This window comes from Bradyrhizobium sp. MI1.7 (genome assembly GCF_055811795.1).
In genome coordinates this window covers 123,447-175,349 of the sequence record NZ_JBVVPO010000001.1, presented here as the reverse complement: position 1 = coordinate 175,349, position 51,903 = coordinate 123,447, and the positions used below count along the sequence as shown (strand labels likewise).

The following is a 51,903-nucleotide window of genomic DNA, read 5'->3' as shown; positions in this document are numbered from 1 at the left end:
GGGGGGGGGGGGCCTAACGGGTAACGGTTGCCCCCCGCGCGGGCCCCCCCCCCCCCGCGCCCGGGGCCCCCCCCCCGGGGGGGGGGGGGGCGGGGGGCCCCCGTCACCTTCGCCGACCGCGACGCGAAAGCGCGACTCTTTGGCCACGGGAAAGGAAAACGAAAACGTGGAAAGGGTATCGCTGCAACGAAACGGTGGCGGCCGGCCGCATGATTGATCAAGTCCCGGCAGACAGAGCGCCGGACATGATCCCAGGTGATGACCCCATGGACTCGCATCCCCATATTCCAGCGCCAGTCACAACGTGGCTAGAACGATGGCGTCTGGTTCCGGACGGGGCACTGCTGACCACCCATTCCAGCTGGGTCCTGCCGGTCCGACATGAGGGCCGGCCTGCAATGCTCAAGGTTGCCCGTATTCCCGATGAGGGGGCGGGCTATCGCCTTCTGACCTGGTGGGACGGTCAGGGCGCTGCGAAGGTCTTTGCCTCGACTGCAGACGCGCTGCTGATGGAACGGGCCTCGGGAGCCGGTGATCTCGCGCAGATGGCTTGGTCGGGCCGGGACGAGGAGGCATGCCGGATCCTCTGCGACACGGCGGCGCGGCTGCACGCGACGCGGTCTGGCCCGCTTCCCGACCTGCACCCGCTGGAAGACTGGTTTCAGCCGCTCTTCCAGCTCGCCCCGGACCACGCGGCACTCGAGCCCGCCGCCGACATCGCCCGCCAACTCCTGTCCGCGCCACACGCCATCGGTCCGCTGCACGGCGACCTGCACCACGAGAATGTGCTCGACTTCGGTGAGCGGGGATGGCTGGCGATCGACCCGCATGGGCTCGTCGGCGAACGAACATTCGACTATGCCAACATCTTCACGAACCCCGACCTCAGCGATCCCGGCCGTCCGCTTGCGACCCTGCCGGGTCGACTGGAGGCCCGGCTGGATATCGTGGTCGCCGTGACGGGACTTCAGCCCGAGCGGCTGCTTCGCTGGATCGTTGCGTGGACGGGGTTGTCGGCAGCCTGGTTCATTGGCGACGGCGACGAGCAGGGCGCCGCCATCGACCTGACCATCAATACAATAGCTCGCCGCCTGCTCGACTAGCCTCGGCGCGCGAGTGCTCGCTCATGACGCGCACCCGCGCGAGCGGCCGCGCCAGGACGCAAACTTCACAGACGAATGACAGCAGTGTGAAATTCTCCATCGCTGCCGCGCTGTTTCATCTGCGCTCAGTTTCAGCATGATGTGATCTCGCTTTAAGCGTGTATTGGCGTAGACTATCGCGCAGGGGCTGGCTCGCGTCCAATATCGGTTGCTCGAAGCTCCCGACCGTCGATCTACGACCAGCAGGGAGCAAATCATGGCCTGGCCTACGCTTGCCGAACTCGTCTCGAACTTCGCGCCGATCCTTCATCTCGACAAGGACGAGGTCAATCTGCCCTCGTCGACCGACTGGTACATCGGCCAGGTCGGCTATCAGGCCGCCGGCGGCATCTATTCCGGTCCCGGTCAGTGGAATTGGGGGACGGCCGAGCAGAGCAGCCCCGACGACTATCTGGTCGCGCCGCAGGCCATATGGGCCTCGCTGATGAAGGGCTATATCCCCACCGCCACCAGCTATGTTCACGTCCTGCCGGTCGACGACCGCACCGACATGGTCGATCTCCAGTACTGGTTGTTCTATCCCTATAACGGACAGGAGACCTTCGAGGTCACCGGTTGGACCGGCAGTACCGGTCAGGCGCTGATGCCGCTCTCGATCCATTGGGGCGACTGGGAATGCGTCACGGTGCGCGTCAATATCGACCAGCAGGTCGTCGGCGTATTCTTCTCGCAGCATTCGGGCGGACAATGGTGCTCGCCGAACGACGGCTTCCTGTCGCTGAGCGGTACGCACCCGAACGTCTATGTCGCGAGCGGGTCGCATGCCAACTATCCGGCCGCGAGCAACAGCACCTATGAGATCGGCGGCGTCGATGTGTGGGACGTGCGCTTCGCGGTGGCCGACTACGCGCGCGGCGGCGGTCCGACCGTCAATCTGTCCGCGCCCAATCCGCCGGTCGTGATCCAGAACGATGCGCAGGCGATCCTTCCCACGCCCGTCACCTCGCCACCCTGGCTCGCCTTCAGGGGACGCTGGGGACAGCCGATCGAGCCCACGCTGACCGACGCGGGGATAGGCTCATTGGTCGCCGCCGCCGCCAGCGGCATGCAACTGAACGTGCTGGTCGAGGACGCCGTGCAGTACGTGGCAGGCTCGACCACGCTGCAGGCCTGGCTTTCGGAAGTGATCCTGCCGATCGCGAAGGGCGATCTGACCGGCCCAACGGGACCATCGCAGAAGGGCTCCTGGGCTGTGACGCCGACGTTCCTGCCCTTCGGCACCGACACGCCGATCGCTTCGAGCGTCAGTCTCGTTCCGGTGGCGCTGGCGACGATGCCGGGATCGCAAATCCTCTGCATCGGAATGGGAAATCCCTTGCCGCCAGCGATGCGTGCGTGGAGCCTCAATCAGGGCAAATGGTCCAGTGCGAAGTCGCCTACCATGAGCCCGTTCGGCGGACTGGCCGCCTGCGCGACGCCCTCGGGCGGACTGGCGCTGCTCGGTCTGGGCAAGACCAGCCTTCTCGCCTTCATCTCCCCAGAGGGATCCGGAGGGCCGTGGAGCGCAGCGGGGCTCTGGCCCGCACCGCCGGCCACGACCGGGGCCAGCATCGGCCAGTTCAACGGCGCCTGGTATATTGCCTGGGGCGGCGCCGACGGAAGCATCCAGTATCTCAGCACGACCGACTGGGTGCACTTCGGGTCTCCGCAGCGCGTGATGCTCCCCAGCGTCGACGGCCCGGTGCCTGCGACGATCGCAGGCGGTGCATTGGTGGCGCCCGCGGTGGAGAGCTGCGGGGGCGCGCTGGTGATCGTGGCGCCAATTGCGGGTCTCGAAAAGGGGATGCCGATGGTGCTCGGCGCCTATGTGTCGTCCGACGGATCGAACTGGACCGGCCCCAATCTGCTGCCGAGCATGTCGCTCTGTTCGGACACCAGCGGCGCGCTCGCCGGGGGGCCGAACGGGACGCTCTATTGCTTCTATGCCGACAGCAACAAGAAGGTGCGCTACGCGGTCACCAGCGATGGCGCGGACTGGAGCGATTCAGGCACCATCGCCGGCGCGTTCACCTCGCGGACGCCCAGCGTGGTCCCTTGGCAGGGCGGCTTTCTTGTCGTGCATCCCGGCAAGTCGTCACCAACGGTGTACTGGAACAGCGCGACCTTCGAGTAAAGCGCGGCGGGATCACTGCACGGCCCCCCGGCGCAAACGCGGGATGTAGACGGCGCTGTCCCATGATACGCCGACTACATCGTCGCCTCCGGAGCCCGCCTTCATGCCCGCTGCAACCGCCCCCAACCAACAGCCCGCGACCGCAACCGAGACCGACCCCGAAGCGCTCGGCTGGATGCGCGGCTTCCCGCCATCTCCCGACCGCACCATCACCTTCCAGAACGGCTCGTTCCGCAATTTCCCCGAATTGCGCTGGGCCTGGAGCAACGTCCGCCAGCTGGTGCCGACCGTGAATGTCTGGCGCGGGGCAGGGCCCGCGTCCGTGTTGCCGCGGGAAGACCACGACATCGGCGCGGTCGCCTCGACCACCCTGGACGGCCGGCCCATGACGTTCGCGAAGGTGCTGGAGGAGACTTATACCGACGGCATCGCGGTGCTGCATCGGGGCAAGCTGATCTATGAGCGCTATTTCGGCGCGCTGAAGCCGCACAAGCCGCATATCGCGATGTCGGTGACGAAGTCGTTCACGGGCGTGCTGGCCGGCATTCTGGTCACCGAGGGCAAGGTCGATCCGCAGGCACAGGTCACGGATTATGTGCCGGAGCTGAAGGCCAGCGCGTTCGGCGACGCCCGCGTGCACGAGGTCATGGATATGACCACGGGTCTCGAATACACCGAAGTCTACACCGACAAGAACTCCCACGTGTGGGGCTTGCGGCGTGCCAACGGTATGGCGCCGATTCCGCCTGATTATAGCGGCCCGACCAATATCTTCGATTTCCTCGTCGCGCAGAAGAAGCAGGGCGAGCACGGCAAGGCCTTTGCCTACAAGACCGTCAACACCGACGTGCTCGCCTGGATCTGCCGGCGCGCCAGCGGCATGACATTGTCCGAGCTTCTCTCCGAGCGCATCTGGACGCCGATGGGCGCGGAGGAGGACGCGCATTATCACGTCGATCGCATTGGCACCGAGAGCGGCGGTGGCGGCCTCTCGACCACGTTGCGCGATCTCGCCCGCTTCGGCGAGACCATGCGCAATCATGGCCGCTTCAACGGCCGCCAGATCGTGCCTTCGTCTGTCGTCGAGGACATCGCGCGCGGCGGCGATCCCGAGAAGTTCAAGCCGGCCGACTACACCACGCTGCCCGGCGCGTCCTATCGCAATCAATGGTGGGTCACGCACAACGCCCACGGCGCCTATATGGCGCGCGGCGTTCACGGCCAGGGCATCTACGTCGATCCCAAGGCCGAGATGGTGATCGCGCGCTACGCATCGCACCCCGTCGCGGGCAACGCCGCCAATGACCCCGTGACGCTGCCGGCCTATATGGCGCTGGCGAAGGAGCTGATGGCCGGCGGGTAGGGCGTGGCGGGGGCTGATGGCGTAGGGTGGATTAGCCGAAGGCGTAATCCACCACCTTTCATCGAGCCGCGTTGAAGATGGCGGATCACGCTTCGCTAATCCGCCCTACGGGGCCGACGAATTCGCGACAACTTCCAAACCGCAAGATCGGTCGAGCAAATGATCGCCGTCAGCGGCTATCTGGAGCCGCCACGGAGGAGGGACGATGAAGGCGGCGCTGCAGAACTATCAGGACCGGATGCGGCGGGTGCTGGACCATATCGACCGGCATCTCGACAGCGATCTGGACCTGGAAACGCTGAGCAGCGTTGCGGCCTTCTCGAAATTTCATTTCCACCGGCAGTTTACGGCGACCTTCGGGTTGTCAGTGCATCGCTATGTCCAGCTGGCCCGTATGAAGCGCGCTTCCTACATGCTGGCCTACAGTGACGCCCTTGGTGTCACTGACATCGCGATGGACGCCGGTTACGACGCACCGGACGCCTTTGCTCGCGCCTTTCGGCAGCGGTTCGGGCAATCGCCGTCGTCGTTCCGCAACTCTCCCGACTGGGAGCCGTGGCTTGTGGCCTTCGGGCCTCTCGACAACGCGAGGAGCAAGCTCATGAAGACTTTTACCACTGACGACGTGACGATACGCGATGTGCCCTCCACGAGGGTGGCGATCATGGAGCATCGGGGCGACCCGGCGACGCTCGGCGACACCATCCGGCGGTTCATCGCGTGGCGAAAGAAAGCCGGCCTGCACCCCAGGACAAGTCCGACCTTCAATGTCTGGCGGTCCGAACGCCGTCCTTCCTCGCCCGCCACTTACAGCACGGACCTCTGTGTCGGGACCGACCAGCCGATCGAGGCGAACGGCGAAGAGATCAAGGCCGGCGAGATCCCCGGCGGACGCTGCGCGGTGCTGCGGGTCGTCGGCTACACCGACAATCTGGAGCCCGCCGCGCTCTACCTTTATCGCGACTGGCTTCCGGCGAGCGGCGAGGAAGCACGCGACTTCCCGATCTATTGCCAGCGGCTGAGCTTCTTCCCGGAGGTGCCGGAGCATGAGACGGTTGCGGACGTGTTCCTGCCGCTGAAATAGCGCCCTCCGACGGCGGACGAACTGGCATCAATCAATATCGCGCGCTCCACACGGCGGCATGGTCTCACTAATATAAGAGTTGACTTATATTAGTGAGGGGCGATACTCGCCATTGCGCGAAACGATACGGAGGGATGCAATGGAAATCGACGTCGCCAGGGTCTTGGGTCTTGTCACGCGTTCGGTGAAGAATTTCGAGAAGGATGGAAAAGCAGCCAGCACGGTGACGCTGACGCGGCTTTACGAGACCAGCGTCGACGATCTCTGGGACGCAGTGACCAGCCGGCAACGCATTCCGCGCTGGTTCCTGCCGGTCGAGGGAGACCTCCAGCTGGGCGGAAGGTACCAGCTGAAGGGGAACGCGGGCGGCACCATCACGGCATGTGCGCCGCCGACGCATTTTGCAGCGACGTGGGAATTCGGCGGCGGGATGAGCTGGATCGACGTCAAGCTGGCAGCAGAACGAGCTCAGGCGCGTCTGACGCTGGAGCACACCGCAATCATCGAGGACCATTGGAATCAGTTCGGTCCTGGTGCGGTGGGTATCGGTTGGGATCTCGCCATCGCGGGATTGGAGCGATATGTTGCGACCGGCGCATCGGTCGACCACGAGACGGCCGAGGCTTGGATGGGCTCTCCTGCCGGCAAGGAATTCATGACGACAAGCGGTGAATATTGGTGCGCGGCGCATGTCGCAAGCGGGGTCGATCCTGACACGGCGAAGCAGCGCTCCGACCGCACCATCGCCTTCTACCGCGGCGAGATGCCGCCTGACGTCGCACATCCGGGCACAGGAAGCTGATGCACGTCTTCGAGGTCCTCGCCGATCCCGTGCGCCGTCGCATCCTAGAGCTGCTCGCTCCGGGGGAGATGGCGTCCGGTGAGGTCGTTGAAGCGATCGGGGCCGAGTTCGGGATCACGCAGGCGGCCGTGTCGCAGCATCTCAAGGTGCTGCGCGAGAGCGGCTTTGCGACGGTTCGGGCGGAGGCGCAAAGACGGCTCTATTCGGTCGACGTTGCGGGGCTTCGGTCGGTGGATGCGTGGATCGGTCAGTTCAGGAATTTCTGGGAGCCGAAGCTGGACGCACTGGCGACGGAGATCGCGCGCGGCAAACGGGAGCGTCGTCACGCGCCGATGACCAAACGGAGCGGGAAGAGGGCGTGAGCTCCATAATGTAGGATGGGTTTCGCTTCGCTCTATCCATCCTGCGCGCTCATCTCCCCAGCGCGCCATCCGCGCTTTCGATATCAGCGCATTTTCGTCCCGCGCGTTCGCTTGTCATCAACGTGGACGCGCGTTTTGCCGGCAGCGACCGGGCGGCCCTTCACGTGATCGATGAAGGCTCTCAGTTTCGGCATCGTTTGATGGCGGCTCGGATAGTAGAGAAACACGCCCGGCGCCATTGGCGCGAAAGACTTCAGGACCTGTACGAGCTTTCCCGTCTTCACCAGGCTGGTGGCGATCGGCGCGGGCACTTGAGCAAGTCCCATGCCTTCCACGGCGGCGCCAAGCATGGTGGGAAAGTCGTGGGCAATCAGCGGCCCCGAGACGATCGCTTCGACTGTCTTGTTGCCATCGACAAGAGACCAGGGCGCGATCGATCCGTTGCTGCGGCGAATGCGCAGGCATGCGTGCTGACGCAGGTCGTCGATACGCTCGGGCCGCCCGTGCCGGCGTAGATAGTCGGGGCTGCCGACGACCATGAACGGGAACGGGGGCGTCAGCCGCACCGCGACCATGTCGGTGGCGATGAACTGGCCCATCCGGACGCCGGCATCAAACCCCTTGGCCGCGAGGTCGACCAATTCCTCGCCTGCGGCGATCTCCACCTCGACCTCGGGATAGGCCTGGCAGAAGGATGCGATCAGCGGCTCCAGCAGGATCGGTACCACCGCGCGCGGCACGGTGAGGCGCAACAGTCCAGTCGGTCGCTGCCCAAGATCGCGCGCAACCTCGCTTGCCGCGACGAGCTCCTCGAAAGCGGGCTTTGCGCGCGAGAGGAACCGCGCGCCGGCCTCGGTCAGGCCGACACTGCGTGTCGTGCGAATGAACAAAGCTGCGCCGACACGCGCCTCGAGCGCACGGACCGCCTGGCTGATGGCCGATGGCGTGACCCCGAGCTCCGCGGCTGCCCGGCGGAAACTGCGGTACTGGGCGACACGCAGGAACGCTTCCACGCCATCGAGCGCGCCTTGTCTGACTGTGAAGTTCTGCTTCATAGCCCATCAACATTATCCCGAATAGTCGCTCGCGCCAATCGATCGTATGTCTCGCTCGCAGATCGGAAGCATCGCTGATGGCGGACATCTGCGACGTCAGCGCGATCTCAGAGAACAAAGGAGACCGCCGTGCTCCGGGAAACGAAACCGATGAAAGTCATCCGTAAATTTGTCGTCATGCTCACCCTAACCCTGATGGGAGCGACTTCCATGACCGATCCATCCGTTGCCCAAACACAAGCCATCTCGCAAGCCATGTCGCCCACAACCACCGGGGTGATGGTCATCCTGACCGTGAAGGCGGGCGTCACGCGCGAGCAGGTCATGGCCGTCATGCCGGCTGAAATCCAGCAGACGGTGCAGCTCTATCTCAATGGGAAAATTCGCGAGTGGTATTCGCGTGGCGATGGGCGCGGAGCGATCTTCCTCGTCGATGCCGGGGATGTCGCCGGGGCGCAGGCGATCATGGGGGATCTCCCATTGGCCAGGCAAGATCTGATGGACCACGAGTACATCGCAATCGGTCCGCTTTTGCCGCTCCGCTTGCTCATGGCCAATCCCGAGCGTCGGCAATAAGGGCGAGACCGGGATGGAGGACGGCCGATGACCACTGATGCTGCTCCCGCTGCGATCGTCGCGCCGCTTCGGGCCTGGCATGGCCTGCTTTGGCCCGTCCCATTCACGGCAGTATGGACCTGGTTGATCCATGCGCTAGTCGCGATCTGATTGGAGGCCAAAATGACGACAGAAACGCTCTTCCGGATACATCTTGTCCTCGGTTATGTCGCGTGGCTGCTCTGCTTCGGCACGTATGTCTGGCCCTGGCTCAGGTCGATGGACGGGCGCGACGCGCATCGTGCCATCGCCACTCTGCACAGCTTCCGCTTCTTCGGGCTCGTCTTCATCCTTCCTGGCATCGTGAGCCCGGACCTGCCGGCTGGCTTCGCGGTGTTCGCCGCCTGGGGCGACTTCGCGACCGGGGTGCTGGCCATGCTGGCGCTTCTCACGGTGAGGATACGCGCTCTCTTCTGGCTGTTCGTCGTCGCCTTCAATCTCGCTGGCACGGTCGACCTCGTCGTCGACTACTATGACGCCATCCAGGTCGGCCTTCCCGCGCATGCGGAGTGGCTTGGCTCAACCTACGCGATCCCGATCATCTACGTGCCGCTGCTGATGATCACGCACGTCACTGCATTCTATTTTCTGGCACGCCCTCGGCTCAGCGCCGATGCCGCGGCACTGGCCGGCGCGGGCTGAGACGAACCGCTAAAGTAGTAGTACGCTCCGACAGAGGTCTCGCCCTTCTTACCAATCGGCGGCTGCCTCGAGCAGCCGTTGGCGCATGAGGGCAACGCGCGGCCGTTTGCGTTCCGGTCGGCGTATGAACGGTGAGGATTGAGCCGATCAGGTCACGCAACGGCCGGGCTGCAGAAGCCTTGCGACTTCCGTGAGCGCGCTGACCACGGGCTCGCAGGCAAGTGTCGGCTTACGGCTCTGATTTCGCAGCAGCGTCGGCGGCTTGGTGGTGCGGGCCTGCGCAGATGGAATACGCAGCAAGACCGAGGTATCGGCGAGATCGTTCAAGCGCAGCGAAACCGTTTTCGTCGGAACTGCGAAAGGCTTGCGGTCGGCAAGATGATCTGCCTTGCCGGCGCGATTGACGATGTGGCTTGGCTGTTCGGAGACCGCCTGCCAGCGGTTTACGAGGTCGTGACCTGAAGCGTACTGCACGGCACCGAGCGTCAAGGCGGTCGCGACAGCGCCTAGAAGAGCTTTGCGAATCTGTGACATGGCTTCGCTCCTCGCCCCACGGCGATTGTCGTTCCCTACGCAGCGCCCCCTCGGCCCATCGCTTCCTGTGGTCGCTTTCTAATGGCCGGCGGTTTCACCATTCCTTCGTGAACGCCGGAAAATGGTTTCATCCCGGCAGGTTTTGTTTCGTCGCATTGAGGGAGGTCCTGGTTCCCGCGTGGGCACAGCGGTTACGTCCGGGCTAGGTCACAAGCCGACATCTGAGCAAAGACCACAAAGCGTCCGCCAGGGGCCCACAAGCGGAAATGAACGCTGCTCAAGAACAGAATTGCCGATGGGGAGGTCGAAGGCTCAGAACGTTGCAACGCATCGGCGTCGTTGGGGTGGGTGACACCGATCTCATCTCTGTCTGATTTGCCGCTCCAAGCGCAGCGTATGCTCACGCAGGGAATCGTAAATCGGCGCATTACCCAGCAGCATGGGCAGCAGCATCGCCATGAAGCAAGCTCCCAGCATCGGCAGCAGCATCGTCACGTTACCGGTCATTTCAGCGACGAGAACGATGCCGGTCACCGGCGCGCGCACAACGCCGGTGAAGAGAGCGGCCATGCCCACCAAAGCAAATGCTTCCGGCTGGATAGAGAGCGCCGGGAATGCAAGACGGCAAGCCGCCCCGAACAGCAACCCAGACTGGGCTCCCAGCACGAGCAAGGGTGCGAACAGGCCGCCGGGCGTGCCGGCAGCGTATGAGAGAGCGCCGAGTCCGAATCGGATCAGGAACGCGCCCCCCAGGATCCCCACACTCTCGTGGCCGATCAGCGCCCGCTGCGTGATCTGATCTCCGCCACCGACCAGTTCGGGCGCGAACCAGGCCAACATGCCGACGCTTGCGCCAATCAATCCGGCGCGGAGCTCGATCGGTAGTCCTCCAAATCGGTCGCGAAACGCGATGGTCGCGAGCAGGGTACGATTGTATGCGACGGCCAGCAGGCCCGCGATACCACCGAGAGCAAGGAAGAGCGGGGCGGACTCAGCGCTGGGATAGCTCAGCGGCGCGACCTGGAAGTCGGGCGCGTCGCCGAGAAGCAGCCTTGCGACCGGGATCGCCGTCGCCAGCGCTGCAAGGGCGGCGACGGCAACACGGTGTTCGAACCTCTGCACCAGTTCCTCCAGCACGAACACGAGCCCGGCAATCGGCGCATTGAAGGCCGTTGCAAGGCCGGCGCCGGCGCCGGCCGCCAGAAGCACTCGCGAGTCCGCCCAACACAACCGGCAGACGCGCGCAGCGAAAACCGCGATACCGGCGCCCATCTGGACGGTCGGCCCCTCACGGCCCAGCGCCAGCCCGGAGCCGATCGCCAGTATTCCGCCGAAGAATTTCACTGGCACCAGGCGAAACGGAGCCGGCGGGATCTCTTCGCGCAGAACAGCTTCGACATGCGGAATGCCGCTGCCCGAAGCGTGTGGCGAGAATTGCCGTACCATCCACGCGGCAACCAGGGTCGCGACACCGCACGCGCCGACGACAGTCAAGAACCCCCAGATTGCGTGGCCATGGGCCCAGGCGATCATCGCATCGCGCAGACGATCGGCATGCGCGAGCAAAAGCCGGAAGATCGCCCCAACACATCCAGTCGCCGCTCCTATGATGAGAGCCATCGCCGCGAGCCCCAACAGGCTGCGACGTTCGTCTGCGACTTGCCGGTCGTCGTCAGGGTTATGGTCCACGGCTGGTCGATGATCCCGAGGCCTTCGCAAGGGCTAATCTTTGCCAAAATCACTGGCGAATGTCCCGGAAAAGAATGCTTCCAACTTGACCGAACAACTGCCTCTCCGAGGGACCTCACCGCACGTCCCAACGAAAAGGTGCGCCGAACCAAGGCCCCGCTTTGGGTCACAGGCTGACTTCGACAACCTGCTTGACCTGGTTCGCTTATCTCCTGAAAGCAGACATTGCAGCCCTCTGAGCAGAGGTCAGCCACGGGCCAAAAACAGACAACTGAAACAGCCGCGACCTGATCAGCCGCAGATGCGCACGCGGCGCTCGCGCCAGCCATGCCCGTCCCAGAAGCGCTGGGTTATCCAGTGGCAGGGCGGGATCGGCTCTCCAACCGGGGCATCGACATAGCCCGACCAGTACGGATAGCCGCCGGGTCCGGGATAAGTGCGCGGATACGGATTGCCGCCGGGGCCGTAATCATAGCGCGGACCAGCATAAGCGGGCGAGGCTGCTGAAACGACCAAAGTCGCGACGGCAGCGAGAGCCAACAACGTCTTCCTCATGGTGATACCTTTCCAACGCTGCGAAGGCTGCAAGACGATCGCCGAGCAATGCAGCGTCAGCGTCGACAAGCTGAAATGTCAAGGAGAGTGATCTCAGCAAGGCTATTGTCTGGCGACCTCCTCGGATGTCGCCTTCGGGTCAAAATGCGAAGAACACAGAGTGAGCAAAGTCAGTCCGCTCTACCCCACCAAGCGGACCTCAATGAAAGGTGTCGTCACTTCGCTGATGGGCCAAAAGGCGACGTTGGCTCCCGCCGGGCAAGCACTCGATGCGCGACGGCGAGCCGCTCGTGAAAGCCGACCCGCCGTATGCCGCTTGATGCAGCCCGTCAGCCAATGGCTTCACGGGACGTCGCGATATTACCCACCGCTCCCCTTGATATTCGGCAGGTTTTTCATGTCGAGCATCGGGACCGGGTTTTCCGGGCGCTGCAGATCCGGTCTCCAATCGTTCGAGGCTCCGCCCGGCTTACGCTTGATGCTTGGATAGTCGGCAATCGATTTGTTGAACTCCATCACGACGGGGAAGATTAGTGCCAAGACCCAGCCGTTGTCCTGTCCGGTGTACTTGCCCGGCGACTGCAATGGCATACGTGCCGACATCGCGCCGTTGAAAACCATGTCGTATTTCTCGAATGGGTCCATCGTCAGATTGTAGACCGAGCCAATCGCGCCGAGATTTTGCTCCGGACCGAGCCAAGTGTCCTTGGCCGTCCAGAGATACTTCCACGCGATGCTGAGATCGGGGTTGGTTGGATCACCGCCGACATCCGCCCGCGCTCCCATGAAGCTTTCGCCGTCGATGTAAATCCACGACCTTCGTGCCGAGTGCTTCGCGCGGCCGAGGATGTACTCGCTGTTGTCGATGCTGTCGAAGTAGATTGGCCTGCCATTATCGTCGGTCCATGCGCCGTGCGGCGGCGGGCTCAGGCCGACCATCTTGGCGAGCGTTGCCCAGCAGTCGATATGGGACATCATTTCATGGTAATTTGCACCGGCGGGAATGTGTTCGGGCCACCACATTAACCCGGGTACGCGCCAGCCTCCTTCAAATGCTGAACCCTTTTCGCCGCGGAAAGGCGTGGTGCCCGCATCAGGATAAGCATCCTGCCACGCCCCGTTGTCTGCCGTTACGATCACAATCGTATTCGGCGCTTCGGCACGGATCGCGTCCATGACCCGGCCGATGTCGTCATCGAGTTCTATCACCGAGTCCGAGTAATCGCCCAACCGCGACTTCCCGGCGAATTTTGATGATGCGTTGGTCGGGTTGTGCATCTTCATGAAATTGACGTCCATGAAGAATGGCTTGGCGTCCTTGGCGTGCTTCTTGATGTAATCGATTGCGTAATCAGCCTGCCGGACGTCAAAGTTGGCGAGGTAATCGTACGTAATGTACTCGCCTCTCTTCGCCGGTTGTCCAGCAACTCCCTCCCACTCGTACATGTTTACGACATCAAAATAGGCTTTCGCGATCTCTGGGTTGTACGAGGGAAACCATGGATGAAACCACTTGGACGTATCGGCATAGGTGTAGACGCCCGGATAGTATGCGGCGAACGCCTTCATCTCGTCGAACCCGTGCTCGATCGGATAGGACTCCGGCTTATCACCGAGATGCCATTTGCCAGAAAAGTAGGTGGAGTAGCCGTTCTTTTGAAAAAATTCGGCTATGGTCGGCGTCTCCTTTTTGAGCGCATTCTCATCGCCGGGAGCGACCACGATGGAGAGAGCCGAACGGATCGGAATACGTCCGGTTATAAACGAGGCGCGGCCTGCCGTGCAGCTTGCTTGCCCGTACCAGTTCGTGAACGTCGCGCCTTCCTTAGCGATCCGGTCGATGTTTGGTGTTGGATGGCCGAGCGCGGCGCCACCCCCGCTATAGGCGCCGAAATCGTTCCATCCAGTGTCATCCGTCATTAGCATGACGACATTTGGCCGCTTCTGCTGCTGTGCGGTCGCTTGAGGTACCGCAACCAACATCGCGCCGAACAGTGCGAACATGCCGTGCGCAACACTCTTTCGGATACTCATGACTGCTTCCTCCGATTTCAAAGGTCGGTCACTTGTGCCAAACGAATGGATATGTCGCAGTCGTGCTTTTTAGCTCTGCGCCACAGCGTGTTCAATGTGCGATTGTTTGATTTAGATCAAGACACCGATTGTGACGGGTCTATGCCGCTTGCTAGGCGTCGCTCCACGATGTCCGCTGCGGGTCAAAAAGCGACGGTTTGGCGATGTCCGCGCTACTTCCGCTTTACCCCCGAAAACCGACATTCATCGTGAGGGGCGGCATGTCTCAAAGGGGCCAATCGCAGACATTCTGCCTGCTCATTCGAACACTTCGTCGGCGGTCAGGAGAGAGTCTCGACCAGCCGCCAAACCAAGCGCCTTGGCCGCTTTAAGGTTTACAACCAGCTCGAACTTGGTTGGCTGCTGTATCGGCAACTCGGCCGGCGTTGCGCCTTTGAGTATTCGGTCCAGATAGATAGCGGTCGCGCGTGACAGGTCAGGCAGGTTGACTCCGTAAGAGACAAGGCCACCGAGCTCCACGCCCTCTCTGGCGGCGTAGATCGTCGGGAGGCGGTTCTTCTCGGCAAAGGGTACAATCCGAGAGTACTGGCTGTACAGCATCGGACTAGGAAACACGACGAGACCATCCGCTCGCGCTTTGGCCAACTCCGCAAACGCGCTTTCGAGATCGGCGGGGCTATCCGCCGGCACAAGTTGAAGGCTTGCTCCGAGAGATCGGGCGGCGCTCTCAATCTCGTTCAGCATCCCCTTCATTGTGCGCTCACCGTATGCGCGAGGGTGCCACAAAACGACAACGTGAGAGAGACCGGGAACGATCTCCTTAAGCAGTTGAAGCCGTTTGGACACCAACTCCGGGCCGAGAAATGCCGTCCCGGTGACATTGCCGCCCGGCCGCGCCAGGCTGGAAGCGAGTTCGTCGTCGACGGGATCTGCCATGCCTATGCCGACAATCGGAATGGTGGAAGTCGCTTTCTTGGCTGCGCGGACGGCCGGGGTAGCCAAAGCAACAATTGCGTCGACGCGGTGCGTCACGAATTCCTGCGCGTACTCGTTGAGCTTGTCCTCATCGCCGTCTGCGAATTTACGGTAAAACGCGACATTCTTTCCTTCAGTATAGCCGAGCACACGCAATGCCGGCACAAACGCATCGAGAGTCTTTAGACTTGCGTCGGACTTGTCACCGCGGCCGAGTGAAAGCACACCGATCTGATGAAGCTTGGTCGATTGCTGAGCATGACCTGCGAACGGCCACGTTGCAGCCATACCCCCAACAACCGTGATGAACTTGCGCCGTTTCATGCGGCCCTCAGCCAAGCCGAACTATCGTACAGACAAAAGGTGGCGCCTTGGAAGTGTAATCAGGCCGGTGAAAGTCTGCTTTGGGTCACACACGGAAGAACTCGGGCTGAGCATATCAAGTCTGCTTCACCCCCAAGGAGCGGACATCTAGCGGACATGCCGGGTCGACCGCTTGGAGCCAAAAGCCGGCGTCCAAAGGTGTATCCCAAACCGGGACTTCTTACGACGGCGTGGCCGTTCAAACGCCGCGGCCAAAGGCAGGATCGACCAGCCGACCCGGTTCCGCCGATGCCGACTGCGTCGAGACCGCCAGCGGGCTTGCAGCGACGACCGCCGTTAGGCATTTCGACAACTGGATCGTCAGCGCAGCCACCGACACGCCGGCGATCACATCAACAAAATAATGCCCCCCAACCAGCGGGGTCGCAACGAGCATTCCCGCATTCAAGATCAGGAGGGCGGGACGCAGCCACCAGATGCTCCACAAACTCCAGATGCTAAGAAGCGCCGTCGCAGCGTGAAAGCTCGGGAAGGTGAGGATGCCGCCGAGTTCCGTGAGCTTGAGTGCTCGCAGCGTGCCATCGCGTAGCATCGGTATGTCGCGCGCCTGTCCTCCATATCCGTTCGCCTTGAATATCTCGGTGTCGGAGGGGAGCCCAAACTCGAAATAGGTGCCGATCGCCGGAAACAGGGTGGAGACAGCAATCACCACGCACAACGCCAAAATTGCCGCCATCACGAACTGCTGCAGACGGATATATTGCCCCGTCAGCCCCAGTATGACCGGTACGCCGAAGGCTGGCACGAGGATCATTGCGTAAAAGAACTTGGCGTAGAGCAGCAATTCCGGATTGGCCATCGCAAAATGGAAATATGCAGGCCAATCCAGGCCGAGCAATCGGTCGAGCTCGGCGAATCTTGAGTCCTGCAGCGGCATCCCGGCGCTCAAGCCGATATACGACAGCGGCGCCGCGCAGATCACGCCAGATCCCATCTGCGCAAATGCAAGCATCGTGAATGCCGGTCGCTCGCCCCAACTCCGCCGCATGAGCCACAACCCGGTAGCCGCCAGCGCTGGCGCTGTGACGACCTCCGTCGTTACCAGACCTTCCAGCGTGAAGGTTGTTACAGCCAGTCCGAGGCAAAGTGACATCGCACATCCAGCTACAAGGCTCCAATTGATCAATTGCAACCTGTTTGCAATCCGTCGCTCCATGTGACCGACCAAGTGCGACTCCTCTTTGGAAGCACAATAGCCACAACGACCTACAATCTGAGGGCGTGCCAAGGCGTGTACCCAATCTGTTACACACGCTTTTATTGTTAATGTATTAATGGTTGTAATGCTATTTGCGCTATCGCAATTCCACGGGTGACTGCAAATGGCTCTGGAGTCTTATGGGGGGGCGTCACATTCAAAGCAGGACAGCTTAACGCAAGACGAACTTGTTTCTCTGCGCCTGTTCCAGCTGAATTGGGCGCTCATCTTCCTCGTTCTGGTCAGTCTTTGTCTTGGCCTTTTGCTAACCAGTTTCCGTGTCGAGTGGAGCAGCTACCTCGCCATGCTCGGAATGGCCGGGCTCTACGGTATCATCGGTCATCTCAATGAGCGATCCGCGGCCAGAAACGCGAACATCTACGCCACGCTCATAACGCTGGCGCAGTTCATTTCAATGCTCGTGCTGCTCATTTCTCTCGGTTACGTCGCGGCTGCAGCGAATTTGCCCATGCAGGAAAAAAATCTGCTGGCGCTCGACCGTATGCTTGGATTCGATTTCAGGGCCTACCTCGGCCTCGTGAACGACCAACTGCCGCTGCGCTGGGCTTTCACGCAAACATACGGTTCCATCCATCGGCAGCTTCTTATCCTGATGTTTATCCTGCCGCTGTTCGGTCATCACCGACGTGCAGCAGAGTTCGCGTTTGGCTTCGCCATCGCGCTGATTGCGACAACCATCATCTCCACGCTGGTGCCGGCGATTGGCGCTTATCACGCGGTCGGAATCGTGCCGGCCGACCATCCCAATATCGAACCAGTCGTCTACTACGGGACCCTGAAAGAACTTCCGCTCGTGCGCGACGGCACCACCAGACTGCTCAACGCCTATTCTCTAGGTTCTATCCTGACGTTTCCGAGTTTTCATGCCGTTTGTGCGGTTCTTTACGCTTGGGCTCTTTGGCCGTTCCGGTGGCTGAGGATCGCCGGCCTTTTGTGGAATGTCGTCATGATCGCGGCTACGCCGATCGGTGGTGGGCACTTCTTCGCTGATGTCTGGGCTGGATTGGTCGTTGCCCTCGGATCAATTTACACTGTGCAACGTCTCGGAAACCATCTGGCTCAGGAAGGCCGTTGGAAAGGAGCGTCGCCTGTGTCTCAAGTGACAGAGCTTCACGTGCAATGACTGCTGTAATGGTCACCACTGGCGTGCCGGTGACAGAGTCTAACGTTGGTGACGTTTCAATAAATTTGGGGAAAGCACTAATTTTGCTGGCTGCGCTCCTACCTTCTTCGGAAGGCTCCCACAGCAGACGATGACAACAACTAGATTGGGTACGTTCGACCGCTTTGGGTCAAAATGCGAAGAACTCAGAGTGAGCAAATCCAGTCCGCTTCACCCCACTAAGCGGACCTCAACGAGGAGTGTCGTCACTTCGCTGATGGGTTATCAGCCGACGTGATTGCCTGTGAATAATCTAGGAGTCCGGGCCGCGGAGCGGCACTGGTCGAGGTATTGGGTCAATCCGGCCGCGGGAGCCGAACAACCACCCAGTCTCTGAGCGGAACGCAAACTTACCTGGCGCCGGAAACTAGATTGCCGACACAGCTTCTCGACGAAACGAATGTCGACCCAGAGGTGTGCGTGTGCGCAGTCGCAAGCTGTTCTATCTCGAGCGTTCGGCCGCCGCCGTTAGCACAGGATAGCGGGCATAGAGCGTGTCGACGCGGTCCCGCCACATCGCCACGAACGCACCCGAGGTGAGATCATCGACCGACTTCCATTCGCGTTTGACCGCAGGCAGCGTATTGCCCCAGATAGCGCGCTTGCACCATCGCTCGCCCTTTGCCGAGCCCTCCCGGGTTGCGCACATCGACTTCCAGGCAATCCGCTGCGGACGGCTGATGTGTTGGGCGGCTCCTTCCCAGCCCTGCTGGTGGATCAGGTAGAGGTCGGAAAGGGTCGGCTTTTTCTGCGTCAATATTTCGAATAGCGCAGCCTCGCTGAGAAACTTGTAGGCGGCACCTACAGCGTTGTCGCGAGGATTGAGGATGTCGCCCGATCCGTATTTGCTGAACTCAAACTTGCTCAGCTGGAACAGGCCGATATAGGAGCCGGTGCGTTGCTTGGGATTGAAATCGGATTCGATTTTGGCGACCGCCTTCATGAAGTTGACATCGACACCGAACGCTTCGGCTGCACGTTCGATCTCCTGGACGGGCGTTCCGAGCGGAACGTCGCTCAACGCCGACAAGGCGATCTTTGCGGGTTTTTCCGGCGGCGGAATTTCCGAGTAGACGTAGTATTTGAGATACGACGGTTTGCCTTCGCCCGGATTGGGCGAAGCAACGGGCGGACGGTCCTGCTGTAGCGTTGCCGAGTTCTCGGGCGACGCTGCCTCAAGGCTGGCGACCTGCACCATTGGCTCTTGCGAAGTGGTTACATCGGACGGCGGCACCGAGTCCGGCGCCGCGGCGCTGAATCCCGCCGCAACGATCGCATTAGCCGATAATCCTGTATCGAATTTCGTCTCGATGGCCGGGGCCGGAAACGCGGCGCCAGCATTTGACAGAACCGTCGTCACATTCAGCGGGATGCCGCTGAATGCATCAGCCACTCTTGCATTCGGCGTTGCGATGCTTGGGCGCGGTACCGCGATCTGACCAATCGCGACAAGCGAAGTCGCTGTCAGCGCGCCGGCAATACAGCTTGTTTGCCAAATCTTCAATGTCGCCAGCCGCGCGGCCGCGGTCCCCCCATTCACGTCCCCGACTTGGCACGCAGATTAAGGAGGTGAGGGGATGACAATGGGGCGCACCTGTGGCGCAGGTGCGGCCGGTCTCGGTCACGTCGCCAAGATTGCCTAAATTGAAAGTTGCGGTCGTGATGCGCCTCCCGCCGAGGAACAGGACGGGCGCCATATCGCGCAACCATCGCTAAACAAGGCATCTTCGTGCGTTAGCGCATCGAGACCGGCGCCCGCGCGCACACCGCTCCCAAGCATCTCGAGGCCGCGACGTCGCAAGACCCGAGGACGGTTCGCTGGGAATGGACAATCGCGATCCGCTTTATGACGCGCTAGCGTCGGTCTCAGCGGAGCTGGTCTAGCCAAGCTCAGGTCTGCCGTGACCGTTGTCTCCGCTCGGGCCGGAGCGTTGCGGCTTACCACAGCGCCTGCCGCATTCTTGCACAACAGTAAACTAGTGCGCCAATGTCTCAGTTGGGTCAATCGCGTCGGTTGGCCCGTAGCTCGAAGACTCCGGTCTACTCCCCGCTCCGGACATGTCGCAAACTGAAGCGATGGGCCATAACCGGACTCATGCGTCGCAGCAGAGTGCCGCTATTCAATCGCCTCATGGGATGGAGAGCTAATCGGGCAACCCCGCTTTCCGAAGACCCTCAATAAACAGCTTTGCGTTTGATAGTCCGGCCCGGGCGATAAGCGCCGATATTGTAAAGGCGGGATCGATCTCAAGCACACGCGCCGCCGCGTCGTGCGCCTCAGCGTCACGTCCGAGATGGGCGAAGGCGGACGCGAGCCATTGGTAAGTTGCCAAATAAAGGTTCTGACGAAGGGCTTTCTTCAATACGACGATGGCTTCGTCAAAGCGGCGAAGCTCGATAAGGGCCTGCCCAATGCCAGTAAGCGTCATGTATAGTAGCGGGTCTACTGGGCTCATGCGAACGGCACGTTCAAAGCTCCAGATCGCTTCCTCCGGCAGCCCCGCAATTCTATAGACATGGCCTCTGCAGCTCCATGTGAGCCATGAATTTGGGTTGAGCCCGACCGCCCGGTCAGCCATTTCGATCTCGGCTTCACGATCGCCGACCATGAACGCCGAGATTACGGCAGCCCTTGCTAACGTGTCCGGATCGCCATCGTCGATGCTCAATGCCAAACGAGCAAGCCGAACCGCTTCCTTGCGGTCGAACTGAGGGTCGTTGGCATAGCCCAAAAGGACGTTGAGCATGTGGCAGACACCTGCCAGAGCCGCGACAGCGCCGAACCGAGGGTCGAGCTCCAAGGCGCGGTGGAACAGTCGGATTGCCTCGGCCAACCCTTCGCGGGTCCTTAGGTAGAACTGCGGCATGGCACGGAGATAAAAATCATACGCGGTGAGGTTCTCTGGCCGCCGCCGCGTCGCCAATTCAATTTCTGTTTGAAGCATCTTTGGCTCAATGGCCGAGACAACGGCGAGCGTTACTTCGTCCTGAAGAGCAAAAACGTCGGTCAGGTCACGCTCAAACCTGTCCACCCAGATGTGCGCGCCTGTAACCGCATCGATCAACTGCCCTGTGATGCGAACTTTCCCCGACGCCTTCCGCACAGACCCCTCGAGGACATAGCGCACGCCGAGCCTTCGCCCGACCTCCTTGATATCGACCGCTCGACCCTTGAAGGTGAAGCTCGAATTGCGCGCGATCACGAACAGCGACTTGAAGCGCGACAGTGCGGTGATGATCTCCTCGACCATTCCGTCCGCAAAGTATTCCTGTTCGGGATCGCCGCTCATGTTCTCGAACGGCAGTACGGCGATGGAAGGCTTGTCCGGGTGTGGCGGGGCCGCACTCAGCCCCTCTGTCAGCGCCCCTGGCGCTCCGGCGCGGACAGCGTAGGCGCGGACCGGCTTGGAGATGTTCTTGAGCTGCTGCTCGCCACGATCCTCGAAGCCAGCGTCTAGCTTGCCCTCGACTTCGTTGTAGACCTTGTCGGAAATCAGGATACCGCCCGGATCGGCGATCCCCTCCAGCCGAACAGCAATGTTGATCCCGTCGCCGTAGAGGTCGTCGTCCTGTCCAACGATCACGTCACCAAGGTTGAGCCCGATGCGTAGCTTGAATGGACCGCTACCCTCGGCGAGATGATCCTGTATCTCAACCGCGCATCTCATGGCGGCCAGGGGACTGGCGAACTCGGCGAGTGCGCCATCACCCGTTGTCTTGATTAGACGGCCTTCGTGGCGGGAGAGGCTCGGCTCGATCAGTTCTCGCTTGAGCCGCTCGAACTCGGCATAGGTAGCTTCCTCGGCGCGTTGCATCAACGCAGAGTAGCCGACCACGTCGGCAGCCAAAATCGCCGCTAATCGCCTTTGAACCCGCTGCTCCGTCACAGCGCTCTCCGAACGGCCAGCCAAAAATTCGCTGGGGCCAGGAGGAGCCTAGCACTTTGTTGCGGACCTGTGAGCGGTAATCGCGGGAGGGCCCTGTTGCCCCGAGGTGGCATTTGCTGTTGCGGCAACTCGGAAGGTCCGAGTTGGGTCACGACCGGTAAGGCTTGGATCGAGCACGTGAGTTCTGCTTCGCATCCGAAAGCGGACATCTCGCCTCAATGAGTACACGCCCTCTGGAAGTACAACGCCAATCGGCTTGAATTTCGTGCAAACCTGGAGCTGCAGTGGCGGGAGTTCTCTCTGAAATCTCGCTCTGTATGCCGAGACCCAGTGCCGACCTCTACCGAAATCCATGAACATCTCAGAGCTGCAACACGCATCGACACAACCAGGTCTGTCGGCGAGCCTGCACTGGCTGTGCGACGCGCTCAATCCCGCGACATCTTCTCGAACTTCTTCACCAGCCGTTCCCGCTTCAGCCGCGACAGCCGCTGGATCCAGAACATGCCGTCGAGCTGGTCGATCTCGTGCTGGTGACAAACGGCGCGTAAGCCATCCGACTCCTCGCTGTGCATGTTGCCGTCGAGATCCCAGTAGCTGATCCGCACCCTTGCGTGGCGCTGGACCTCGTCGTTGACGCCGGGCATCGAGACGCTGCCTTCCTTGTGCAGGATCATCTCGGGCGAAGCCCACTCGATCTCCGGATTGACGTAGGTTTGCGGACCCGCCTTGGCGTCGAGCTCGAGCACGACGACGCGCAAGGGCACGCCGATATGCGGCGCCGTGATGCCGATGCCGGGCGCGGCGCGCATGGTGTCGAGCAGGTCGGCTGCAAGCTCGCGCAACGCGCCGTCGAATGCGGTGACGGGATGGGCCGGCGTCGCGAGCCGGCGATCGGGATAGCGGAGGAGGGGACGAATGGTCATGCAGGCTCCCTACCACTCACGGATGGTTGAAGCATCCCGTTCTTGACTGCCTACCAACTGGAAGGTAGTCAATCCGCCATGACCAACGTTTCGTCGACGGCCGACGACATCCTGGCCTGCGCGCGTACCCTGATCATCGCGGGCGGCTATAACGGCTTCAGCTATGCCGACGTGGCCGAAATCGTCGGTATCCGCAAGCCGAGCATCCACCACCATTTCGCCAGCAAGGTCGATCTGGTCCGAACCCTCGTGTCGCGCTATCGCGCGGAAGCCGAGGCGGGACTGTCCGCGCTCGAACGCAATGTCGCGGACCCCCGCGACCAGCTCAAAAGCTATGTCCGGTATTGGGAGGCGTGCATCAATGATGCGACGGCGCCTTTCTGCGTGTGTGCGCTGCTTGCCTGCGAGCTACCGATCCTGCCGGAGCAGGTGGCGCTTGAGGTCCGCGCGCATTTCCGTTCGCTGGCGTCGTGGCTGACCTCGGTGATGGAGCGCGGCAAGCGGAAGGGGCAGCTGCATCTCTCCAGCGCAGCGAAGATCGAGGCTGAAGGCTTCATGGCGACCGTTCACGGCGCGATGCTGTCGGCGCGTGCCTATGGCGATCCAAAGATGTTCGGTGTGATCACCGGGCCGCTGCTGGATCGGTTGTCCGCCAGGCACTGAAACATATCGACGAGACGACAACGACACGCCCGCAGGTGAGCTTGCGGGCGAGGGTGACTTGTTGTGCGGGAAAACTACCAACTAGTAGGTAAAGGAGAGAGTGCAGTGACGCATCATCAATTGGATCTCGTTCGGGCCGACCGCGAGCAATGGCTGAAGCTCTACTACTTCATCCGGGCGGCGTTCTCCGTCGCCTGGGTCGTTGCCGCCTTTGCCGTCGGGCCGTCATCCGCGGCGATTGCCGGAGCCTTGCTCGTGCTCTATCCGGCATGGGATGCGGCGGCGAACTTGGTCGACGCGTTGCGCAGTGGCGGGCTCGCTCAAAATCGCACGCAGGCGCTGAACGTTCTGGTCAGCCTGGTGACCACTGTCGCGGTCCTCGTCGCCTTGCAGATGAGCATGAACGGGGTGCTCGGCGTCTTCGGGGCCTGGGCGATCCTGTCCGGATTGCTCCAGCTGGGGACCGCGATTCGCCGCTGGAGAAGTTTTGGCGCGCAGTGGGCCATGGTGCTCAGCGGCGGCCAGTCGGCTCTGGCCGGTGGCTTCTTCATCTTTCAGGCCACGACGCCGATGTCTCCAACGATCGCAAATGTCGCGGGCTACGCTGCGGTCGGCGCGATCTACTTCCTGGTCTCGGCGGTATGGCTGACCGTGACCGAGTGGCGGCATGGCGCAGCCATGTGAGGCGTCGCTGTTGCCGTTCATTCGTGCGGATAGGGCGTGCCGTCCTTGTGCAGGAACCGGCCGCTGGAAGCCGGGCTCATCATGTCGACGTCGGAGCAGGTGATGAGGTCATCGGGCGAGCGCGAGCCGACTTCGAGGTAGACGGCCGTCGCATCAGACCGGTTGATCATGTGATGGCCGTTGCCGCTTCCCTTCGGGAAGGCGGCGCAGTCGCCGGCGCTCAGCACGGTTTCGCCCTCGTCCTCGACAAGCGTCAGCTCGCCTTCGAGCACATAGACGAACTCGTCCTCATGCGAATGCCAGTGGCGCTGGCTCGACCAGCTGCCTGGCGGCAGACGCATCAGGTTGACGCCGAAATCCTTAAGCTTTCCGGCATTGCCCAGCCGTTGGCGGATGCGCTCGGCGCAGGGCGCGTCGAGCGGCGCGGGATAACCCGAGCCTTTTCGGCCCGGCACGGTGGCGAGATCAATCTTTGGCATGCAGCTATTCCCTCCGAAGTCGGAGCATTGACCGCGCACCGGATCGGTGGCGTGCGCCAGATCGGCGGCGTCCGGAGTGTGATGAGATCGCGTTGGCGGGATGATGACATTGTGCCGGTGTTTTGCCCGACGTGTCAAACGCGCCCCTCGCGTTGCAGGGCGTTGGTAAGTCTTTGATCCGGCAGCGGCCGGCTACTGTGCATGGGGTTGTTTTCGGGGGTTTGTTTGGCGGCGCCAAAAAAATCTGGTGTCCTCGATGCCGTTGTCGGCAAGCGCAGTTCCCATTCGTCTTCCACCCAGACAGATCTGACGGGAGACCCAAATGAACGCTTCCTCCTATCGCTGGGTGATCGTCGCCGCCGGCGGCTTGCTCGGCTGCGTCGCGATCGGCGGCATGTTTTCGCTGCCGGTGTTCCTCCAGCCGATCGCCAAGGACACCGGCTGGTCGGTGACCGGCATTTCCAGCGCGATGACGATCGGCTTCCTGGCGATGGCCTTCACCAGCATGGCCTGGGGCACGGCGACCGACAGATTCGGGCCGCTGCCGGTGGTGCTGACGGGATCGACGGTGCTGTCGCTCAGCCTGTTCGCCGCAAGTCATGCGACTTCGCTGCTGGCGTTCCAGGTCATGTTCGGCCTTCTGGTCGGCGCCTCCTGCGCGGCGATCTTCGCGCCGATGATGGCGACCGTCACCGGCTGGTTCGACACCCATCGCAGCCTGGCTGTGTCGCTGGTATCGGCCGGCATGGGCATGGCGCCGATGACGATGGCGCCGCTCGCGGCCTGGCTCGTCTCCGGCCACGACTGGCGCACCTCGATGCAGATCGTGGCGCTGGTGGTCGGCGCCATCATGATCCCGGTCTCGTTCCTGGTGCGACGCCCGCCCGCGCTGGCGCATGCCGTGGCCGCGCCTGCGGGCGAGAGCGCGCCGCAAGGGGAGATGTCGCTGGGCGAGGCGCTGCGCTCGCCGCAATTCATGATCCTGCTTGCCACCAACTTCTTCTGCTGCGCCACCCATTCCGGCCCGATCATCCACACCGTCAGCTATGCCGTGAGCTGCGGCATCCCGCTGATCGCGGCGGTGACGATCTACAGCATCGAGGGTTTTGCCGGCATGGGCGGCCGTATCGCCTTCGGGCTGCTCGGCGATCGTTTCGGCGCCAAGCGCGTGCTGGTGACGGGGCTGCTGTTGCAGGCGTTCGGCGCGCTCGCCTATGTCTTCGCGCAGCAGCTCGCGACGTTCTACGCGGTCGGCGCCGTCTTCGGCTTCATCTATGCCGGCACCATGCCGCTCTATGCCGTGCTGGTGCGCGAGAACTTTCCGCTGCGCATGATGGGCACGGTGATCGGCGGCACGGCGATGGCCGGCAGCCTCGGCATGGCGACCGGCCCGCTCGCCGGCGGCCTGATCTACGACGCCTTCTCCAGCTACGCCTGGCTCTATATCGCCTCCTGGGCAATGGGCCTCGGCGCCTTCCTGATGGCGATGAATTTCAGGCCATTCGCGAAGCCGCAAGGCGAGACCGCGGTGGCGGCGGCGTGACGAGGTCTATGACTGGATGTGCTTTTCGAAAAAGAGATCCGGGTAGGGATCATCGTTGAAGCGGGGGATCTCGCGCCAGCCCGTGGTGCGGTAGAGCTGGCCGGCTTCGGCGAGCGCGCTGTTGGTGTCGAGCCGCAGCAGCGTGACGCCGAGGTCGCGTGCGGCATTCTCGGCCGCGTCCATCAGGCGCCGGCCGAGCCGCAATCCGCGCGCTGCGGGGGCAACCCAGAGACGCTTGATCTCGGCATAGCCGTGATCCGTTCCCTTCAATCCGACGCAGCCGATCGGCAGCGTGTCGGACATCGCCACGATGAAGGTGCCGCGCGGACGGCGCATGTCCTTGGCGTCAGGATCGCGCGACAGCGAGACGTCAAAACCCTGCTTGAAGCGGCGGCCGAGCTCGGAATAGTACTCGCGCAGGCAATAACGTGCTGCTTCGCTCCGTGGATCCATCTCGTCCAACGCGACGCGCTCGCGCGTCAGCGCGGAGGCGATCAGGTCCATCGCCGCCAGCAGCGCCTCGCGCTGCGAATGTTGCGCCAGGAAGCCTTCGGCCTGCGTATTGGACAGCGCCTCGTAGGCTGCGAACTCGCGCCGTCCCGCACGCGTCAACGTCGCGACACGGCGGCGCGCATCGTCCTCATGTGTCGTGGTCTCGACCAGCCCTTCGTCCTCGAGGCTGCGGAGCAGCCGACTCATCAATCCGGAATCGAGGCCGAGATAGTCGCGAATCTCCGCGACGTCCGAGCGCCCATGTCCGATCGCATTGAGCACGCGCGCCGCCCCGAGCGGTCGGCCGCGCCCGAGGAACGAGGTGTCGAGCGCGCCGACGGCGGAGGTCACGGCGCGATTGAAGCGGCGGACGCGGGAGACGGGATCGAGCATGATATCTGACTTTAGTCAGATATTGTGTGCGGGTCAATCGAGACGGCCGGTCTCACTTCACCAGCGTCAGCAGCGGCTTGTCCTTGGCGACGACATAGGTTGCAAGCTCGCTCGCGGTGTCCGGGCCGACGTTCTTCGCCGCATGAACCGCTCCCGCTGGAATGAACAGCACGTCGCCTGCCTTCAGCGTCACTGGCGGCTTGCCCTCGACGTCGTATTCGATGGCGCCTATCAGCACATAGATAATCTCCTCGCCTGGATGATTGTGCCGGCCGAACGCAACTCCGGGCGCGAGGTCGACGCGGACCTGGACCGCCTCGCGACCGGGCGCGCTGAGATCATGGTGCTGGAGGTCGGTGCGCGTGACGCCGGCCGGCTGGGCTGCCGCCGGCAGGGTGAGAAGGTTGGTGGCGAGCACGGCGGCGCTCGCAAGCATGCGCAGGGTTCGTAATGGATAGGGGCTCATGGTCGACTCCTGATGTTCGCTTGATGGCGGGTCAAACGAGGGTGGTGGTCACCTCGATGTTGCCGTGGACAGCCTTGGAGTAGGGGCAGATGCCGTGCGCCGTCTCGATCAGCTCCTGGGCGACCGAGCGATCGACGCCGGGAACGCTGACGTCGAGACGGGCCCGCAGAAAGAAGGCGTCATTGGCGTTGCTCAGGTCGATCGTTGTGTCGACCGACGGCTCGCTCGGCAACTTGACCTTGCGTTGGGCGGCGGCGAGGCCGAGCGCGCCGAGGTAGCAGGCCGACCAGGCGGCAGCGAACAGGTTCTCGGCGGCCGGGTGCGGCTGGGCCAGCTTGATATCGAGAGAGCCGTCGTTCGCGTGCGCGGCGCCGTCGGGGCCGGAGGTGACGTGGGTCTTGCCGGTGAAGAGAAGCTTTGCAGCGGTGGTCATGGCGCATCCTTTCGGGTTCGATGTAGATCGTGTCCGATCTAATCGGATGCGCGTTGAAATAAACCCGTCGCTCTGTCCGGTCAAGCTCTTCCGATTTAATCGGATGCGATTTATATTGACGCGGAGATCACGAATTGCGGAGGTTCACGTGTCCCGTCCCGCCAAAGCTGCCGGCAAAGGCCGAAAACTGTCGAATTTCCTGTGCTTCGCCGTCTATTCGGCCAATCTGGCCTTCGGCCGCGCCTACAAGCCACTGCTCGACAAGGTGGGACTGACCTACACCCAGTACATCGCCATGGTGGCGCTGTTGGACGAAGACGAGCAGACCGTCAGCGCGCTCGGCGACAAGCTGTTCCTGGAATCCAACACGCTGACGCCGATCCTGAAGAAGCTCGAGCAGATCGGTTACATCAAGCGCCACCGCGATCCCGCCGACGAGCGGCAGGTGCGCGTGAGCCTGACGCCGGCCGGCCGAAAGCTGATCGAACAGGATCTCGGCAACTCCGTGATCGAGGCGACCGGCCTCGGCGACGATTTTCCGGTGGTGCAGAAGACGGTGAGCCGGCTGCGCGACAACCTGCTGCGCGCGACCCAGGCGGCCGGAGAGAAGAAACGCTGAGCGGGCAGCGCCTTCCCGCTGGGAAAGTCGGAGGCGGCGTCCGCCTCCGATACAAGTACGAGGAAAAGCGCGCGGCTCTAGTTGCAGACCGTGCGCGGAATCATCCAGGTCGCAAAAGTCTGCCAGAACCCGTCTTCGCGACGGCGCTGGTAAGCGACGAAATCGGCGTCATCATCATCATGCACGAGTTCATAGCGATAAGTGTTGGCTGCAGTGGTGTTGGGCTTACTCATGGAGCACTCCATCTCGAATGGGCTTTGCTTCGAGCTAGGTGCGGTGCAACAAAAGTCCAATGGGAGTACGATGATCAGCGCATCACGTTGTGGAGAGTGCTTAGTCCAGCCCGAGCGCCTTGCGCGATTTGCGCGTGAGCTTTGCGACGATCAGGGCATGGGCCTGCGCCAGATAGGCGGTGAGTTCCGCATCGGGAAGTGCGTTGTTGCTGGTGAGCTGCACCCATTTGGCGCGCGCCAGATAAGGCGCCGGTCGTGCCACGCCATGCTCGATCAGCATCGCATAGGCCATGTCCGAGACCTTGAACATGTAGCCGCCGGAGCCCGCGGCAAAGCCGCCGCCGAGCGCGAACATCTTCCCGCCGACCTTGAACACGGAGGTGCCTTCCCACTGCACCACCTTGGTGGCCGCGGCCAGGCGCAGGCAGCGGGCTTCGAATGTCTTGGGTGTCATGCGCTCGCACTTGAGACGAAGGCCCGCCGTTATGGCAACATGCGTCTTCCAACCAGGGATGAATTGCCATGTCGCGCGTTTCGATCAAGACCAGGGACGATCTGCCGGAGGCGCTGAGGCCGTTGTGGGACAAGATGACGACCTACGGCGCGTTCGAGAACCAGGCCGGTGTCATGGCCCACCGCCTGCCGATCTTCAAGCATATGTGGTCGCTGCTGGTCGATCTTGCTGAAGAAGGCAATGTCTCGAAGCGCCATCTGGAGCTCGCGCTGGTCACGGTCTCGCTGCTGAACAAATGCGACTATTGCGTCTCGCACCACGCACCAAAGCTGGCGGTGCAGGGCGTGTCTGAGGAGGGCGCCGCGCGCCTCGTCGATTACAAAGACCATCCCGAGCTCGATGAGCTCGACAAGCTCGTCGTCGAATATTCCATCGCCGTCACCAACAACTGGAACAAGACCCGCGACGAGATATTCGCCCGCCTGCGCGCGCATTTCTCGGAAGCCCAGATCGTCGAGCTGACCTGGCGCATCGCGCTCTGCGGTGCCTTCAACCGCTTCAACGACATCTTTCAGCTCGAGGTCGAGCAGGGCGTTCCCCACAGCGAAGCCGCGGAGTAATCGGCCCCCGGCGGTGCCGGTCCCCCGAGCCGGGACCGGCGCCAAGGCGCCCGATCACAGATTCGTGGGTTGTGGACTGTCTATCGCAAACTATATCGTAAGATATGTTTTACAAAAGGGCGTACGATATGCACCACGGACGAGACCACAAAGACTTCCATTTTGGGCATTTCGCTCATTTCGTCATGGGCCGGCACGGCGGCGGACGGCGCTTCGGCCGCGGCGGGCATGGCTTCTTCGGGCGCGGCCCGGGGGGCGATTTCCCCGGCGCAAGGCGGCTGTCCTCGCAGGACCTCCAACTCGTGATCCTGGCGTTGCTCGCCGAAAAGCCGGCTCATGGATACGAGCTGATCAAGATTATCGAGGAGCGGTCCGACGGCTTCTACACGCCGAGCCCGGGCGTGATTTATCCGGCGCTGACTTATCTGGAAGAGGTCGGCCACAGCAGCGTCGAGCAGGATGGCGGTCGAAAGCTCTACAGCATCACGCCGCAGGGCGAGGCGCATCTCGCCGAGAACCGCGCCACTGCGGATGCAATCCTGCAAGCGTTGTCGCGGATCGGTCGCCGCATGGACGAGGTGCGCGAGGCCTTTGCTGGCGTCAGCGATCTCGATGCCGACGCCTCCGACGAATTGCACCGTGCCCGCCACAACCTCAAGCGCGCGCTGCGTTCCAGGCTTGGCAGCGACCCCGCCGAGGCGCGCCGCATCGCGGCGATCCTGGATCGTGCCGCCGCGGAAATCCTCGGCAAATAACTGAGAGGCGAAGCAACACATGAATGATCGGCCCTACAGCCCGATTCAAGACCCACGCGTCAACGCCGTCCTCGCGCGCCTCCAAGGCGCGCGGCAGCGGCCGGCCGGCGGCGGGCCGCGCGGTTCCTTCAACAGCCGTGATCCCCACGCCTATGCCGAGCAGGGCTTTTCGATTCATTCCGAGCAGGGCGAACTGATCTATCTGCTGTGCCGTGGCTTGCGTGCTACGCGCATGGCCGAGTTCGCCACCTCGGTCGGCATGTCCACGCTCTATTTCGCGGCCGCTATCCGCGACAATGGCGGCGGCACCGTGATCGGCTCGGAGATCGTGCCGGCCAAGGTCGAGACCGCCAAACGCAATCTCGCCGAGGCCGGCCTTGCCGACTACGCCGAGATCCGCGAGGGCGATGCGCGAAAAACCTTGCGCGATCTCGGCGGTCCCGTCGACTTCGTTCTGATCGACGGCTGGCCGGGTGAGAGCGGTCCCTCGCTGGCGCGCGAGGTGATCGGGATCGTCGCGCCGCAGCTGCGCGTCGGCGGCTACGTCATGAACGACAATGCCGAGCCCGACTATCTCGATTTCATCCGCGATCCCGACAACGGCTTCGTATCGATGACGCTGCCGCTCAAGGGCGGCACCGAGCTCAGCCTCAAGGTGAGGTAGCGGCGTCGCTTGCGCGATAGGCGTCGGGAACCACGAACACCTCGTCGGCGCGGCCATAACCGCCATCAGGCACTTCCTCGATCAGCACCATGGTGTGCGTCCGCGCCGCTTCGCCGAAATAGTGCGCGAACAGCGCGGTGAGGTTGTGCACGATCTCCGCCTTCTGCGCCCGCGATAAGGCGGCCTGGGGGATCTTGATATTGGCGAAAGGCATGATGGGTCTCTCCGTGTGATGGGGTGTGGTTGCTCCTGTTCGAGAATGCCCGATCGCCGCGACCGGATAATCGCGAAAAACTTGTCATCACTTGTCGGCTGTGGTGAACAATCGGCTATGGACCGGTTTGACGCCATGCGCCTGTTCGTCCGCCTCGTCGAACGGCAGAGCTTTACGGCTGCGGCTGCCGACCTCGGCATTCCCCGCTCGACGGCGAGCGAGGTTTTGCGCGGGCTCGAGGCGCGGCTGGGCGCGCGCCTGCTCGAACGGACGACACGGCATGTCACGCCGACGCTCGACGGCGAGGACTATTACCGCCGCTGCGTCGCCATCCTCGCGGAGGTCGAGGAAGCCGAAACCACGATGCGCGATGCGCGACCGCGTGGCTTGCTGCGCATCGACGCACATCCTTTGCTGACCCGCACCTTCATCTTGCCGCACCTGCCGGAATTCCTGGCGCGCCATCCGCAACTCGACTTGCAGATCGGGCAGGGCGATCGGCTGGTCGATCTCGTGCGCGAGGGCATCGATTGCGCGATCCGGTCGGGAGAGCCCGAGGACAGCGGGATGATTTTGCGCCGTCTCGGGACGGTCGAGGAAATCACGGTGGCGAGCCCGGGCTATCTCGCCAGCCACGGCTTGCCCGCGACGCCTGATACGCTCGACGGCCATCAGATGGTCGCGTTCATCTCATCGCGCACCGGCGATGTTTTGCCGCTGGAGTTTTCTATCGCCGGCGGGCTGCGCAATGTCGTGCTGCCAAGCAGGGTTCGCGTCAACAATTCCGACACCATGGCCGATCTCGCGCGGCTCGGCTTCGGCCTCACGCAGGCGCCCCGCTATCGCTTCGCAGCGGATCTCGCCAGCGGTGCGCTGGTCGAGGTGCTGGCAGGCTATCCACCGTCGCCGACGCCGCTCTCCGCGCTCTATCCGCAAAACCGCCAGCTCGCGCTCCGCCTGCGCGTCTTCCTCGACTGGATATCAGGCATCTTTGCCGAGGCGAAGCTGTAGAGCTTCGTAGCCCGACAGGCAAAATGTCCGAACAGTCGGTCAATCCGCTCTACCGGAATTCGGAAACGGCGTCGTTGCGAGCGCGGCGGAGCAATTCCAGAAATTCCGCGGAAAGATTCTGGATTGCTTCGCTGCGATCGTATTGACGATGTTGGAACAATCGCCCGCCTCTTTGTGAGTTGTGCCTGCGCCACGAGCCGCTACCATGTGACCGCTCCCGACCACGGGACGCACAGCGAGCGGAGGCGACATGAGCGGGCAGGAACGCAAGGCAAAAGGATCGGACCTGTTTGTGGCGGCGCTGGAGAACGAGGGCGTCGATCGCATCTTCGGTATCCCCGGGGAGGAAAATCTCGACCTGGTCGAATCGCTGCGCACCTCCAAGATCGAGCTGGTCCTGACCCGTCACGAGCAGGCCGCGGCCTTCATGGCCGCCACGCACGGTCGGCTGACCGGCAGGCCGGGAGTGTGTCTCTCAACGCTCGGCCCGGGCGCGCTCAACCTGTCCACGGGCGCCGCCTATGCCCATCTCGGCGCGATGCCGATGATCTTGATCACCGGCCAGAAGCCGATCATGAGCAGCCGGCAGGCGCGCTTTCAGATCGTGGACGTGGTTGCGACCATGAAGCCGCTGACGAAGCTCTCTCGGCAGATCATCAGCGCCTCCAGCATTCCGACCGTGGTGCGCGATGCCTTTCGCGTGGCGATGGAGGAACGGCCGGGGCCGGTGCATCTCGAGCTGCCCGAGGACATCGCGGGCGACGAAGTGCCCGCCGTCCCCGTGATCCCGGTCCATCCGATTGAAATTCCGGTGGCCCATCGCGCCGCGCTCGACCGTGCGGCCGAGATGATCCTGGCCGCAAGACGTCCATTGGTGATGATGGGAGCTGCGACCAGCCGGCCGCGCTCGACCCACGGCATCGCCAGCTTCGTGCGGCGAACCGGCATTCCGTTTTTCACGACACAGATGGGAAAGGGCACGGTGCCCGGCGGCACCAATCTCTACATGGGCACGGCGGCGCTATCAGAGCGCGACTATGTCCACGACGCGATCGACGCAGCCGATCTGATCGTGGCGATCGGCCATGACCCGATCGAGAAGCCGCCCTTCATCATGGGGCCGTCGGGACCGAAGGTCATTCACGTCAGCTACACGCCGGCCAGCGTCGAGCTGGTCTATTTCCCCGATGCCGAGGTCGTCGGCGACGTCGGCCCGAGCCTGGAGCTGCTCGCCGACCGGCTCGAAGGCAAGCTGCCGCAGGCGGCGGCGCTGTTGCCGTTGCGCGAGGGGATCCTCACGCACATCGCCGACCGCGCCACCGAGGCCCGCTGGCCGCCGACACCGCAGCGCATCGTGCACGACATCCGCCAGGTGATCCCGGAGAATGGCATCGTCGCGCTCGACAACGGCATGTACAAGATCTGGTTCGCGCGCAACTACCGAACCCGCGTCGCCAACACGCTGCTGCTCGACAATGCGCTGGCGACGATGGGCGCCGGTCTGCCGTCGGCCATGATGGCCGCGATGCTCTATCCCGAGCGCCGCGTGCTCGCGGTTGCCGGCGACGGCGGCTTCATGATGAACAGCCAGGAGATGGAGACCGCCGTCCGCCTCAAGCTCAATTTGGTCGTGCTGGTGCTCGAGGACAACGCCTACGGCATGATCCGCTGGAAGCAGGCCGTCGATCACTTCGCCGATTACGGCATGACCTTTGGCAATCCCGATTTCGTCCTTTACGCGAAGGCCTACGGTGCCAAAGGACATCGCATCGAGAGCATCGACAGCTTCGGCCCGACGCTCGATGCGGCCTTCAAGGAGGGCGGCGTGCATCTGGTCGTGATCCCGATCGACTATTCGGAGAATGTGCGCGTGCTGGTCGACGAGCTGCGGGCGCATGAGAAGGCGAAAGCGTGATGTGGTCGATGCTCTCGCCACATCGTCATTGCGAGCGCAGCGAAGCAATCCAGAATCTTTCCGCGGAGGCAGTCTGGATTGCTTCGTCGCTTTGCTCCTCGCAATGACGGAGTATGCTGATCAGCCAAAATCCGATAACAACCTGCATCAACGTAGCTCAACCAACCACAGGAATTATGAAATGACTCGCGTTCGCTGTATCACCGAGATGGGCATGGGCGTCGACGTCCACGGCAGGGACGCCACCAAGGCGGCGAAGCGTGCGGTGTCGGATGCCATCAGGCATTCGAGCCTCGGCTTCTTCCGGATGATCGGGAAGACAGCGAACGACATGTTCGTCGATGTCACGATTGCGGTGCCCAACCCTGAGGCGGTGGACAAGGACGCCGTTGCGAAGGAGCTGCCTTACGGCACGGTGACCGTAACTGCGGTCAAGGGCGGGCTGGAGATTCCCTCGGCCACGGAAGTGGCCAACGATCCTATCCTCATCGCCAACGCCGCCGTCATCGTCAGCTTCGACAAGGACTAGGCCGGTGTCCGACAGCGATGAGCGGCTACTGGATCGTCCGATCTGGAGCGCGCTGACGACCAGCCAGAAGCATCTGGCGGAGGGCGGCCCGCGCGCGCGGCGCTATCCCGTGGACATGACACCGTTTGCCGACATGGTCGACATGTCCGAGGCAAGCTTCGCCGCGCTCGGTGATCTCCTGGCGGGCTCGCAGGTTGCCGCGCTGTTCACGCCGGAGCCGGTCGACGTTCCCGCCAATTTCAAGGTCGTTCTGGCGGAGACCGGCGAGCAGATGATCGGCTCGCCGGCCGACAGCCCGCTTCGCGATGCCGAAATCGTCAAATTGAGCGCGGCCGACGTCGCCGCCATGATGGCGCTGACGGAGCTGACCAAGCCTGGTCCGTTCGCGTTGCGCACCCATGAGCTCGGCACCTTCCTTGGCATTCGCGTTGGTGGAGAATTGGTCGCGATGACGGGCGAGCGGATGAAGCCGGGAAAGTTCGTCGAGATGACGGCCGTCTGCGTGCATCCGGACTATCGTGGGCGCGGCTACGCGCAGGCGCTGCTCGCGGCGGTCGCGCGCCGGATCGAGGCGCGCGGCGAAATGCCGTTCCTGCACGTGTTTTCTCATAACGCCTCGGCGATTGCGCTGTACGAACGGCAGGGCATGAAGATCCGTCGCCGGCTGCACGTCACGGCGCTGATGAAGATTTGAGGGCCGATCGGACGGTCTTCATTTCCCACGAATTCGCGCTATATCCATCCTAACCATAATTTGGGGGAAACACATGGACGCCAGAACACCTGATTTTTCCGCCGCGCGGACGGCGATGCAGCGCTACGTCGATCAGGAGATCATTCCAGGCGTGTCCTGGGCGGTGCTGCGGGGGCGCGATGTCGTCGATCAGCAATGCGTCGGCTTCGCCGATGGCGAGGCAAAAGCCGCGCTCCGGCCCGACCACATCTTTCGCGCGTTCTCCAACACCAAGATCTTCGTGACGTCTTCGATCATGCTGCTGGTCGAGGAGGGCCGCATCGGGCTTGATGATCCCGTCGAGAAATTCCTGCCGCAGCTCGGCAATCGCAAGGTGCTGAAGCAGGGTGCCGCGAGCCTTGCCGATGTCGAGCCGGCGAAGAGCCCGATCACGATCCGCCAGCTGCTGACCCACAGCTCGGGTCTCAGCTACGGCATCTTCGATCCCGGCACCGTGCTGTTCAAAGGCTATAACGAGGCGCGCGTGCTCAATCCGCTCACGCCGCTGACCGACATGATCGACAAGCTCGCCGATCTGCCGCTGTCCTATCATCCCGGCGCGGGCTGGGAATATTCGGTGGCGACCGACGTGCTCGGCCGCGTGGTCGAGGTCGTCTCCGGCCATGCGCTCGACACCTTCCTCAAGGCGCGCATCTTCGATCGCCTCGGCATGGTCGATACGGGCTTCTCAGTGCCTGAGGCACAGCAGGGCAGGCTGGTTGCACTCTATACCGGCGCCGACGTGCTCGATCCGATGAAGCCGGGCCTGACGCGGGCCGACAATCTCCCTTATCCGCAGGCCTATCGGCGGCCGTTTCCGCGGCTCTCGGGCGGCGGCGGTCTGGTCTCGACCTTGCCCGACATGCTCGCGCTGGTACGCGCGCTGCTCCCCGGTCCGGATGCGCTGCTGAAGCCGGACACGCTGCGGCAGATGATGACGAACCAGTTGCCCGCGGGCCAGACCATCCGATTTGCCAATCTCGGGCCGATCCCCGGCAAGGGCTTTGGTCTCGGCGGCGCCGTCACCTTTGCGCCGACGCCGTTCGATCCCCCGAATTCGACCGGCGAATTCCAGTGGGGTGGGCTTGCCGGCACCCATTGGTGGATTTGTCCGCAGGCCAACACCGCCGGCGTGCTGATGGCCCAGCGCCATATGGGCTTCTGGAACCCGTTCTTCTTCGAGTTCAAGCGCCTGGCCTATCAGGCGGTCGGGGGCTGACCGCGAAAAAAGTTCACGCCCCCGCGAATCCTTTTGGGTCTTCGCGTCCTCCTGATGGTCGAGGCATTTTGCTTCGGCTCATTTCGGAGGATGTGATGGCATTCTACAGGAAGAATATCGGTGGTCTGCATCAGGCGGTGCGGGTTGCGCTCGGAATTGCGGTTGCGATTGCCGCATTCGTTTTTCTCACCGGCGTCGCGGCGTGGCTGGTGGCGCTCGGTGGCGCAGGCTTCGCACTGACGGGGCTCGTCGGCTATTGCCCGATGTGCGCGATGGCCGGGATCGGACGAGGAGGCGTGTCGTGAGTGCGGCGGCGATCTCGTCAAGCCTGTTCGAGGCGGCCCGGCTCGGCGATCCCCAGGCGATCGCGTCTCTGCTCGAGACGGCGCAGCCGGATATCCGCCGCTACGCACGCGCCACCTGCCGCAGCTCGGCGGATGCCGAGGATGCAACCCAGGAGGCGATGTGGATCCTGTTCCGCCATGTCGGCACGATCCGCTCGCTCGTCGCCTTTTCCGCGTGGCTGTTCAGCGTGGTCCGCCGCGAATGTCTGCGGCTCGCGCGCAAGGCGGGGCTTGCGCCATCGATCGACGACGGCGAGGCGGAGGCCCTGCTGCTGTCGCGCTCCGAAGCGGATTTGCGTCTTGACGTGGCGGCTGCGTTCGAAGCGTTGCCGGCGCATTATCGCGATGTCGCGCTGATGCGGGACGTCAAGGAAATGACCATCGACGAAATCGCCGCCGCGCTCGGAGCGTCCAGGCAGACTGTGAAGGCGCGCCTGCATCGCGCCCGCGCCTTGATGCGCGAATATCTGACGAGGTGAGACATGACCGATTATCAAACGCCTGACGATCTGAAGTCTGTCCCGGCTTTCGTGGCGCTCGCGCCGGTCGAGGCCAACGCGTTCCTTGCGTTCAACCACGCGGTCGAGCGCAAGGACGGATTGATCCCGCCGAAATATCGCGAGCTGATCTCGCTCGCGGTCGCGCTCACCACGCAATGTGCCTATTGCCTGGACGTGCATACGGCGCAGGCAGCGAAAGCCGGCGCGACGCGGGAGGAAGTCGCCGAAGCGGCATTGATCGCCGCGGCCGTGCGCGCCGGGGGTACGCTCGGCCATGCGCTGCTGGCGCAGCGCTTGTTCGAGCGCCATCGAGACGAGGGAGAAGCATAGATGTCTTGTCGACGTCGGGACGCATGATTTGCCAAACTATCTCGGTCTCGATGGATTTCGCTTCGGCTGGGTCGCAGCCTGGATCGACGAGCGCGGCGATCATGGCTTTGATTATTCGCCGGGCCTGACGCGCTTGCTTGCGATGCCGCATGCGCGTGCGATGATCGACATGCCGATCGGATTGAAGCCAAGCGGCTATCGAGCCTGCGACTTGCGTGCACGCGAGCTGGTCGGCCCTGCCGTGTTTCTTGGCGCGCGCCGCGATCTCTGGACATTTCCCGACATGGCGACGGCCAATCGCCACTATTGGGAGCGGGAAGGCAAGGGCAGGGGCGTGTCGGCGCAGCTCTGGAACATCAGGGAGAAGATCAGGGACGTCGACGAGATCATGACGCCGGTGCGCCAGGCGACAATTGGCGAAGCGCATCCGGAATTGATTTTCTGGAATCTGGCAGGGTGCGTCCTTCTTCCGAAGAAGACGTCGGCGCAAGGTCGTGAGCAGCGCATCGCGCTGCTGGCGCAACGCGGCTTCACGCGCCTGGAGACATGGCTGACGCAGCGTCATGGCACCGGCATCGGCCGCGACGATCTCATCGATGCCTGTGCCTGCGCGGTCGCGGCCCGCGACAGCACACAGCGTGTCGGCGGCGAAGAGGTCGATCCGCGCGGACTGCGGATGGAGATCAATTATTGAGGTCGCGGCCTCGCGCGCCTCGATTCGGGATAAAGTGGCAATTTGTTTGAGGCGTGCAGGAACTGTCGACGGTCGGCCCGCGTTCCCCGTGCGAACCGATGACGGAGAAGCTCGTGCGATGAAGGATGCCAGTCAGTTCGCGACCGCGATGCTCGCGCTCATTTTCACCGGAACGCTGCTCGTCACCGGGCAGCTCTTCATCGAGCAACGCGCGCAGCGCGATATCGCGTACGCCGCCAGGCATCTGCTGCGGCCCCTGTAGTCCGGCTTCGATGCATGATCACTGCTCGGCCTTGCGCCGTTCGACGGCTCGCCTAGATTAGGCGGCATCTCACGAACGAAGCCGGGGTCCCGATGCCTGATCTGTCCGCCTTTCCCATCACCAAGCGCTGGCCTGCCAGGCATCCGGAGTTGCTTCAGCTTTATTCGCTGCCGACGCCGAACGGCGTCAAGGTGTCGATCATGCTGGAAGAGATCGGTCTGCCTTACGAGGTCCACCTCGTCGACTTCGGCAAGGACGACCAGAAGACGGCGGAATTCCTCTCACTCAATCCGAACGGCAAGATTCCGGCGATCCTCGATCCCAACGGTCCGGGCGGCCGGCCGCTGCCGCTGTTCGAGTCCGGGGCGATCCTGCAATACCTCGCCGAGAAGACCGGCAAGCTTCTGCCGGAGGACGCCGCGCGCCGCTACCAGGCCATCCAGTGGGTGCATTTCCAGATGGGCGGCATCGGGCCGATGTTCGGCCAGGTCGGCTTCTTCCACAAATTCGCCGGCAAGGATTTCGAGGACAAGCGGCCGCTCGACCGCTATGTCAGCGAGGCCAAGCGTCTGCTCGGCGTGATGGAGACGCATCTTTCCGGCCGGCAGTGGTTCATGGATGACGACTACACCATCGCCGATATCTCCATGCTCGGCTGGGTGCGCAATCTCATCGGTTTCTACGGCGCCGGCGATCTCGTCGAATTCAGCCAGTTCAAGTCGGTCGGTGCCTGGCTCGAACGGGGGCTGGCGCGTCCTGCCGTGCAGCGCGGGCTGAACATTCCGAAGCGGCCGTAGAATCAGGTCAGCGCCTTATGCGTCATGTAGAGCGCCATCACCGAGATGAGGGCGATCATGCCCCTGTGCAGCACCGCTTTGCTGACGCCGTTGGCCGCGCGTGCGCCGAGATCGGTGCCGATCCAGAGGCCGGCGAGAATCCCGACGATCGCCGGCCAGCCGACCATGAGCCCCTTGCTCCAGTAGATCCAGGCCGCCGGAATGTTGGTCGGGATGACCGAGAAGATGAGGCTGACGAGTTGCGCCTGGTGCTGCGGGACGCGTAGGCCCGCGGCGAGGCCGACGGTGATCGCGAGCCCGCCGCCGATGCCCATGAAGCCGGAGGAAAACCCGGCAAGCGCGCCGATGAGGAGCAGGGGGAGCCAAGGCAGTACGTCTCGGTCAACGGCCGCGTGGCTCCCGTCCTTGCGGTCGCGGCGCAGGATCAGAAGGGCGATCAGCGCGACGAGATAGACGACGTAGGTCCATTGCAGCACCGAGTCGGAGACCGCCGCCGCGGCGTAACCGCCGCCCGCACCGCCGACGAGAAATCCGAGGCCGATCCAGGCGATCCATTGCAGCGGGCTGCGATTGCCGCTCTGCCAGTAGCGGCGCACGCCGGCGAGGCCAGTGGGCGGGACCTGCGTGATCAGCGACGTCCCCTGGGCGACATGCTGCTCCGCGCCGAGCAGCAGCACGGTGAAGACGACAAGCCCGCCGCCCGGGCTCGTACCCATGAAGCCCGATGTCAGTCCGCCGACGAGACCGACGCCAATGCCTGCGAGGAGATCGTGAATCCAGGACATCGCTTACGTCCTGGTCCGTCGCTTGATGTCAGGCTTGGTCGTGCGAAATCCCTCGATCACGCCGCCGACGGCCGCCATGCAGGCCTCGACGTCAAAATCCTCGCCCCAGCATTTCTGCAGCACGAAGCCCTGGAAGATCGCGATGAGCACGCGTGCGACCGCGTCGGCGCCGAGGTCGCGCTTGATCAGGCCGTCATGCTGCCCGCGCTCGACCAGCGCCACGATCAGCGCGCGCGGCATGTCGATGCCTTCGACGACGCTGGTGCGGACGCGGCGATTGCGCAGGGCCTCCGCCCAGCCGTGAATGCCGACGCGACGCCGCGCTTCGCCGGCGGGATCGGTGAGCCATTGCGCGTAGACGCGGATCAGCGCGTGGAGTCCTTCGATCGGATCACCCGATCCCTGCGCCACCGAGTTGAGCACGGCCTCGCGACGATGCCGGTCGTCGGCGAGCGCCTCGATCAAATCGTCCTTGCTCTGGAAGTAGAGATAGACCGCGCCGTGGCTCAAGCCCGACCGTTTGACGATGTCGGCCATGCCGGTCTGATGAAAGCCTTGCTCGGCGAAGCAGGCAAGGGCCGCTTCGAGGATCTGCTGCCGCCTACCTTCGCGTTGCTTGTCGCTGATCTTGGGCATTTTGGCCGTCCATAAATAACTGACAGATCGGTCGTTTTGAGCGTTTGCCTGATGCGGCACCTATGAAGCCGGGTATTAATAAAAAACGATCAGTCAGTCATTTTTATTATCAAAGGCGATCTTGGTCAAGTCCAGACGGTCCGGAAACAGGAGGATCAAACCGTTGCCGGGGCCGTGGCTGAGGTGCGGCGGCCCGGCCGGCGATCGCGCGGCTAGAACAGCCGTCCGCCGTTCGGCACAGGCTTGCTCGGCTGCACCAGCACGACCTTGCCCTCGGCATCGGGGAAGCCGAGCGTCAACACCTCGGAGACGACCGGGCCGATCTGTCGCGGCGGGAAGTTCACGACGGCCGCGACCTGCTGCCCCACCAGCGTCTCGAGCGGATGATTTTCGGTGATCCGGGCCGAGCTCTTGCGCACGCCGATCGCGGGACCGAAGTCGATCCACAGCCGCCAGGCCGGCTTGCGTGCCTCCGGGAACGGTTTTGCATCGACGATGGTGCCGACGCGGATATCGACCGCGAGGAAGCTGTTGAAGTCGATGGTTGGCGACACGGCCGCGGCGGGATCGTGAGTGACGTGCATTGATGTATCCGTTCGGAGAGCGAGGTTCGTTCGCGATGTTGTCGCGCGAACCGGAGTTTCGTACAACGCTGCAGTCATCCAACGACGCATGCGCGAGGAAGGTCTTGCCCAACATCATCTACGGCATCAAGAACTGCGACACCATGAAGAAGGCGCGCGCCTGGCTCGACACCCATGGCGTCGCCTACGAGTTCCACGACTACAAGGCGGCGGGCGTCGAGAAGGACAAGCTCAAGCAGTGGAGCGACAAGGCTGGCTGGGAGACGCTGCTCAATCGCGCCGGCACGACCTTCAAGAAGCTGCCGGATTCCGACAAGGAAGGCCTCACCGAGAAGAAGGCGCTGGCGCTGATGCTAGCGCAACCATCGATGATCAAGCGGCCGGTGCTCGAAGTCGGCGGCAAGCTTCTGGTCGGCTTCAAGCCGGATATCTATGCCAAGGAAGTCAAGGCCAAGTAAGTCGGCGCGAAATCGCGCTGACCCTAGTTCAGCTCGACGATTTCGGTGGTGACGCCCGGCTGATCGGCGAACTCGACGACGTCGGCGGCGGCGATCCGGCCGGGGGCGCGATGGAAGAGATCGCGGTCGATCACCGCGCGCAGTTTCGGGCGCGGCAGCGCGTCATTTCCGCGCATCAGATTCTTGATCTCGAAGCCGCCGTCCTCGCAGAACGTCTTGAGCGAGGCGATGACGTGGCAGACCTTGCCGTCGGTCTGGAACGGCAGCAGCAGCCGTTCATAGGCAACCACGCGGCCATAGATGTCGTCGACGTCGGCCACGCTGTAGACCGGAAGGCCGCGCGCCACACATTCATAATAGATCGGCATCACGAAGGGTGCGAGGCGCGGCCCGATATAGTCGTCGAGCAGAACGCCTTTGCCGGTCTGTCCATAGGCGCGCGAGATGCGCGTGCCCTCGCTCTGGATGATGAGGCGCGGCGTCGGCGCCGAGATGTCGACGGTATAATAGATGAGATCGGACAGCTCTTCCTCGAGCCGCGCGGGCTGATACTCCCAGATCGCCGGCACCATCTGCCCGCGCGCATAAAGTCGCAGCCACGTGTTCAGGAGATCACGCTGCCTGATCGACTTGACGACAGAAGGAGCGGCGCTTGCAAAATCCAAGGCAATTTCCAAGACAATATTCCCGACGCATAAAACCCGCGCATGATCCATGCGGCGGGAAAATTTTCTATGAAGGCTGGCGCGCGGGATGAAAGACCGTTAACGACGGCTTGATGACCGGTGCCTTGCGAACCGGGAGGCCGGGCAGGCGACATCAAAACGCGTCCGACTAAGGGAGCATAAGCCTCCCGGCCGGAGACCTGATCTGCTCAGCTTTCCGCCTTGCCTAACCCCCGTCACCTCCGGCATATTCCGCGCCCGGAGGCGACGTTCCGGGACAGGCTCCAAGGCCCCCGGAAAGCCGAAGTAACTAAGGACAGCCACGCGTATTGTGCGGGCAGGGGGAAATCTGTTTGGCCGATGAGTTCATTCTCGAAACGGAAGGCTTGACCAAGGAGTTCGCGGGCTTCTTCGCCGTCCGCGACGTTGCGCTCAAGGTTCGCCGTGGGAGCATTCACGCGTTGATCGGCCCGAACGGGGCGGGCAAGACGACGTGCTTCAATCTTTTGACCAAGTTCCTCAAACCGTCCGCCGGCAAAATTCTGTACAAGGGGCAGGACATCACGGCGATGGCGCCAGCCGACGTGGCGCGCCTTGGACTGGTCCGTTCATTCCAGATCTCGGCGGTATTTCCGCATCTCACCGCGCTGGAAAACGTTCGCGTCGCGCTCCAGCGCCAGCACGGCAGTTCCTTCGATTTCTGGCGCTCCAAGTCCGTGCTCAACCGCTTCAACGATCGCGCGCGTGAACTGTTGAACGATGTCGGCCTCAGCGAGTTTGCCAATACGCCCGCGGTCGAGATGGCCTACGGCCGCAAGCGCGCGCTCGAGATCGCAACGACGCTCGCGCTCGACCCCGAGATGATGTTGCTGGACGAGCCGATGGCCGGCATGGGCCACGAGGACATCGACAAGATCGCGGCGCTGATCAAGCGCATCTCCGCGAAGTACACCATCCTGATGGTCGAGCATAATCTGAGCGTCGTGGCCAATCTCTCCGACATCATCACCGTGCTGACGCGCGGGCAGGTGCTGGCGCAAGGCCATTACAGCGAGCTCACCAAGGACGAGCGCGTCAAGGAAGCCTATCTGGGAGCCGGTCATGCGTGAGACTGCAACCGCGGACGCTCCCGCAAAAGCCGCAACCGGCGGCAACATCCTCCAGGTCCGCAACCTGGAAGCGTGGTACGGCGAGTCCCACATCCTGCACGGGATCAATTTCGACGTGAACGCGGGCGAGGTGGTTACGCTGCTCGGCCGCAACGGCGCCGGCAAGACGACCACGCTGAAGTCGATCATGGGCATCATCGGCAAGCGGACCGGCTCGGTGAAGTTCAACAACCAGGACATCATCCGCGCGACCTCCGACAAGATCGCGCGGATGGGCATCGCGTTCTGCCCGGAGGAACGCGGCATTTTCTCCAGTCTCGATGTGCGGGAGAATTTGTTGCTGCCGCCGGTGGTTCGCCCGGGTGGATTGCCGCTCGAGCAGATCTTCGATCTGTTTCCGAATCTGAAGGAACGTCTCAACAGCCAGGGCACCAAGCTCTCCGGCGGTGAGCAGCAGATGCTCGCGATCGCGCGCATCCTGCGCACCGGCGCGAGCTTCCTGATGCTGGACGAGCCGACCGAAGGTCTTGCGCCTGTCATTATCCAGCAGATCGGCCACACCATTGCACGGCTCAAGAAGGAGGGTTTTACCATCCTCCTGGTCGAGCAGAACTTCCGGTTCGCATCCACCGTCGCCGACCGCTACTACGTGGTCGAGCACGGCAAGATCATTGACGGATTTTCCAATTCGGAGCTTGCCGCCAACATGGACAAGCTCCACACCTATCTCGGCGTCTAAGACGGCCAAGCGTCAAACGGCCACGAGAAAATTCACGAGGGAAGTAGCATGAAAAAGTCGATTGCGTCGTTTCTGCTCGGCACGGCGTTGGCCGTCACCACGGCTGGCGTAGCCTTTGCGCAGGACAAGACCGTCAAGATCGGCGCGCTGTCCGATCAGTCCGGCCTCTACGCCGACCTCGGCGGTCCCGGCTCGACGCTCGCCGCCCAGATGGCCGTCGAAGATTCCGGCCTTGCGGCGAAGGGCTGGAAGATCGACATCATCTCCGGCGATCACCAGAACAAGCCCGACATCGGCACCGCGATCGCGCGGCAATGGTTCGACGTCGACAAGGTCGACATCATCGTCGACGTGCCGAATTCCGGCGTGGCGCTCGCCGTCAACAACGTCATCAAGGAAAAGAATGGCGTCTACATCAACTCGGGCGCCGCGACCTCGGACCTCACCAACGCGCAGTGCTCGCCCAACACGGTGCACTGGACCTACGACACCTACATGCTGGCCCATACCACGGGGCAGGCGCTGGTGAAGGCCGGTGGCGACAGCTGGTTCTTCCTGACCGCGGACTACGCCTTCGGTGCGGCGCTCGAGCGCGACACCACGGCCGTGGTCACCGCCAACGGCGGCAAGGTGGTCGGCGGCGTCAAGCATCCGCTCAACACGCCGGACTTCTCCTCGTTCCTGCTGCAGGCACAGGCTTCCAAGGCCAAGATCATCGGCCTTGCCAATGCCGGCGGCGACACCACCAACTCGATCAAGCAGGCGGCCGAGTTCGGCATCGTCAAGGGTGGCCAGAAGCTCGCGGCGTTGCTGCTGTTCCTCACCGACGTCAAGGCGATCGGTCTCGAGACCGCGCAGGGCCTCAACTTCACCGAGACCTTCTACTGGGACATGAACGACCAGACCCGGGCGTTCTCCAAGCGCTTCTCCGAGAAGATGAAGAACAACGCGCCGCCCACCATGGTGCAGGCCGGCGTCTATGCGGGCGTGCGTCACTATCTCAAGACGCTGGAAGCGCTCGGCGGCAATCCCCATGACGGCGTCAAGGTCGTCGAGAAGATGAAGTCGTTGCCGACGGAGGACGACCTGTTCGGCAAGGGCGAGATCCAGCCGAACGGCCGCACCATCCACAGCGCCTACCTGTTCGAGGTGAAGAAGCCCTCGGAGTCCAAGGGGCCGTGGGACTTCTACAAGCTGGTCGGCACCGTGCCGGGCGACCAGGCTTTCACGCCGCTGTCCGAGAGCAAGTGCGCGCTCTTGAAGAAGTAAGATAACCGCCCGCAGGCCATCAGGCCTGCGGGCGATTTTCAGGCAACGCCGAAGGGACCGGGTGCGGGATCGATGCAGGCTCTTTACGCTCAGCTACTGGTGGGATTGATCAACGGCTCGTTCTACGCGCTGCTCAGTCTCGGGCTTGCCGTGATCTTCGGCATGCTCAACATCATCAATTTCGCCCACGGCGCGCTCTACATGATGGGCGCGTTCGTTGCCTATTTCCTGCTGAGCCTCGGCGGCATCAACTACTGGTGGGCGCTGCTGATCGCGCCTGTTATCGTCGGCATCTTCGGCATGATCCTGGAACGGACCATGCTGCAATGGCTGACGGGGCTCGACCACCTCTACGGCCTGCTCCTGACCTTCGGGATCGCGCTGATCGTGCAGGGCGTGTTCCAGAACTATTTCGGCTCCTCCGGTCTGCCTTATGCGATTCCGGACCAGCTCAAGGGCGGCATGAATCTCGGCTTCATGTTCCTGCCGATCTATCGCGGCTGGGTCGTCATCTTCTCGCTGGTGGTGTGTATCGCCACCTGGTTCCTGATCGAGAAGACGCGGCTCGGTGCTAACCTGCGCGCTGCCACTGAAAATCCGACGCTGGTGCGCGCTTTCGGCATCAACGTGCCGCGCATGATTACGCTGACCTACGGTCTCGGCGTCGGCCTTGCCGCGCTCGCCGGTGTGCTCTCGGCGCCGATCAACCAGGTGCGGCCGTTGATGGGCGCCGACCTCATCATCGTCGTGTTCGCGGTGGTCGTGATCGGCGGCATGGGATCAATCATGGGCTCCATCATCACCGGCTTTGCGCTCGGTGTGATCGAGGGCCTGACCAAGTATTTCTACCCCGAGGCCTCCAACACCGTCGTGTTCGTGCTGATGGTGCTGGTGCTCTTGGTGAAGCCAACGGGACTGACGGGAAGGGCGGCCTGATATGACAGCCTTGACGGACGACACGCTGCCGGTAACCCCGCGCGCGATGCGTGACGAGATGGTCGTGTTCGTGGTGATGGCGCTGCTGCTGGCGTCGGTGCCCTTCACGGGCGTCTATCCGTTCTTCGTGATGCAGGCGCTGTGCTTTGCGCTGCTTGCCTGCGCCTTCAACCTGCTGATCGGCTATGGCGGCCTGTTGTCGTTCGGCCACGCAATGTTCATGGGCACCGCCGGCTATTGCAGCGCGCACGCGCTGAAAGTGTGGGCGTTGCCGCCGGAGCTCGGCATCCTCGTTGGAATCGCCGCGGCGTTCGGGCTGTCGCTCATCACCGGCTATATCTCGATCCGCCGCCAGGGCATCTATTTCTCGATGATCACGCTGGCGCTGTCGCAGCTCCTGTACTTCATCTACCTCCAGGCGCCGTTCACCCATGGTGAGGACGGCATTCAGGGCATTCCGCAGGGGCGGATGTTCGGCTTGCTCGATCTCTCCAAGCCGACGGTGCTTTATTACGTCGTGTTGGCCGGCTTCCTCGCCGGCTTCCTGCTGATCTACCGCATCATCAACTCGCCGTTCGGTGAAGTGCTGAAGTCGATCCGCGAGAACGAGCCGCGCGCGATCTCGCTCGGCTACCGGACCGACCAATATAAATTCCTGGCTTTCGTCCTGTCCGGCACGCTGGCCGGCTTTGCCGGATCGCTGAAGGTGTTCGTGGCGCAGAATGCCTCGCTCACCGACGTGCACTGGACGATGTCGGGCGAGGTCGTGCTGATGACGCTGGTTGGCGGTCTCGGCACCATCTTCGGCCCCGTGGTTGGTGCCTTCGCGATCATCGCCATGCAGCAATATCTGGCGGGTTTTGGCCAATGGGTGACGGTGATCCAGGGCTCGATCTTCGTGGTCTGCGTGCTCACCTTCCGCCGCGGCGTCATCGGCGAAATCGCTCATTACTTCCGGCGCTCGCTATAAACCTTTGATATCGCACCAATTTCATTGGTGCGCGAATCCGGTGGATGATCCTGCTCCGCGGGCGTGAGATGACACGCGCGCGGAGCGGAAATGGTCTATGACAGTTTTGTGACGGCCTATTCGGGCCGGGCCATTTCCAACCGGTAGCCTATCCCCATGATGCGATGGTTTCGCGCTTTCCTGCCCAAGGAAGAACGGTTCTTCGACCTGTTCGACCGCCATGCACAGACGGTGATCCAGGGCTCGATCGCGCTCCAGGGCATGCTCAACGGGGGAGAGGAGACGCCGGTCTACTGTCAGCGCGTCAACCAGTTCGAGAACGACGCCGACAACATCACCCGTGAGGTGCTGACGGCGGTGCGCCGCACCTTCATCACCCCCTTCGACCGCGGCGACATCAAGAACCTGATCACCTCGATGGACGATGCCATCGACCAGATGCAGCAGACGGCCAAGGCCGTGATGCTGTTCGAGGTGCGCACCTTCGAGCCGCCGATGCGGGAGATTGGCGGACTGCTGATCGAATGCGCCAATCTCGTGGGGCGCGCGTTGCCGCTGATGCAGTCGATCGGCCCGAACGTCGCGATGCTGACCGCGATCACGGAAGAGCTAGGCAAGCTCGAGGGTCGGGTCGACGATCTCCACGACATCGGGCTGAAGGAGCTGTTTCTCAAGCACCGTGATGGTAGCGCGATGGATTTCATCGTCGGCGTCGAGATCTACGACCATCTCGAAAAGGTGGCCGACCGTTTCGACGACGTCGCGAACGAGATCAACAGCATCGTCATCGAGCAAGTTTAGGGCAGGGGTCGCGCCGTGGATGCTGCGCTCGGACTTCCTGTCCTCGTCGGCTTGATCGCCGTCGCGCTGCTGTTCGACTTCCTGAACGGCCTGCACGACGCCGCCAATTCGATCGCGACCATCGTTTCGACCCGCGTGCTGCGGCCGCAATTCGCGGTGCTCTGGGCCGCGTTCTTCAATTTCATCGCCTTCATGGTGTTCGGGCTGCATGTTGCCCAGACCATCGGCACCGGCATCATCGATCCCGCGGTCGTCGACGCCCAGGTGATCTTCGCGGCGCTCGTCGGCGCGATCGTCTGGAACCTCGTGACCTGGGGGCTCGGCATCCCATCCTCGTCGTCGCATGCGCTGATCGGCGGTCTCGTCGGCGGCGGCATGGCCAAGGCGGGGATCTCGGCTGCGGTGTGGAGCGGACTGTCCAAGGCGGTGCTGGCGATCGTGCTGTCGCCGCTGGTCGGTTTCCTGCTCGCGATGATGCTGGTCGCGATCGTGTCCTGGCTCTCGGTGCGCTCGACGCCGTTCGCGGTTGATCGCGCCTTCCGCATCCTGCAATTCGCCTCCGCCTCGCTCTATTCGCTCGGCCATGGCGGTAATGACGCCCAAAAGACCATGGGCATCATCGCCGTGCTGCTCTATTCGCAGGGGCATCTCGGCGGTGAATTCTCGGTGCCGTTCTGGGTGGTGCTGTCCTGCCAGGCCGCGATGGCGCTGGGCACGCTGATGGGCGGCTGGCGTATCGTCCGCACCATGGGCCTGCGCATCACCAAGCTGACGCCGATGCAGGGCTTTTGCGCCGAGACCGGCGGCGCCGCGACGCTGTTCATGGCGACCTTCCTCGGCGTTCCCGTCTCGACCACCCACACCATTACCGGCGCGATCGTCGGCGTCGGCGCGGCCCGCCGCGTCTCGGCGGTGCGCTGGAACGTCGCGAGCTCGATCGTCTATGCCTGGGTGATCACGATCCCGGCCTCGGCCATTGTCGCGGCGCTGACCTGGTGGGCGGTCCAGATTCTCGTCAGGTGACGAATTTCAGCCCTGCGATGCCGGCGACGATCAGCCCAATGCTGGCGAGGCGGAACGCCGTGGCCGGCTCGCCGAACAGAATGATGCCAAGCGTGGCGGTACCGACCGCGCCGATGCCGGTCCAGACCGCATAGGCGGTTCCGACGGGCAGCGATTTGAGGGCTAAACCGAGCAGGATGACGCTGCCGGCCATCGCCGCGAGCGTGATGACGGACGGAACAAGCTTGGTAAAACCCTCGGTGTATTTCAGGCCGATCGCCCAGGTAATCTCGAGAAGACCGGCGACGAACAGGATGCTCCAGGCCATGACGACCCTCCATTCAAGGCAGGGTCGTCCCCGCGGCGGATATGCTGATGAGGGGGGAGGCCGTCCTCCCCGGGAGCGGATATGGGGCTGGCCGTAGGGCTCCGCAATCACCACATGAGGCTTGATCAGGCCCATTTTCCCTGCCAAACGCTCCCGCCATGTCCGACATCGCCATATCAGCCGACTCGCCGGCCCGTTCCCCGCTTGCCACCGAGGTGGCGCGGCGGCGCACCTTCGCGATCATCTCCCACCCGGACGCGGGCAAAACCACGCTGACCGAGAAACTGCTGCTGTTCGGCGGCGCCATCAATCTCGCCGGCCAGGTCAAGGCCAAGGGCGAGCGGCGCAACACCCGTTCGGACTGGATGAAGATCGAGCGCGAGCGCGGCATCTCGGTCGTGACCTCGGTCATGACGTTCGAGTTCGAGGGTCTCGTGTTCAATCTGCTGGACACGCCGGGCCACGAGGACTTTTCGGAGGACACCTACCGTACGCTCACGGCCGTCGACTCCGCCGTCATGGTGATCGACGCTGCCAAGGGCATCGAGGCGCGCACCCGAAAGCTGTTCGAAGTCTGCCGCCTGCGCGACATTCCGATCATCACCTTCATCAACAAGATGGACCGCGAGAGCCGCGACGTGTTCGAGCTGCTCGACGAGATCGAGAAGACGCTCGCGCTCGACACCACGCCGATGACCTGGCCGGTCGGCCGCGGCCGCGATTTCCTCGGCACCTATGACGTTGCCAATGGCGGCGTGCGTCTGCTCGAAGGCGGCGGCGCCAAGACCGGCGCTGCACAGCAGATCGAGATCGCCGAGCTCGGCAAGCTCAACGCCAACCTCGATGTCGGCGCGGTCAAGGACGAGCTCGAGCTTGTCACCGAGGCCTCGAAACCGTTCGAACTCGCCGCCTTTCGCGAGGGGCATCTGACGCCGGTCTATTTCGGCAGCGCGCTGCGCAATTTCGGCGTCGGCGACCTCCTGGAAGGCCTCGGCAAGTTCGCGCCGGAGCCGCGCGCGCAGGAGAGCGACCAGCGCAAGGTCGAGGCGACCGACCCGCGCATGAGCGCCTTCGTGTTCAAGATCCAGGCGAACATGGATCCGAACCACCGCGACCGCATTGCTTTTGCGCGCCTGTGCTCCGGCAAGCTCAGCCGCGGCATGAAGGCGAAGCTGGTGCGCACCGGCAAGAGCATGCCGCTGTCGAGCCCGCAATTCTTCTTCGCACAGGACCGGTCGGTCGCGGACGAAGCCTTCGCCGGCGACGTCGTCGGCATTCCCAATCACGGCACGCTGCGCATCGGCGACACCCTGACCGAGGGCGAGGATTTCACCTTCGTCGGCGTGCCGAGCTTCGCGCCGGAAATCGTCCGCCGCGTGCGTCTCACCGACGCGATGAAGGCGAAGAAGCTGAAGGAAGCGCTTCAGCAAATGTCCGAAGAGGGCGTGGTGCAGGTGTTCCGCCCGCGCGACGGCGCACCGGCGCTGGTCGGCGTGGTCGGCGCGCTGCAGCTTGACGTGCTGAAGGCACGGCTCGAGGCGGAATATTCGCTGCCCGTCGAGTTCGAGGTCAGCGAGTTCCAGCTCGCCCGGTGGGTCTCATCCGAAGATCGCAAGAAGCTCGACACTTTCATCGCCGCCAACACCTCGAGCATCGCCGACGATGTCGACGGCGATCCCGTGTATCTGGCGAGAAACGAGTTCTATCTCGGCTACGCCAGGGAGCGCGCCGAGGGCATCGAGTTCACGAACGTCAAGGACGTCAAGAAGAAGGGGTAGGGCGTACTCCGCGCGCTGCTGCGTGGCCACACTCCGCTGTCATTCCCCGCGAAGGCGGGGAATCCAGTACGCCGCAGCCTCTCGATTCCATCACCGCCGTCTCGGAGTACTGGGTCGCCCGGTCAAGCCGGGCGACGACACCGTGACTAAACCCGAGCAGGTGAACAGCCGGAGGCGTGGCGCGTTCGTTTGCAATGCCCCGGTTGTGGGTGTGTCATTTTGAGCTCGCATCA

General features: G+C 62.9%; 58 protein-coding genes. 36 read left to right on the top strand and 22 right to left on the bottom strand.

All coding sequences use genetic code 11. The features are described from left to right. Window positions 1-209: 209 nt before the first annotated feature. From AC0L3X_RS00880 to AC0L3X_RS00855, 6 genes are all read left to right on the top strand, one after another. Window positions 210-1,103, top strand: a complete 894-nt coding sequence (locus AC0L3X_RS00880) for an APH(6)-I family aminoglycoside O-phosphotransferase (protein ID WP_441280155.1) — start codon at window positions 210-212, stop codon at window positions 1,101-1,103. Between the two features lie 256 nt (window positions 1,104-1,359). Further along, window positions 1,360-3,276 (top strand): Vps62-related protein, encoded by a 1,917-nt coding sequence (locus AC0L3X_RS00875; RefSeq protein WP_283018675.1) that lies wholly within the window; start codon window positions 1,360-1,362, stop codon window positions 3,274-3,276. A 103-nt stretch (window positions 3,277-3,379) separates the two neighbouring features. Further along, window positions 3,380-4,639, top strand: coding sequence for a serine hydrolase domain-containing protein (locus AC0L3X_RS00870; RefSeq protein ID WP_063983772.1), 1,260 nt, complete (start codon window positions 3,380-3,382; stop codon window positions 4,637-4,639). 205 nt (window positions 4,640-4,844) lie between these two features. Continuing rightward, on the top strand, window positions 4,845-5,723 hold the full coding sequence (locus tag AC0L3X_RS00865; RefSeq protein WP_063983771.1) for an AraC family transcriptional regulator: 879 nt from the start codon (window positions 4,845-4,847) through the stop codon (window positions 5,721-5,723). Between the two features lie 139 nt (window positions 5,724-5,862). Continuing rightward, window positions 5,863-6,525, top strand: a complete 663-nt coding sequence (locus AC0L3X_RS00860; RefSeq protein WP_063983770.1) for an SRPBCC family protein — start codon at window positions 5,863-5,865, stop codon at window positions 6,523-6,525. After that, window positions 6,525-6,887 carry an ArsR/SmtB family transcription factor gene (locus AC0L3X_RS00855; RefSeq protein WP_063983769.1) on the top strand — a complete coding sequence of 121 codons (363 nt, stop codon included), beginning with the start codon at window positions 6,525-6,527 and terminating at the stop codon, window positions 6,885-6,887. Before AC0L3X_RS00860 ends, AC0L3X_RS00855 begins: the two co-directional genes overlap by 1 nt. 83 nt (window positions 6,888-6,970) lie before the next feature. Here AC0L3X_RS00855 and AC0L3X_RS00850 read toward each other — a convergent pair whose 3' ends face one another. Then, window positions 6,971-7,942 (bottom strand): LysR family transcriptional regulator, encoded by a 972-nt coding sequence (locus AC0L3X_RS00850; protein ID WP_063983768.1) that lies wholly within the window; start codon window positions 7,940-7,942, stop codon window positions 6,971-6,973. A gap of 150 nt (window positions 7,943-8,092) precedes the next feature. Here AC0L3X_RS00850 and AC0L3X_RS00845 point away from each other — a divergent pair, with 150 nt between their 5' ends. Both AC0L3X_RS00845 and AC0L3X_RS00840 read left to right on the top strand, forming a co-directional pair. Next, window positions 8,093-8,518, top strand: a complete 426-nt coding sequence (locus AC0L3X_RS00845; RefSeq protein ID WP_187387727.1) for a hypothetical protein — start codon at window positions 8,093-8,095, stop codon at window positions 8,516-8,518. 162 nt (window positions 8,519-8,680) lie between these two features. After that, window positions 8,681-9,199, top strand: coding sequence for a hypothetical protein (locus AC0L3X_RS00840; RefSeq protein ID WP_063983767.1), 519 nt, complete (start codon window positions 8,681-8,683; stop codon window positions 9,197-9,199). Between the two features lie 147 nt (window positions 9,200-9,346). Here the strand turns inward: AC0L3X_RS00840 and AC0L3X_RS00835 are convergent, their stop codons facing one another. The 6 genes from AC0L3X_RS00835 to AC0L3X_RS00810 form a co-directional block, all read right to left on the bottom strand. After that, window positions 9,347-9,733, bottom strand: a complete 387-nt coding sequence (locus tag AC0L3X_RS00835; RefSeq protein ID WP_063983766.1) for a hypothetical protein — start codon at window positions 9,731-9,733, stop codon at window positions 9,347-9,349. 360 nt (window positions 9,734-10,093) lie between these two features. Next, window positions 10,094-11,422: a H(+)/Cl(-) exchange transporter ClcA gene (gene clcA / locus AC0L3X_RS00830; RefSeq protein ID WP_084795165.1), complete on the bottom strand. Its 1,329-nt coding sequence runs from the start codon at window positions 11,420-11,422 to the stop codon at window positions 10,094-10,096. 291 nt (window positions 11,423-11,713) lie between these two features. Further along, the gene (locus AC0L3X_RS00825) at window positions 11,714-11,977 is read right to left on the bottom strand and encodes a hypothetical protein (RefSeq protein WP_028157629.1); all 264 of its coding nucleotides are present in this window, start codon (window positions 11,975-11,977) and stop codon (window positions 11,714-11,716) included. 360 nt (window positions 11,978-12,337) lie between these two features. Then, window positions 12,338-14,011, bottom strand: coding sequence for an arylsulfatase (locus AC0L3X_RS00820; RefSeq protein WP_063983765.1), 1,674 nt, complete (start codon window positions 14,009-14,011; stop codon window positions 12,338-12,340). Between the two features lie 297 nt (window positions 14,012-14,308). Continuing rightward, window positions 14,309-15,310: an ABC transporter substrate-binding protein gene (locus tag AC0L3X_RS00815; protein ID WP_071914789.1), complete on the bottom strand. Its 1,002-nt coding sequence runs from the start codon at window positions 15,308-15,310 to the stop codon at window positions 14,309-14,311. A 238-nt stretch (window positions 15,311-15,548) separates the two neighbouring features. Continuing rightward, on the bottom strand, window positions 15,549-16,538 hold the full coding sequence (locus AC0L3X_RS00810; protein ID WP_187387726.1) for a phosphatase PAP2 family protein: 990 nt from the start codon (window positions 16,536-16,538) through the stop codon (window positions 15,549-15,551). 154 nt (window positions 16,539-16,692) lie between these two features. Between AC0L3X_RS00810 and AC0L3X_RS00805 the strand changes: the two genes are divergently transcribed. Beyond that, a complete protein-coding gene (locus AC0L3X_RS00805; RefSeq protein WP_063983761.1) occupies window positions 16,693-17,712 on the top strand; it encodes a phosphatase PAP2 family protein in 1,020 nt (339 codons plus the stop codon). Between the two features lie 481 nt (window positions 17,713-18,193). Here the strand turns inward: AC0L3X_RS00805 and AC0L3X_RS00800 are convergent, their stop codons facing one another. The 3 genes from AC0L3X_RS00800 to AC0L3X_RS00790 all read right to left on the bottom strand — a co-directional run bounded on the left by AC0L3X_RS00800 (window position 18,194) and on the right by AC0L3X_RS00790 (window position 22,564). Next, complete coding sequence (locus AC0L3X_RS00800) at window positions 18,194-19,255, bottom strand: transglycosylase SLT domain-containing protein (protein WP_231144865.1); 1,062 nt, start codon at window positions 19,253-19,255, stop codon at window positions 18,194-18,196. A 640-nt stretch (window positions 19,256-19,895) separates the two neighbouring features. After that, entirely contained in the window at window positions 19,896-21,638 is a 1,743-nt protein-coding gene (locus AC0L3X_RS00795) for an adenylate/guanylate cyclase domain-containing protein (RefSeq protein WP_231144868.1), read from the bottom strand. A 428-nt stretch (window positions 21,639-22,066) separates the two neighbouring features. Further along, window positions 22,067-22,564, bottom strand: coding sequence for a peptide deformylase (locus AC0L3X_RS00790; RefSeq protein ID WP_231144870.1), 498 nt, complete (start codon window positions 22,562-22,564; stop codon window positions 22,067-22,069). A 78-nt stretch (window positions 22,565-22,642) separates the two neighbouring features. On the opposite strand from AC0L3X_RS00790, the gene AC0L3X_RS00785 reads away from it, so the two are divergent. Further along, window positions 22,643-23,227: a TetR/AcrR family transcriptional regulator gene (locus AC0L3X_RS00785; RefSeq protein WP_063983759.1), complete on the top strand. Its 585-nt coding sequence runs from the start codon at window positions 22,643-22,645 to the stop codon at window positions 23,225-23,227. Between the two features lie 105 nt (window positions 23,228-23,332). Beyond that, window positions 23,333-23,911 carry a hypothetical protein gene (locus tag AC0L3X_RS00780; RefSeq protein ID WP_063983758.1) on the top strand — a complete coding sequence of 193 codons (579 nt, stop codon included), beginning with the start codon at window positions 23,333-23,335 and terminating at the stop codon, window positions 23,909-23,911. 17 nt (window positions 23,912-23,928) lie between these two features. Here the strand turns inward: AC0L3X_RS00780 and AC0L3X_RS00775 are convergent, their stop codons facing one another. After that, window positions 23,929-24,390, bottom strand: a complete 462-nt coding sequence (locus AC0L3X_RS00775) for a cupin domain-containing protein (protein WP_063983757.1) — start codon at window positions 24,388-24,390, stop codon at window positions 23,929-23,931. Between the two features lie 322 nt (window positions 24,391-24,712). Here AC0L3X_RS00775 and AC0L3X_RS00770 point away from each other — a divergent pair, with 322 nt between their 5' ends. Continuing rightward, a complete protein-coding gene (locus AC0L3X_RS00770; RefSeq protein ID WP_063983756.1) occupies window positions 24,713-25,933 on the top strand; it encodes an MFS transporter in 1,221 nt (406 codons plus the stop codon). A 6-nt stretch (window positions 25,934-25,939) separates the two neighbouring features. On the opposite strand, the gene AC0L3X_RS00765 is transcribed toward AC0L3X_RS00770, so the two are convergent. The 3 genes from AC0L3X_RS00765 to AC0L3X_RS00755 are packed head-to-tail and all read right to left on the bottom strand — an operon-like array spanning window position 25,940 to window position 27,717. Then, window positions 25,940-26,818 carry a bifunctional helix-turn-helix transcriptional regulator/GNAT family N-acetyltransferase gene (locus tag AC0L3X_RS00765; protein ID WP_063983755.1) on the bottom strand — a complete coding sequence of 293 codons (879 nt, stop codon included), beginning with the start codon at window positions 26,816-26,818 and terminating at the stop codon, window positions 25,940-25,942. 52 nt (window positions 26,819-26,870) lie between these two features. After that, on the bottom strand, window positions 26,871-27,284 hold the full coding sequence (locus tag AC0L3X_RS00760; RefSeq protein ID WP_473316179.1) for a cupin domain-containing protein: 414 nt from the start codon (window positions 27,282-27,284) through the stop codon (window positions 26,871-26,873). A 31-nt stretch (window positions 27,285-27,315) separates the two neighbouring features. Next, on the bottom strand, window positions 27,316-27,717 hold the full coding sequence (locus AC0L3X_RS00755; RefSeq protein ID WP_063983753.1) for an Ohr family peroxiredoxin: 402 nt from the start codon (window positions 27,715-27,717) through the stop codon (window positions 27,316-27,318). A 148-nt stretch (window positions 27,718-27,865) separates the two neighbouring features. On the opposite strand from AC0L3X_RS00755, the gene AC0L3X_RS00750 reads away from it, so the two are divergent. Next, window positions 27,866-28,336, top strand: a complete 471-nt coding sequence (locus AC0L3X_RS00750) for a MarR family winged helix-turn-helix transcriptional regulator (protein WP_063983752.1) — start codon at window positions 27,866-27,868, stop codon at window positions 28,334-28,336. Between the two features lie 77 nt (window positions 28,337-28,413). Here the strand turns inward: AC0L3X_RS00750 and AC0L3X_RS00745 are convergent, their stop codons facing one another. Then, window positions 28,414-28,569, bottom strand: coding sequence for a hypothetical protein (locus AC0L3X_RS00745; protein WP_094184234.1), 156 nt, complete (start codon window positions 28,567-28,569; stop codon window positions 28,414-28,416). Between the two features lie 100 nt (window positions 28,570-28,669). After that, entirely contained in the window at window positions 28,670-29,023 is a 354-nt protein-coding gene (locus tag AC0L3X_RS00740) for an MmcQ/YjbR family DNA-binding protein (RefSeq protein WP_063983751.1), read from the bottom strand. Window positions 29,024-29,091: 68 nt separating this feature from the next. Here AC0L3X_RS00740 and AC0L3X_RS00735 point away from each other — a divergent pair, with 68 nt between their 5' ends. From AC0L3X_RS00735 to AC0L3X_RS00725, 3 genes are all read left to right on the top strand, one after another. Next, window positions 29,092-29,643 carry a carboxymuconolactone decarboxylase family protein gene (locus AC0L3X_RS00735; protein ID WP_063983750.1) on the top strand — a complete coding sequence of 184 codons (552 nt, stop codon included), beginning with the start codon at window positions 29,092-29,094 and terminating at the stop codon, window positions 29,641-29,643. Window positions 29,644-29,771: 128 nt separating this feature from the next. Next, window positions 29,772-30,398, top strand: coding sequence for a PadR family transcriptional regulator (locus tag AC0L3X_RS00730; protein WP_063983749.1), 627 nt, complete (start codon window positions 29,772-29,774; stop codon window positions 30,396-30,398). Between the two features lie 19 nt (window positions 30,399-30,417). Beyond that, the gene (locus AC0L3X_RS00725; RefSeq protein ID WP_063983748.1) at window positions 30,418-31,062 is read left to right on the top strand and encodes an O-methyltransferase; all 645 of its coding nucleotides are present in this window, start codon (window positions 30,418-30,420) and stop codon (window positions 31,060-31,062) included. Here the strand turns inward: AC0L3X_RS00725 and AC0L3X_RS00720 are convergent. Then, window positions 31,049-31,276, bottom strand: a complete 228-nt coding sequence (locus AC0L3X_RS00720) for a tautomerase family protein (protein WP_014495867.1) — start codon at window positions 31,274-31,276, stop codon at window positions 31,049-31,051. The genes AC0L3X_RS00725 and AC0L3X_RS00720 overlap by 14 nt on opposite strands. Before the next feature lie 117 nt (window positions 31,277-31,393). Between AC0L3X_RS00720 and AC0L3X_RS00715 the strand changes: the two genes are divergently transcribed. The 11 genes from AC0L3X_RS00715 (at window position 31,394) to AC0L3X_RS00665 (ending at window position 39,610) form a co-directional block, all read left to right on the top strand. Continuing rightward, window positions 31,394-32,287: a LysR family transcriptional regulator gene (locus AC0L3X_RS00715; RefSeq protein WP_063983747.1), complete on the top strand. Its 894-nt coding sequence runs from the start codon at window positions 31,394-31,396 to the stop codon at window positions 32,285-32,287. A gap of 250 nt (window positions 32,288-32,537) precedes the next feature. Then, window positions 32,538-34,202 carry an acetolactate synthase large subunit gene (locus AC0L3X_RS00710; RefSeq protein ID WP_063983746.1) on the top strand — a complete coding sequence of 555 codons (1,665 nt, stop codon included), beginning with the start codon at window positions 32,538-32,540 and terminating at the stop codon, window positions 34,200-34,202. A 181-nt stretch (window positions 34,203-34,383) separates the two neighbouring features. After that, a complete protein-coding gene (locus AC0L3X_RS00705) occupies window positions 34,384-34,731 on the top strand; it encodes a Lin0512 family protein (RefSeq protein WP_063983745.1) in 348 nt (115 codons plus the stop codon). A 4-nt stretch (window positions 34,732-34,735) separates the two neighbouring features. Further along, window positions 34,736-35,425: a GNAT family N-acetyltransferase gene (locus tag AC0L3X_RS00700; RefSeq protein WP_063983744.1), complete on the top strand. Its 690-nt coding sequence runs from the start codon at window positions 34,736-34,738 to the stop codon at window positions 35,423-35,425. Window positions 35,426-35,498: 73 nt separating this feature from the next. Further along, entirely contained in the window at window positions 35,499-36,683 is a 1,185-nt protein-coding gene (locus tag AC0L3X_RS00695) for a serine hydrolase domain-containing protein (RefSeq protein ID WP_187387725.1), read from the top strand. 95 nt (window positions 36,684-36,778) lie between these two features. Beyond that, window positions 36,779-36,988, top strand: a complete 210-nt coding sequence (locus AC0L3X_RS00690; RefSeq protein WP_063983742.1) for a YgaP family membrane protein — start codon at window positions 36,779-36,781, stop codon at window positions 36,986-36,988. Continuing rightward, the gene (locus tag AC0L3X_RS00685; RefSeq protein ID WP_063983741.1) at window positions 36,985-37,506 is read left to right on the top strand and encodes an RNA polymerase sigma factor; all 522 of its coding nucleotides are present in this window, start codon (window positions 36,985-36,987) and stop codon (window positions 37,504-37,506) included. Before AC0L3X_RS00690 ends, AC0L3X_RS00685 begins: the two co-directional genes overlap by 4 nt. 3 nt (window positions 37,507-37,509) lie before the next feature. After that, complete coding sequence (locus tag AC0L3X_RS00680; RefSeq protein WP_028157609.1) at window positions 37,510-37,857, top strand: carboxymuconolactone decarboxylase family protein; 348 nt, start codon at window positions 37,510-37,512, stop codon at window positions 37,855-37,857. Window positions 37,858-37,885: 28 nt separating this feature from the next. After that, the gene (locus AC0L3X_RS00675; protein WP_063983740.1) at window positions 37,886-38,551 is read left to right on the top strand and encodes a DUF429 domain-containing protein; all 666 of its coding nucleotides are present in this window, start codon (window positions 37,886-37,888) and stop codon (window positions 38,549-38,551) included. 118 nt (window positions 38,552-38,669) lie between these two features. Beyond that, a complete protein-coding gene (locus AC0L3X_RS00670; protein ID WP_167768104.1) occupies window positions 38,670-38,813 on the top strand; it encodes a hypothetical protein in 144 nt (47 codons plus the stop codon). A gap of 92 nt (window positions 38,814-38,905) precedes the next feature. After that, a complete protein-coding gene (locus AC0L3X_RS00665; protein ID WP_231144874.1) occupies window positions 38,906-39,610 on the top strand; it encodes a glutathione S-transferase family protein in 705 nt (234 codons plus the stop codon). Between the two features lie 2 nt (window positions 39,611-39,612). Here the strand turns inward: AC0L3X_RS00665 and AC0L3X_RS00660 are convergent, their stop codons facing one another. The 3 genes from AC0L3X_RS00660 to AC0L3X_RS00650 all read right to left on the bottom strand — a co-directional run bounded on the left by AC0L3X_RS00660 (window position 39,613) and on the right by AC0L3X_RS00650 (window position 41,615). Beyond that, window positions 39,613-40,395 (bottom strand): sulfite exporter TauE/SafE family protein, encoded by a 783-nt coding sequence (locus AC0L3X_RS00660; protein WP_283018677.1) that lies wholly within the window; start codon window positions 40,393-40,395, stop codon window positions 39,613-39,615. A 3-nt stretch (window positions 40,396-40,398) separates the two neighbouring features. Beyond that, complete coding sequence (locus tag AC0L3X_RS00655; RefSeq protein WP_063983738.1) at window positions 40,399-41,031, bottom strand: TetR/AcrR family transcriptional regulator; 633 nt, start codon at window positions 41,029-41,031, stop codon at window positions 40,399-40,401. Between the two features lie 212 nt (window positions 41,032-41,243). Beyond that, on the bottom strand, window positions 41,244-41,615 hold the full coding sequence (locus tag AC0L3X_RS00650) for a tRNA-binding protein (protein ID WP_063983737.1): 372 nt from the start codon (window positions 41,613-41,615) through the stop codon (window positions 41,244-41,246). Between the two features lie 104 nt (window positions 41,616-41,719). On the opposite strand from AC0L3X_RS00650, the gene AC0L3X_RS00645 reads away from it, so the two are divergent. After that, complete coding sequence (locus AC0L3X_RS00645; protein WP_014495852.1) at window positions 41,720-42,073, top strand: ArsC family reductase; 354 nt, start codon at window positions 41,720-41,722, stop codon at window positions 42,071-42,073. Window positions 42,074-42,096: 23 nt separating this feature from the next. Here the strand turns inward: AC0L3X_RS00645 and AC0L3X_RS00640 are convergent, their stop codons facing one another. Then, window positions 42,097-42,789 (bottom strand): hypothetical protein, encoded by a 693-nt coding sequence (locus AC0L3X_RS00640; RefSeq protein ID WP_063983736.1) that lies wholly within the window; start codon window positions 42,787-42,789, stop codon window positions 42,097-42,099. Window positions 42,790-43,091: 302 nt separating this feature from the next. On the opposite strand from AC0L3X_RS00640, the gene AC0L3X_RS00635 reads away from it, so the two are divergent. From AC0L3X_RS00635 to AC0L3X_RS00605, 7 genes are all read left to right on the top strand, one after another. Beyond that, a complete protein-coding gene (locus AC0L3X_RS00635; protein WP_063983735.1) occupies window positions 43,092-43,847 on the top strand; it encodes an ABC transporter ATP-binding protein in 756 nt (251 codons plus the stop codon). Continuing rightward, window positions 43,840-44,586 carry an ABC transporter ATP-binding protein gene (locus AC0L3X_RS00630; RefSeq protein ID WP_063983734.1) on the top strand — a complete coding sequence of 249 codons (747 nt, stop codon included), beginning with the start codon at window positions 43,840-43,842 and terminating at the stop codon, window positions 44,584-44,586. The genes AC0L3X_RS00635 and AC0L3X_RS00630 overlap by 8 nt, the downstream gene beginning before the upstream one ends. Before the next feature lie 48 nt (window positions 44,587-44,634). Further along, entirely contained in the window at window positions 44,635-45,855 is a 1,221-nt protein-coding gene (locus tag AC0L3X_RS00625) for an ABC transporter substrate-binding protein (RefSeq protein ID WP_063983733.1), read from the top strand. A 72-nt stretch (window positions 45,856-45,927) separates the two neighbouring features. Further along, a complete protein-coding gene (locus AC0L3X_RS00620; protein WP_063983732.1) occupies window positions 45,928-46,791 on the top strand; it encodes a branched-chain amino acid ABC transporter permease in 864 nt (287 codons plus the stop codon). 1 nt (window position 46,792) lies between these two features. After that, window positions 46,793-47,761: a branched-chain amino acid ABC transporter permease gene (locus tag AC0L3X_RS00615; RefSeq protein WP_135215252.1), complete on the top strand. Its 969-nt coding sequence runs from the start codon at window positions 46,793-46,795 to the stop codon at window positions 47,759-47,761. Between the two features lie 156 nt (window positions 47,762-47,917). After that, window positions 47,918-48,562 (top strand): DUF47 domain-containing protein, encoded by a 645-nt coding sequence (locus tag AC0L3X_RS00610; RefSeq protein ID WP_014495845.1) that lies wholly within the window; start codon window positions 47,918-47,920, stop codon window positions 48,560-48,562. Between the two features lie 15 nt (window positions 48,563-48,577). Beyond that, window positions 48,578-49,585 carry an inorganic phosphate transporter gene (locus AC0L3X_RS00605; RefSeq protein ID WP_063983731.1) on the top strand — a complete coding sequence of 336 codons (1,008 nt, stop codon included), beginning with the start codon at window positions 48,578-48,580 and terminating at the stop codon, window positions 49,583-49,585. On the opposite strand, the gene sugE is transcribed toward AC0L3X_RS00605, so the two are convergent. Further along, window positions 49,578-49,892: a quaternary ammonium compound efflux SMR transporter SugE gene (gene sugE / locus AC0L3X_RS00600; RefSeq protein WP_231144876.1), complete on the bottom strand. Its 315-nt coding sequence runs from the start codon at window positions 49,890-49,892 to the stop codon at window positions 49,578-49,580. The genes AC0L3X_RS00605 and sugE overlap by 8 nt on opposite strands. A 158-nt stretch (window positions 49,893-50,050) precedes the next feature. On the opposite strand from sugE, the gene AC0L3X_RS00595 reads away from it, so the two are divergent. Then, the gene (locus AC0L3X_RS00595) at window positions 50,051-51,670 is read left to right on the top strand and encodes a peptide chain release factor 3 (protein ID WP_063983730.1); all 1,620 of its coding nucleotides are present in this window, start codon (window positions 50,051-50,053) and stop codon (window positions 51,668-51,670) included. The last annotated feature ends 233 nt before the right edge of the window (window positions 51,671-51,903 follow it).

What these genes read in the sequence shown, in the direction of transcription:
- AC0L3X_RS00655 (WP_063983738.1), bottom strand. Translation starts at nt 41,031, where the DNA reads ATGCCCAAGATCAGCGACAAGCAACGCGAAGGTAGGCGGCAGCAGATC.
- AC0L3X_RS00650 (WP_063983737.1), bottom strand. Translation starts at nt 41,615, where the DNA reads ATGCACGTCACTCACGATCCCGCCGCGGCCGTGTCGCCAACCATCGAC.
- AC0L3X_RS00775 (WP_063983757.1), bottom strand. Translation starts at nt 24,390, where the DNA reads ATGCCAAAGATTGATCTCGCCACCGTGCCGGGCCGAAAAGGCTCGGGT.
- AC0L3X_RS00760 (WP_473316179.1), bottom strand. Translation starts at nt 27,284, where the DNA reads ATGAGCCCCTATCCATTACGAACCCTGCGCATGCTTGCGAGCGCCGCC.
- AC0L3X_RS00820 (WP_063983765.1), bottom strand. Translation starts at nt 14,011, where the DNA reads ATGAGTATCCGAAAGAGTGTTGCGCACGGCATGTTCGCACTGTTCGGC.
- AC0L3X_RS00710 (WP_063983746.1), top strand. Translation starts at nt 32,538, where the DNA reads ATGAGCGGGCAGGAACGCAAGGCAAAAGGATCGGACCTGTTTGTGGCG.
- AC0L3X_RS00665 (WP_231144874.1), top strand. Translation starts at nt 38,906, where the DNA reads ATGCCTGATCTGTCCGCCTTTCCCATCACCAAGCGCTGGCCTGCCAGG.
- AC0L3X_RS00680 (WP_028157609.1), top strand. Translation starts at nt 37,510, where the DNA reads ATGACCGATTATCAAACGCCTGACGATCTGAAGTCTGTCCCGGCTTTC.
- AC0L3X_RS00610 (WP_014495845.1), top strand. Translation starts at nt 47,918, where the DNA reads ATGATGCGATGGTTTCGCGCTTTCCTGCCCAAGGAAGAACGGTTCTTC.
- AC0L3X_RS00615 (WP_135215252.1), top strand. Translation starts at nt 46,793, where the DNA reads ATGACAGCCTTGACGGACGACACGCTGCCGGTAACCCCGCGCGCGATG.
- AC0L3X_RS00630 (WP_063983734.1), top strand. Translation starts at nt 43,840, where the DNA reads ATGCGTGAGACTGCAACCGCGGACGCTCCCGCAAAAGCCGCAACCGGC.
- AC0L3X_RS00690 (WP_063983742.1), top strand. Translation starts at nt 36,779, where the DNA reads ATGGCATTCTACAGGAAGAATATCGGTGGTCTGCATCAGGCGGTGCGG.
- AC0L3X_RS00870 (WP_063983772.1), top strand. Translation starts at nt 3,380, where the DNA reads ATGCCCGCTGCAACCGCCCCCAACCAACAGCCCGCGACCGCAACCGAG.
- AC0L3X_RS00825 (WP_028157629.1), bottom strand. Translation starts at nt 11,977, where the DNA reads ATGAGGAAGACGTTGTTGGCTCTCGCTGCCGTCGCGACTTTGGTCGTT.
- AC0L3X_RS00815 (WP_071914789.1), bottom strand. Translation starts at nt 15,310, where the DNA reads ATGAAACGGCGCAAGTTCATCACGGTTGTTGGGGGTATGGCTGCAACG.
- AC0L3X_RS00765 (WP_063983755.1), bottom strand. Translation starts at nt 26,818, where the DNA reads ATGCTCGATCCCGTCTCCCGCGTCCGCCGCTTCAATCGCGCCGTGACC.
- AC0L3X_RS00880 (WP_441280155.1), top strand. Translation starts at nt 210, where the DNA reads ATGATTGATCAAGTCCCGGCAGACAGAGCGCCGGACATGATCCCAGGT.
- AC0L3X_RS00755 (WP_063983753.1), bottom strand. Translation starts at nt 27,717, where the DNA reads ATGACCACCGCTGCAAAGCTTCTCTTCACCGGCAAGACCCACGTCACC.
- AC0L3X_RS00840 (WP_063983767.1), top strand. Translation starts at nt 8,681, where the DNA reads ATGACGACAGAAACGCTCTTCCGGATACATCTTGTCCTCGGTTATGTC.
- AC0L3X_RS00620 (WP_063983732.1), top strand. Translation starts at nt 45,928, where the DNA reads ATGCAGGCTCTTTACGCTCAGCTACTGGTGGGATTGATCAACGGCTCG.
- sugE (WP_231144876.1), bottom strand. Translation starts at nt 49,892, where the DNA reads ATGGCCTGGAGCATCCTGTTCGTCGCCGGTCTTCTCGAGATTACCTGG.
- AC0L3X_RS00660 (WP_283018677.1), bottom strand. Translation starts at nt 40,395, where the DNA reads ATGTCCTGGATTCACGATCTCCTCGCAGGCATTGGCGTCGGTCTCGTC.
- AC0L3X_RS00670 (WP_167768104.1), top strand. Translation starts at nt 38,670, where the DNA reads ATGAAGGATGCCAGTCAGTTCGCGACCGCGATGCTCGCGCTCATTTTC.
- AC0L3X_RS00725 (WP_063983748.1), top strand. Translation starts at nt 30,418, where the DNA reads ATGAATGATCGGCCCTACAGCCCGATTCAAGACCCACGCGTCAACGCC.
- AC0L3X_RS00790 (WP_231144870.1), bottom strand. Translation starts at nt 22,564, where the DNA reads ATGACCATTCGTCCCCTCCTCCGCTATCCCGATCGCCGGCTCGCGACG.
- AC0L3X_RS00720 (WP_014495867.1), bottom strand. Translation starts at nt 31,276, where the DNA reads ATGCCTTTCGCCAATATCAAGATCCCCCAGGCCGCCTTATCGCGGGCG.
- AC0L3X_RS00875 (WP_283018675.1), top strand. Translation starts at nt 1,360, where the DNA reads ATGGCCTGGCCTACGCTTGCCGAACTCGTCTCGAACTTCGCGCCGATC.
- AC0L3X_RS00805 (WP_063983761.1), top strand. Translation starts at nt 16,693, where the DNA reads ATGGCTCTGGAGTCTTATGGGGGGGCGTCACATTCAAAGCAGGACAGC.
- AC0L3X_RS00835 (WP_063983766.1), bottom strand. Translation starts at nt 9,733, where the DNA reads ATGTCACAGATTCGCAAAGCTCTTCTAGGCGCTGTCGCGACCGCCTTG.
- AC0L3X_RS00735 (WP_063983750.1), top strand. Translation starts at nt 29,092, where the DNA reads ATGTCGCGCGTTTCGATCAAGACCAGGGACGATCTGCCGGAGGCGCTG.
- AC0L3X_RS00745 (WP_094184234.1), bottom strand. Translation starts at nt 28,569, where the DNA reads ATGAGTAAGCCCAACACCACTGCAGCCAACACTTATCGCTATGAACTC.
- AC0L3X_RS00730 (WP_063983749.1), top strand. Translation starts at nt 29,772, where the DNA reads ATGCACCACGGACGAGACCACAAAGACTTCCATTTTGGGCATTTCGCT.
- AC0L3X_RS00705 (WP_063983745.1), top strand. Translation starts at nt 34,384, where the DNA reads ATGACTCGCGTTCGCTGTATCACCGAGATGGGCATGGGCGTCGACGTC.
- AC0L3X_RS00595 (WP_063983730.1), top strand. Translation starts at nt 50,051, where the DNA reads ATGTCCGACATCGCCATATCAGCCGACTCGCCGGCCCGTTCCCCGCTT.
- AC0L3X_RS00625 (WP_063983733.1), top strand. Translation starts at nt 44,635, where the DNA reads ATGAAAAAGTCGATTGCGTCGTTTCTGCTCGGCACGGCGTTGGCCGTC.
- AC0L3X_RS00850 (WP_063983768.1), bottom strand. Translation starts at nt 7,942, where the DNA reads ATGAAGCAGAACTTCACAGTCAGACAAGGCGCGCTCGATGGCGTGGAA.
- AC0L3X_RS00715 (WP_063983747.1), top strand. Translation starts at nt 31,394, where the DNA reads ATGGACCGGTTTGACGCCATGCGCCTGTTCGTCCGCCTCGTCGAACGG.
- AC0L3X_RS00770 (WP_063983756.1), top strand. Translation starts at nt 24,713, where the DNA reads ATGAACGCTTCCTCCTATCGCTGGGTGATCGTCGCCGCCGGCGGCTTG.
- AC0L3X_RS00695 (WP_187387725.1), top strand. Translation starts at nt 35,499, where the DNA reads ATGGACGCCAGAACACCTGATTTTTCCGCCGCGCGGACGGCGATGCAG.
- AC0L3X_RS00640 (WP_063983736.1), bottom strand. Translation starts at nt 42,789, where the DNA reads ATGGATCATGCGCGGGTTTTATGCGTCGGGAATATTGTCTTGGAAATT.
- AC0L3X_RS00865 (WP_063983771.1), top strand. Translation starts at nt 4,845, where the DNA reads ATGAAGGCGGCGCTGCAGAACTATCAGGACCGGATGCGGCGGGTGCTG.
- AC0L3X_RS00785 (WP_063983759.1), top strand. Translation starts at nt 22,643, where the DNA reads ATGACCAACGTTTCGTCGACGGCCGACGACATCCTGGCCTGCGCGCGT.
- AC0L3X_RS00860 (WP_063983770.1), top strand. Translation starts at nt 5,863, where the DNA reads ATGGAAATCGACGTCGCCAGGGTCTTGGGTCTTGTCACGCGTTCGGTG.
- AC0L3X_RS00855 (WP_063983769.1), top strand. Translation starts at nt 6,525, where the DNA reads ATGCACGTCTTCGAGGTCCTCGCCGATCCCGTGCGCCGTCGCATCCTA.
- AC0L3X_RS00740 (WP_063983751.1), bottom strand. Translation starts at nt 29,023, where the DNA reads ATGACACCCAAGACATTCGAAGCCCGCTGCCTGCGCCTGGCCGCGGCC.
- AC0L3X_RS00845 (WP_187387727.1), top strand. Translation starts at nt 8,093, where the DNA reads ATGAAAGTCATCCGTAAATTTGTCGTCATGCTCACCCTAACCCTGATG.